Source organism: Acinetobacter sp. 251-1 (genome assembly GCF_030329305.1).
Lineage (GTDB): Bacteria > Pseudomonadota > Gammaproteobacteria > Pseudomonadales > Moraxellaceae > Acinetobacter > Acinetobacter piscicola_A.
In genome coordinates this window covers 173,015-221,056 of the sequence record NZ_JACANS010000005.1, presented here as the reverse complement: position 1 = coordinate 221,056, position 48,042 = coordinate 173,015, and the positions used below count along the sequence as shown (strand labels likewise).

The window sequence follows — 48,042 nt, the reverse complement described above, 5'->3', positions numbered from 1 at the left end:
TTTAAACGTGCATTTTCAGCTTCGAGTTCTTTTAGCCGAGTCATAAGTGATAAATCCATACCACTATATTTGGACTTGCACTTGTAGAAAGTTGCTGTACTCATCCCATGCTCACGACAAAGGTTAGGCACGGGTGTTCCTGCTTCAGCTTGTTTTAAAATGCTCATGATTAAGCTATCTGAATATTTAGATGTTTTCATGGAAAATCTCCTTGTTCAAAGACTAGTCGATTTTCTACTTTTAAACTCGTTTAATTTTCGGGAGCATTACCAAAATAATAAAGTAGCCCTTATCGATCTAATTCTGATGCAATAAAATCAGTATACTCAACTGTCTTATCGCCTTGTTTAAAATATAAAAAAATATGATCTGGATCAGGTATATCAACGATTACATTGACTACAGCATCATGACTAAAATGTTTCTTATAAAATTCATAGCTATTCTTTAATTCCACATTGTAACGATTCACTTTACCATTTTCTTCTACATCAAATGAAAAACTAGTCGGAATACTTTTTATTTCTTGTTCTTTAGGATTTTCTAAAAACTGTGTATATTCTCCATTCAGAGTATGTACTACAAAAGCCAATATTTTCTTATTACCTTTAATACTTAATTTCCATCGTACAGGTGTAAAAAAACCTTCTTTATAATGTTGATCTATTTCATCCACGATAGATCCATAATCGTTTTTCATAGATAAAACAAATTGTTCTTGAGTTGGAATATCAACCCCCTTAATTGCCCATGTTTCATCGATATGTTGTAACCAATCGTAGGTTATTGGCTGAGCTTGATAAATTCCTATTAATTTAACAGACATACCACCTAAATAGACATAGACTTTACCTTTTGGAGCAACATTTACAACAATTTTATCATATTTATCAACAATATCTGTTTGGCTTACTGTAAATAATCCGAGTATTTTTTCATTATTTAAAGCTTTTGCTAACTCTTTTTTAGGCAGTTCAAACTCACCACGCCAAAACTGATTTTCAGTGATTGAAAACCACATCACCTCCATCTTAGACGGGACTTCCATTTTTGCATCGGAAGAATTTTGAACCCCACTACCTAGTGTCCCTTCTGTCGCGTTATCTCCACCGAAACTAGTAATGGCTTCTCCTTTTTCATTTTTCATCACAGAGTGGGCATTGTTAAACTCAGAGATATACCCTTTAGGATAACCAATATAGACTTGATAATGAGCTTGGTCATTCATATTTTTTCTTACAAAAAAAGCCACTATTACAATAAAAATAGGAAGTATTAATATTTTTAGTATGAAATTCATTCTACAAAGGTAACCATATAAATATACAAACTAGGACTATAGTACTTAAATCATTTCGTTTTATCTTGTTATATCATGTTGTAATAAGTCTGAATTGTTTTAATTTTGCAAATGAATTTTCTACTAAATATCTAATCTTATATGAATACCAATAAAAATGATTTTTATTGGTATATATGCTTGATTTTTATTGAGTATTTAAGAATAGAAACCACCTGAAATAATCATTTCAAGGCCTTATTTTTACGAATATATAACATGAGTGCATAAGCACAGATGACTAACTCGACCAGAAATGACCAATGAAAAATAAAATTTAACCACCAAGGTTGATAACGTGCTGTAACTTCAAAAAATACATAAGCCTGATCAATAAAAGGTGCAAACAACCAAACATCACCTACAAAAGTATCTAAACAAATATGTAAAAGAGCAGCGCCTGAAAATAGCGTGATGGCAAGTGCGAGTTTAGAGCGATGCTTGGATATTTTCCAAAACGTATAAGCGATTAGAAAAATAGGAATCCAAACAGAAAATCAATGTACAAAATACTTATGATGATGAACAGAACGTTGGTCGAAGAAATAAAAGTAAAAAAGATCAATATCTGGGAAAATAGCACCGAGCATGATGATGCTATAAAACACTTTGCTACTGAGAAGATTGGGTTTTAATTTTTTGTCTAATAGATCCGCTAAGATATAGCCAGAAGGTAAATGTGCAATAAACATATTTCATATTTTTATAAAACGAATTTTGCTTAGATTAACATAACGTTGCTGAATCCTCTTGAACAAGATACTAATCCAATATAAAAATCTCTTCGCTTGATGTAATATAAAATTAATCATCATTATAAGTATTCAGCATGCTGAATCGTATATAGAAAGGGTCAAGACATGCAACAAGACGTCATTATTGTCGGTGGTGGAATGGTCGGACTGAGTTTGGCACTTATGCTCGCAAAGTCAAATATCGCAGTGAAATTGCTTGAAGCCATTAAATATCCAAACTATGAAGATGGCACTGTTGCTCCTTACCACTCAAGTTTTGATGCACGAAATACTGCATTATCTCGCCGTACCGTACAGATTTACCAAAAACTTGGACTTTGGGATGCACTACAAGAACATGCAACTCCGATTTTAGAAGTCCATATCACTGAGCAAGGCAGCTTTGGTAAAGCACGTTTAAAAGCGGATGAAGAAAAAGTCGAAAGCTTTGGGCAAGTGATTGAAAATGCATGGTTAGGTCGTGTTTTATTATCGCAAGTGCGCCAACAACCTTTAATTGAGTTGATTGATGGTGTACAAGTCACTTCATTGACACAAGATCAAGACGAAGTCTATATCGAAGCCACACGTGGTGAAGCGTATATCCATTCTTTAAAAGCAAAACTGGTGATTGCTGCTGATGGTCGAGATTCATTCTGTCGTCAGGCTTTGGGCGTGGGTGTGGACGTACATGATTATGAACAAGTTGCCATTGTGACAGCGGTACAAACGTCTAAGCCGCACAATCAAGTCGGTTTTGAACGCTTTAGCCATTTAGGTCCTTTGGCATTATTACCATTACCTGGAGAATATCGCCGTTCTGTGGTTTGGCCTGTGACCAAAGGTACAGAACATGAATGGCTGGGTGAGGAAAATGACCAACATTTTCTTGATGCTTTGCAAAAAACTTATGGTGATCGTGCTGGGAAATTTATCAAAACAGGCAAGCGCTTTAGTTTTCCATTGGCACAAGTCTTGGCACACAAACAAGCAGTTGGACGTGTGATTTTGATGGGAAATGCCGCACATACCATTCATCCTGTTGCAGGACAAGGTTTTAACTTGTGCATGCGTGATGCGGATGTGTTAGTACGTTATCTCAACCAACAAATTGCCAACGCCCAAGATTTAGGTGAGCCTGAAATGCTGAAAGCCTATGAGCAAGCCCGTTTAGCAGATCAAAAACGTGTAATTAAATTCTGTGATTCTGTGGTGCGTGGTTTTAGTAATCAAAATCCAGTCTTAAAAATTTTAAGAAATACGGGTTTAGTGGCATTTGATGTGATTCCAGGCATTAAACCGTTAGTTGCCAATTATGCGATGGGGTTAAAAGCATGAGTGAATTCAATCCTCAAGATTTGTTAGATGTGGTAATTATTGGTGGTGGTTTGGTTGGTGGTTTAACGGCTTTGTTGCTTGCAGAAGGTGGTGTTCAAGCCACGGTGTTAGATGCTGCACCAATTTTAGATGCTGAAAAAACATTAAGCACTGCCAATCCTCGTGTTTTAGCTTTAAGTCAAGCCACAATTCATTTGCTGAAAACGGTACAAGTTTGGGAAAAACTTGCACGCCAAATGCCTTATACAGGGATGCAAGTGTGGAATAAAAATGGCTATGGTGAAATTAATTTTGGGCAAGCGTCTAATCAATTTCCCTCTGAGCAAAATTGCTTAGGGTTTATGGTTGAGCCGAGTGTTTTAAACCTAGCCATTCAACAGACAATGCTTGAAAAAGTGAAAGATTATCGAACAGAAGTTCGAGTAACACGTGTTGAGCAGGGCGTAGGCTGTTGGATCATTCAATTGGCAGATGGCACAACATTAAAAACCAAATTGGTTATTGGTGCAGATGGTGCAAACTCGTTTGTACGAGAACAAGCTTTTATTGATCTTGATGTTTTGGATTATAAGCAAGCGGGTTTAACTTGTGCCATTCGTACTACTGCGCCACATCAATATGTCGCGCGTCAGATTTTCCATCCAACAGGACCTTTGGCATTTTTACCCATGGCGAGTTTAAAGCCTGAACAGGCTGAACACTGGGTTTCAATTGTGTGGACATTGCCTGATGATTATGCAGATGAATATGCAAGTTTAAATGACCAAGAATTTTGTCAATTGCTCACGCGTGAAAGTCATCACATGTTGGGTGAGGTTTTGGAATCCACGCCTCGTGCCAAATTTCCACTCAAAGCTCGTGCTGCACAGCGTTATGTGAAAAATGGTTTAGCATTAATTGGTGATGCTGCGCATGTGATCCATCCGCTTGCAGGGCAAGGTGTCAATATTGGTTGTTTAGATGCCGCCGTTTTGTGTGATGTGTTATTAAAAGACCGTGAACGTGGTGTTTGGGCACATGAACAAACCTTGAAGCGTTATGAACACCAACGTAAAGGACAAAATGATGCCATGATGCACGGCATGTCTGCGATTGGCTTCTTAGAAAGTGCTGAGCATTTTCCATTGGTATGGGCGAGAAATTTTGGCTTAAAACAAGTGGAAAATATCCCTGCATTAAAAGAACGCTTTATGGCACAAGCCAACGGTTTGGCAAACTTAAGCCATACACGTTATGCACTTTGAAACAAAAGTGATAATTTTTGGACAATCATTTAAAAAAAATGATGAATTTGAGTGAAAAAAATACGATTTTTGTGTATTTAGCACTAGGCGAATGCTTGAGAGATTGGTACATTTCTTCGTAATTAGAACCGACTTTGGTAAATGTATAGTCATTCATGGGGAGATCGTCAATGACGGACACAAATGATTACGATGAAAATACAGAAGACAGCGCTGTAGATGATGATGAAGCGAAAGCTGCCGAAAAAGGTGCGGCTGCGAGTGATTCAACGGTATCAGATGCGGACTTAGCAGAAGCTGAAACTTTAACGGTCACTGCTAAGCTGAAACAGCGTCAAGCATTGGAAGATGAAGTTGCTGCATTTTTAGCACGTGGTGGGAAAATTACTGAAGTGCCACCAGATGAGTCAAAAGACTAAACTGCTTCAGTAGAAATTGCCCAAAGATTTTAGGTAAATGCTTAAAATAGTTTGGGCTTTTTTATGTTTTGAATAAAATCATGATGAATATAAGTAAATGTCATGAAAATGTTGAACCAATTGATTCACATCATCCATCTGTAGCTGTTCTCGCATTTTCAAAAATTGCTTTTCATCGATTTCATACAGTTTAAGCGCAAGCAGTTTTTTAATCTCTTGTTCTGAAAAACGATATTTTATAATTTTTGCTGGAACACCACCCACAATGGCATAAGGTGGAACATCTTTGGTTACCACAGCACCTGTTGCCACCACAGCACCTGTTGCCACCACAGCACCTTCGCCAAGCGTTACCCCTTGCATAATCATGGCACGACTGCCAATCCAACAACCATCTGCAATGAATGTATCACCCGCAGGCAAAAAACTACGGGTATCAAAAGGAAAAGCTGAGATCCAATCGGTTCGATGTAGCTGATTACCACCCATCATGATGACGCATTCAGCACCAAAACAAACAAAATTACCGATATACAGCTGATCAATTGGCTTTTCAGGCGTAGACGGTTTGTCATGTAAATAACGTACCACACAACGCTCAAAACCCTGATCCCAATAAGCAGAGTAATAACTATAATTGCCTTTAATGTGAATATTGGGGTTTTTCACAGTTTTAGAAATAAACTCAAATTCACACCAATGTTTTACAGGTGAGTTTATGGAATCAGTCATATAAAATGTAGCAGGCACGTGGTCACACCATTCTATATGACTTTAGCACAAAGCGTAAGAAAATAGCCTAAGCAACTCTTAAATGAATTAACTGTGCAGCCTTTGTATGTTCAATATAATCCGCACGTTGATAAAAATAACGTGTTGTAATGTCAATACCTGACAAATCTTCAACAACCTCATAACCCATTTTTTCAACGGCTTGATGCAAATCAGATGGAATAAAAGTACCTAATAATGGTTCTTTTAAGAAATGGGTAAAATGTGTTAGTGCAAATGCACCATACCGCTCGATGCCTTGTAACTGCTTATAATCAATAGAATAATCCATGACTAACTCACTGCCTGAGGGTGCAATAGAGACAATATTTTGTAACGTCGTCAGTGTGGTTTCAGGTGTTAAATAATGAGTAGTGCCGAGCCATGAAAAAAATGCTGTTTCAGAGGGTTGATATTGACTACGAAGTAGGGCATCAGATAATTTTTCTTTTTCAAAATCGATGCTGACAAATTCGACATTGGCAGGGAATCGATTTGATTTAGAAATCTTCTTTAATTTTGCAATCTTGGTTTTTTGTGTATCAGGATGATCCAATTCAAAAATTTTTAATTGTGGATATTGACTGGCTAAACGTAAAACAAAGGAATCTAAGCCTGCACCCACTAAAACATATTGTTGAATGTTATGTTGCTCAATGGCTTGAATAAGCAAATCTTCAGCATAACGTGAGCGTCCGACCACTTGTCCTGTAAGTTTACCAAAAGTTTGGTTCATAAAACTTGAATTTAAGGTTTTACGAAATAAACCATTTTTCAGTAATAATCGCCAACGCGCATTGGTGAGATCAAAAGCGTATGGGTCGGAAAATATTGGGTCATTGGCATAGAGATGGTGATTGGCACGTAAGGCTGCTGCGGCTTCGGCGGTACGACTGACGCGTCCTGCTTTCATAATAGTTTCCGTCAATTTTTATTTTCTAATAATTTAAATGAATTTACAGATTTAACAATGGCGAAATGATTTTATGTTGTGAATTTTATTGCAAATACATAAGCTTTAGAGACTTGCCGATTTGTGATTTGAAATGATTAATTTATATTATGGTGATGTGGTTAAAATAAAAAGGGCTGATCAATCAGCCCTAAATTTTATCAAAAATCTTTCATTTAACGCTTATGAAAGATATTCAACTTTTACGATTTCATATTCAACTTCACCGTTTGGTGTTTGAATTTTCGCTTCATCACCCTCATTTTTACCCAAAAGACCACGGGCAATCGGTGAGTTTACTGAGATTTTATTGATTTTAAAATCAGCCTCATCATCACCCACGATCCGATAGGTTTTTTGCTCTTCAGTATCTAAGTTTTCAATGGTGACAGTCACACCAAAAACCACACGACCTGTTTGCTCAAGCTCCTTAACGTCGATCACTTGACATGCACCGAGTTTACCTTCGATGTCTTGAATACGACCTTCACAGAAACCTTGTTGCTCACGAGCAGCATGATATTCAGCATTCTCTTTTAAGTCCCCATGTTCACGTGCTTCTGCAATTGCAGCAGTAATACGTGGACGGTCAACAGATTTTAACTGTTGCAATTCTTTCTCTAAGGCAACTTTGCCTTCAGGCGTCATAGGATAACGTTGCATTGTTGTCCCTCAAATTTGTTAGTTTATAAAAATATAGGTTTAGAAATGAAAAAAGCCCGCCACCGAGAGGTGACGGGACTTCTCGGAAAACGAATTAACCTACAGTTTGTAAATCTTGCAAACGGTATACATCCATTGGCAATTTAATCGCTAAAGCTTGGCATACAGCCTCAGCACCGTTCAAAGTTGTCGTGTAGTACACTTTACCTTGAAGGGCAGAGCGACGAATCGAGAATGAATCTTGCTGAGCTTGTTTGCCTTCAGTTGTATTGATAATGAGGTGAATCTCGCCATTTTTCAAGCGGTCGACAATATTTGGACGACCTTCTGTAACTTTATTCACACGTTCACATTCAATTCCCGCAGCTTTGATGACATCATAAGTACCGCCAGTAGCGATCACTTTGAAACCAAGCTCAGTTAATTGTTTTGCAATACCGACTGCACGAGGTTTGTCTGAATCACGTACGGATAAGAATGCGTGTTTGATTTCACCTTCAGTTGGAAGACCAGGTAAGCGATCATTTGAACCAAGCACTGCTTTATAGAATGCTTCACCAAATGTTTTACCTACGCCCATCACTTCACCTGTAGATTTCATCTCAGGCCCAAGCACAGGGTCGACACCAGGGAATTTGTTGAATGGGAATACAGCTTCTTTTACTGCAAAGTGAGTCGGGATGATTTCTTTAGTAAATCCTTGAGATTCTAAAGATTGACCCGCCATACAACGTGCAGCAACTTTTGCTAAAGATTCACCAATACATTTAGAAACAAATGGCACAGTACGTGATGCACGTGGATTCACTTCTAAGATGTAAACGTCATTACCTTTGACAGCATATTGAACGTTCATCAAGCCAACAACGCCAAGTTCTTTTGCCATTGCAATTGTTTGACGACGCATTTCGTCCTGAATCTCTTGAGAGAGAGAATAAGGAGGAATCGAACATGCTGAGTCACCTGAGTGAATACCTGCTTGTTCAATATGCTGCATGATACCGCCAATCACAACGTCTTTACCGTCAGATACGCAGTCTACGTCAACTTCGATGGCATCATCTAAGAAGTGGTCAAGAAGTACTGGTGCTTCGTTAGATGCTTGAACCGCATCACGTAAGTAGCGTTTCAACTCTTCATCGTTGTACACGATTTCCATCGCACGACCACCAAGCACGTAAGAGGGACGTACCACAAGTGGATAGCCAACTTTAGCCGCTTCAGCCATACCTTCTTCAGCAGATTTTACAATGCTGTTGTTCGGTTGACGAAGTTGTAGACGTTGAATCATTTGTTGGAAACGTTCACGGTCTTCTGCACGGTCGATTGCATCTGGAGATGTACCGATAATTGGCGCACCTGCTTCTTCTAAAGCACGAGCCAATTTCAACGGAGTTTGACCACCGTACTGTACGATAATGCCTTTAGGCTTCTCGATACGCACGATTTCAAGTACATCTTCAAGTGTGATTGGTTCGAAGTACAAACGATCAGACGTGTCATAGTCGGTAGAAACAGTTTCAGGGTTACAGTTCACCATGATTGTTTCATAACCGTCATCACGCATTGCAAGCGCTGCGTGTACACAGCAGTAATCGAACTCGATCCCTTGACCAATACGGTTAGGACCACCACCGATCACCATGATTTTGTCACGGCTAGATGGATTCGCTTCACATTCTTCATCGTAAGTTGAGTACATGTAAGCTGTGTCAGATTCAAACTCAGCAGCACATGTATCCACACGTTTGTACACTGGTGTTACGCCCAAGTTCCAACGATGTTTACGGAATTGTTTTTGTGAAATACCCATCAAGTTCGCAATGCGAAGGTCAGATAAACCTTTACGTTTGAATGAACGGATGTTGTCCGCATTCAAATCACCAAAACCTAAAGTTTTGATTTGATTTTCTGTTTTGATGATGTCTTCGATTTGAATCAAGAACCAACGGTCAATTTTAGTCGCTTCAAATACTTCATCAAGGGTGAAACCGTGACGGAATGCATCGCCTACATACCAAATACGCTCTGGACCTGGAACTTTTAATTCAACAAGAATTTTCTCACGTGCACCTTCCGTACCCACAGCGATTTTTTCATCAAAACCACATGCGCCAACTTCAAGACCACGAAGTGCTTTAGAAACAGATTCTTGGAAGTTACGACCAATCGCCATGACTTCACCGACAGATTTCATCTGAGTCGTTAAAGTTGCATCAGCTTGTGGGAATTTCTCGAAGTTAAAACGAGGGATTTTCGTAACAACGTAGTCAATTGCAGGTTCGAATGATGCAGGAGTTGTACCGCCAGTAATGTCATTTTTCAATTCATCAAGGGTATAACCGACAGCCAATTTCGCCGCAATTTTTGCAATCGGGAAACCTGTTGCTTTAGATGCAAGGGCAGATGAACGAGAAACACGAGGGTTCATCTCGATCACAACCATACGACCGTCTTTCGGGTTGATACCGAATTGAACGTTCGAACCACCTGTTTCTACACCAATTTCACGAAGTACAGCTAAAGACGCATTACGAAGTAATTGGAATTCTTTGTCTGTCAATGTTTGTGCAGGTGCAACAGTGATTGAGTCACCAGTATGCACGCCCATTGGGTCAAAGTTTTCAATGGTACATACAATGATACAGTTGTCGTTTTTGTCACGAACAACTTCCATTTCGTATTCTTTCCAACCAATCAATGATTCATCGATCAATAATTGGTGAGTAGGAGAGAGGTCGAAACCACGTTCGCAGATTTCAATAAATTCTTCTTTGTTATATGCGATACCACCGCCTGAACCACCCATAGTGAATGATGGGCGGATAATCACAGGGAAACCGAAACGCGCTTGAATTTCAAGCGCATGTTCCATGTCTTCTGCAACGTCAGCACGTGGACATTCCAAACCGATTTTGCGCATCGCGATATCGAAAAGTTTACGGTCTTCCGCTTTTTCGATTGCTTCTTTGGTCGCACCAATCAATTCAACATTGTATTTTTCTAAAATACCGTTGGCATCCAGTGCAAGCGCACAGTTCAGTGCAGTTTGACCGCCCATGGTTGGAAGAACTGCATCAGGGCGTTCTTTCTCAATGATGGCTGCAACAGTTTGCCAAGTGATTGGTTCGATGTAAGTTGCGTCTGCCATTGCAGGGTCAGTCATAATGGTCGCTGGGTTAGAGTTGACCAAAATAACACGGTAGCCTTCTTCACGAAGGGCTTTACATGCTTGTGCACCTGAGTAGTCGAACTCACATGCTTGACCGATCACAATCGGACCTGCACCAATAATCAGGATGCTTTTAATGTCTGTACGTTTAGCCATGATCGCTCCTTAATTACTTCTTATATGCTTCGATAAGTTCGATGAAATGATCGAACAACGGTGCGCAGTCGTGTGGACCAGGACTTGCTTCAGGGTGACCTTGGAAACTGAACGCAGGCTTATCTGTGCGATGAATCCCTTGTAGGGTTTGGTCGAACAATGATTTGTGCGTTGCTTTCAAGTTTGCAGGAAGCGTTTCAGCATCTACTGCGAAGCCGTGGTTTTGAGAAGTAATCATCACTGTACCATTTTCAAGATTTTGTACAGGATGGTTTGCGCCATGGTGACCATGAGGCATTTTTACAGTTTTAGCGCCACTTGCTAAAGCAAGGATTTGGTGACCCAAACAGATCCCAAACACAGGCACATTACGTGCATCTTCAACAATGGTTTTTACTGCTTCAATTGCATAATCACATGCCGCTGGATCGCCAGGACCATTTGACAAGAATACGCCATCTGGATTTAACGCCAACACTTTTTCAGCAGGAGTTTGAGCAGGAACAACAGTCAGTTTACAACCACGGTCTGCGAGCATACGTAAGATGTTGGTTTTGACACCATAATCGTATGCAACAACATGGAACTGAGTTTCAGGTTGAGAGAAACCTTTGCCAAGTGTCCATGAGCCTTCAGTCCATTCGAAACCTTCAGGATCGCAACATTCTTTGGCAAGGTCTAAACCATTTAGACCACCAAAAGCACGTGCTTTTGCTAAAGCTTCTTCTTCAGTAATGTTTTCACCTGCAAGGATGCAACCATTTTGCGCACCTTTGTCACGTAAAATACGTGTGAGTTTTCGTGTATCAATATCTGCAATTGCAACAACATTGTGTTGTTGTAAATACTCAGCAAGAGATTGTTCTGCACGGAAATTGCTATGTAGTAAAGGAAGGTCACGAATGATTAAACCATTCGCCCAAACTTTATGAATACGACCAGATTCTGCATCTTCATTATTGCAACCTGTATTACCGATATGCGGGTAAGTTAAAGTTACAAGTTGTTGTGCATAACTCGGGTCAGTTAAAATTTCTTGATAGCCTGTCATGGCAGTGTTGAAAACGACTTCACCTGTCGTACTTCCCGTAGCGCCGATTGAAGTACCTTTAAAGATAGTACCGTCAGCGAGGGCTAAAATGGCGGGGATGCTCAAACCAAAGCTCCTGATCTAAAACCACAAAAATAGGGCTGTAAAAAAGCGAGTAGACGAAAAAAAAGGAAGGTTAATTAAATCCTACCCTCCTCATGTCTGCCCGCTTATAACTTAACACTGCATTATACGCACAAGTCGCCCCAAAGTCCATGTAAAAAACCATCAAAATGTGAGATATGCTGCTTGAATTTAGATAGATATTCTGCTTTAAAAAAAATGAATAATTCAGAACGATTTTGAAGAATTTATATATGAAATCAAAATTTAAAATTTATTGTTATAGTTTAGCTTGTTAGCGAATATTTTATCGTAAGTGTGGTGATAGATATAATTGAACGGTTGGTAAAAAATGATTTTTGCATTACTTAAAGTAGATAAAAAGTTAGCTTAAATATACATCATATTTTCCTCGATAGTTTGAATATTATTCTTATATGTGTGAATTTTTGCTATGAAAATAAAGAGGATAAGCCATAAATTTTGCATTGGAAAGTACATGTAAAATAAGCAAGAGATAAGAATCACTGCATCATCATCGTCGAATTTGGTATTGATTTTTAAATGAGTCGTGGAAAAAACATTCTAATTAGAACAAATAAATCTTCCAAAGACATGTATAGAAAAATAAGCGAAATTACACGATTTTGCCTGATCGCTGTGATTTTTTGTGATGATCTATGGCGAGGCTAAATTTTGTAGTGTGATGTGGTGCTGTATCTGTGAATATCTGAAGCGTAAATTAGAGGGAATTCTTTTAATTACAGCTTTATTTTTTTTAATGTTTAAGTCGTGAATACTGGGTATAAGAAGATAAAGCAAAAGGGAGTACCTTTTGCTGATATATCTTAAAATGTATGCAACCAATCACGTTTGTTATGAAAATCAGCATTTGGACTGCTGTGTTGCATGGCAAAAAAATGTTTACCTTGGGTGGTATTTAAAACTGCCGTTAAGCCAATAAATAGATCATCCCATTTTAATTTATGTTTGAGCATAAACTCGGTCAGATCAAGGCTAACATTTAAACCATAATGGGTACGTTTGAGTTGATTGAGTTCAATATCTTCCGCAGCAACAGGTGGCATCAGCTCAGGATAGCGATACTCTTCAAAAGCATACGCTTGCCATGCCTGAGATGGGGAGAGATTGATTTCGCGATAGAAATCTTCACCTTTAACCCCAATAAAGACTTCAAAACAGGTATTTTCCCATAAAAAGTCGATACGAGGATGAGACGCCACTAATTCAGGATATTGAATAAATTGGTTGGGATCACGTAACCAGTAGCCGACATTTAACGTAAATGGGCTGACTTGTTCAATTGCACCAACCAAGGAAATACTTTGAAAACGGCGATCAAAAGCATTTAGTTCATAACTTGCCATAAGTTTTGCCAGTAAAATGTAATTTTAGTTTGACAAATGTGCGTGGCGAACTAAGTTAGACAACTTTGGATTTTGTTTAGCTGCTTTTTTATAGATCAAAGCAATTTTACCAATGGTTTGTACAACTTCAGCACCTGTAACCTTTGCAATTTCAGTAATCGCAGCAGCACGTACTTCACGGTCTTCGCCAGAAACTTTAATTTTGATCAACTCATGATCATTTAAAGCACGGTTTGTTTCTTCGATGACATTTTCTGATAAGCCTTTATCTCCAATCATCACCACTGGATTTAATGCATGTCCGATTTGACGTAAACGCTTACGTTCTTGGATTGATAAAGCCGCCATAAAGATAACCTAATTTTAAAAACGACTTAGTATAGCAAAACTCAAATTTAAACGCTGCACATTCTCACGAAATAATCGATCAAACTTATTTAAAAAAACATGTCAATAACAATGCATTTAGATACAGTTGTCTACTGCAAAAGCTCAGTTTTTCACGTACAATCTAAAGTTAAATGTCAATTTTATTTAGAGAGTTATGGCTACACGCATTACCAACCAAAAGTTATCTAAAAGTAGTCGTGCGTGGATGAGAGAGCATTTGGATGATCCTTTTGTGAAAAAAGCACAAAAAGAGGGTTATCGTGCTCGAGCTGCGTACAAGCTTCTTGAAATTCAAGAAAAATATAAAATGATTAAACCCGGTATGACCGTTGTTGACTTAGGTGCTGCCCCTGGAAGTTGGTCGCAAATTGCAGGCAAATTGGTCGGTGACAAAGGTTTAGTGATTGCTTCAGATATTCTTGAAATGGATGCTTTACCCGATGTGACCTTTTTACAAGGTGACTTTCGAGAAGAAGAAGTTTTTGAAAAATTGTTAAATATTTTAAATGGACGTACCGTAGACGTTGTAATTTCGGATATGGCCCCCAATACATCAGGTAATAAGGCAGTAGATCAACCTCGCCAAATTTATCTGTGTGAGCTTGCACTTGATTTTGCCAATCGTGTTTTAGGACCAAAAGGGCAATTTGTAGTAAAAGTTTTCCAGGGTGATGGTTTTGATGAGTTTCGTAAGCAAGTCGTCAGTAGTTTTGAGGTATTGAAAACGGCTAAACCTGCTGCATCTCGGGCACGTTCAAAAGAGGTCTTCTTAATTGGACAGGGTCGTAAAAAGGGTTCGCAGCAAGTACAGATTGATGATTAAAATGTGAATTTTTTAAGAATTCTCAGATGCATGTGTTATGTTTGAAATTGTTTCTTAGGGCGTTTGTCGCTTGCGTAATGCGTTAACATTATGCAGTTAAATAACTTTCTTTGAAAAAATTTAAATGAAAAATGTAAATCATGTATGAATTGTCAATAAGTCCTCTTGCCAAGTTGTTAAAAATTGTGCATTTTGTACGTTTTTAAAATTTATTGCGAAATTCATTACTCGCTTTTTTGTTAGGATCACCCTCTAATAGGGCATGATCAAATTAGATTGATATGGGAATAAAGCTTTGAGCGATCTCTTCAAAAACGCCGTTTTGTGGCTTGTGATACTCGGTGTACTGATTTTAATTTTCAGTAACATCAGCGACCGCAATAAGCCTGCTGCGATGAACTATTCTGAGTTTGTTGCTGCGGTAAATGCTGGTCAGATTAAACAAGTCACTATTGATGGTGAAAGAATAAGTGGCGAAAAAACGAATGGTTCAGATTTTGAAAGTATCCGTCCTGCGGTTCAAGATCCTGACCTTATGCCTACTCTAATCAAAAATAACGTTGTTGTTGAAGGTACTGCACCTCAACGCCAAGGTTTGTTGATGCAACTTCTTATCGCAAGCTTCCCTGTACTTTTAATCATTTTGTTATTCATGTTCTTTATGCGCAACATGGGTGGTGGTGCAGGCGGTAAAAATGGTCCAATGAGTTTTGGTAAGTCTAAAGCAAAAATGCTGTCTGAAGACCAAATCAAAGTGACCTTTACCGATGTTGCAGGCTGTGATGAAGCTAAACAAGAAGTTGTTGAAATTGTTGATTTCTTAAAAGATCCTGCGAAATTCAAACGTCTCGGTGCAACCATTCCGAAAGGTGTGTTGATGGTTGGTCCTCCGGGTACAGGTAAAACTTTACTTGCAAAAGCAATTGCGGGTGAAGCGAAAGTACCATTCTTTAGTATTTCAGGTTCTGACTTCGTTGAAATGTTTGTGGGTGTTGGTGCTTCACGTGTACGTGATATGTTCGAACAAGCAAAACGCCATGCGCCATGTATCATCTTTATTGACGAGATTGATGCGGTTGGTCGTCATCGTGGTTCGGGCACAGGTGGTGGTCACGATGAACGTGAACAAACACTGAACCAAATGCTTGTGGAAATGGATGGTTTTGAAGGTAATGAAGGGATTATCGTCATTGCTGCAACCAACCGTGCGGATGTACTGGATAAAGCTTTACTTCGTCCGGGTCGTTTTGACCGTCAAGTGATGGTGGGTCTTCCTGACATTAAAGGTCGTGAACAAATCTTGAATGTTCACTTGAAGAAATTGCCTTCTGTAACTGGTGTAGACGTAAAAGTACTTGCACGTGGTACACCGGGCTTCTCAGGTGCACAATTGGCAAATCTTGTGAACGAAGCTGCATTATTCGCTGCGCGTCGTAACAAGAACACTGTCGATATGCACGACTTTGAAGACGCTAAAGATAAAATCTACATGGGTCCTGAACGTAAGTCGATGGTGATTCGTGAAGAAGAACGTCGTGCAACTGCTTACCATGAAGCAGGTCATGCGATTGTTGCTGAAATTCTTCCAGGTACAGACCCTGTGCATAAAGTAACGATTATGCCACGTGGTTGGGCTTTGGGAGTAACTTGGCAATTACCTGAACATGATCAAACTAGCCATTATAAAGATAAGATGTTGAATGAACTTTCGATTCTTTTTGGTGGTCGTATTGCTGAAGAAGTATTCATTAACCAAATGTCGACAGGTGCTTCAAACGACTTTGAACGTGCAACGAAAATGGCGCGTGCGATGGTGACCAAGTATGGTATGTCTGACAAAATGGGTGTGATGGTTTACGAAGACGAAAACCAAAATGGCTTCTTTGGTAATGTGGGTAGCCGCACAATTTCTGAAGCAACACAACAAATGGTTGACCAAGAAGTTCGCCGTATTTTGGATGAGCAGTATAAAGTTGCACGTGAGATTCTTGAAAATAACAAAGATATCGCACATGCAATGGTGAAAGCATTACTTGAGTGGGAAACCATTGATCGTGATCAAATCCGTGACATCATGGAAGGTCGTGAGCCACAACCACCAAAAGTATATGTTGCAGAAAATCCTGTGATTGATGTAACACCGACAGATGGTGCTGAAACACCACCGCCATTACCGTCATTGCCAAAAGTTTAAAATGATTTAAATCAAACCACCTTCGGGTGGTTTTTTTATATATGGGGAATTTTCAAGTTGAAAGCTCACCACAGATCGGCATTAAAAAGTTAAAATAACATTGGTTATGATGAGGACATGTGGTGATATGAAATTAGTCGCTTTACCGAAACGGATTTTACAATGTGGTGATCAACAACTTGATTTGTCACAACCACATGTGATGGGAATTTTGAATGTAACACCCGACTCATTTAGTGATGGTGGAAAGCATAATGAAGTTGAGCAGGCAATTGCATTTGCTCAGCAGATGATTGTGGATGGCGCAACTGTAATTGATGTGGGGGGAGAGTCAACAAGGCCTGGTGCTTCTCCTGTTTCTATTCAAGAAGAGCTACAGCGAGTGATTCCTGTCGTACAAGCATTGGCAAAATTAGATGTTGTGATTTCAATTGATACTTCTGAGCCTGAAGTGATTCAAGCAGCCGTGCGAGCAGGTGCGCATATTTGGAATGATGTGCGTGCATTGACACGACCTCATGCTTTACAAGTTGCAGCTGATTTGAATATTCCTGTGATTATTATGCATATGCGTGGTGAGCCAACGACAATGAATCATTTAGATCAATATCAAGATGTCACAACTGATGTCATTGATGAGCTAAAGCAACGTGTCGCTGCTGCTTTAGATGCAGGGGTCAAGCCTGAAAATATTATGATTGATCCTGGTTTTGGTTTTGCAAAGAATGCTCAGCAAAATTTAAAACTATTGAATGAGTTATATAAGCTGAATGAAATGGGGTATCCCATACTGTCTGCGCTTTCACGTAAGCGCTTTATTGGTGAGGCATTGGGTGGGGCGGATGCACAAAATCGTGCAGTGGGTAGTGTGACAGCACATCTCATGAGTATTCAGCAAGGTGCATGTATGGTGCGTGCGCATGATGTTAAAGCGATGCATGACGCTATTTTAGTGTGGCAAGCAACTTTAGCAACAGTGTCTTAACTTTTTGAATCTTGTTTAAAAAGCACGATAAAATTTCACACAATGAGAACATTGTTCTTGTTGTGTTTTTTATTTTGAAGTGAATTTATTAGATTTAGATGTATTTATTTTATTAAATATTTGAAAAATATTAATTTTAATAATATTACAAAAACACTATAAAATCGTGTCAACCTAAATGACATCGCATATTGCGAAAAAAATGTATTGTTATAATATAACAATTGAAATGTATCGATATAAATCAAAACAAATATGAAGAATGATGAATTGAGGGTTGAGTGATGAAAATGAAATATACAATTTTAGTGGCATCAATGCTGACGATATTACTTTCAGGTTGTTCTAAAAAAACCGAAGAAGCCGCAAGTGATCTAGCAGCTACAGAAGCGGTTGCGGCAGATACAAGTGTAGAAGCAGAAGCCTATGGTTCTGAGGGTAATACTGAAAACTATCAGAAAAATGAACAAAATACAGTGAAAAGTGTTGCAAAAGAGCCTGTGTCAACATTTAGTGCTGATGTGGATACAGGAAGTTATGCCAATGTACGACGCTTCCTGACACAAGACAAAACCTTGCCACCTGTAGATGCAGTGCGTGTAGAGGAGATGATCAACTATTTTAACTATCATTATCCGCAGCCTATAGGTCAACATCCATTTTCGGTCAATACTGAAACTGTAGATTCACCTTGGCAAGCCAATGCAAAAGTGATTCGTATCGGGATTCAGGCTAAAAATATTGATCAAAAACAACTTCCCCCTGCAAATTTGGTATTTTTAGTGGATGTTTCAGGCAGTATGGATGAGGAGAAAAAGTTACCTTTAGTGAAAAAAACCTTAACAATTTTAACTGAGCAGCTTCGTCCTCAGGATAAAGTGACTTTAATTACGTATTCTGGGCATGAGGAGATTGTGCTTGAGCCAACTTCGGGCAATGAAAAAAGCAAAATTTTAAATGCCATTAATGAACTTTCAGCAAGTGGTTCGACTTCAGGTGAAAGTGCGATTCAAATGGCATATCAAGAAGCACAAAAAACTTTTATCAAAAATGGAATTAACCGTATTTTAATTGCCACAGATGGGGATTTTAATGTCGGTATTACAGATTTTGATACCTTAAAAAATATGATTGCTGAGAAGCGTAAAACAGGTATTTCATTTACCACTTTAGGGTTTGGTCGTGGTAATTATGATGAGCAGCTTATGGAGCAATTGGCGGATGCGGGTGATGGGAACTATAGCTATATTGATAATGAAAATGAAGCGAAGAAAGTCTTAAAGCAACAGCTGAGTTCAACACTCGCAACAGTAGCGCAAGATGTAAAAATTCAAGTGGAATTTAATCCTGCTACAGTCAAAGAATATCGCTTGATTGGTTATGAAAATCGGATGTTGCAGCAAGAAGATTTTAATAATGATCAGGTTGATGCGGGTGATATCGGGGCTGGGCATACAGTGACTGCTTTATATGAAATTATTCCAACAGGTCAAAAAGGTTGGTTGGCTGATTCTCGTTATCAGAATGAGGCGAAAGCACAAGCGAGTAAGGCAGAGTATGCTCATTTAAATTTACGTTATAAATTGCCAAATACAGCAAAAAGTATTTTGTTAACTCAGCCTATTGCTGCTTCATCTATGCCATTAACACAAGCCAGTGCGGATACACGTTTTGCACTTGCTGTTGCAAGTTATGGGCAGCGATTAAAAGGTGGTAAATATAATGGTGCGATGGGGTGGGATGATATTGTGCAATTGGCGCAATCTGCGAAACAACCTGATGAATTTGGTTTAAAAGATGAATTTATTGGTTTGTTGAAAAAGGCAAAAAGCTTAAGTTCTGATAAACCTACAGTGCAACAGGTGAATAGAGCCTCTTAATTTATGAGGGAGAAGTTTGTTGTTTTGTATGCATTATGTTATATAGATGCGCTTATCGAATGCTAAATATTAGGTTCATATGTTTAACGATTTACTTCTCCCAATGTTTGACGATGACTACTACCCAGATATTTTGGTTGCCGAAGTCAAACAAATGATTGAAAAATTTGCAAAAAATATTGCAAAATCAAGTTTAAGTGATGATGAGCTTTATCATGTAGCACACAGTACTGTGGTGGAAATTAATAAAATGAAGCCACAGTTTGAAGATCTTGATTCATCTTTGGATGATACGGCGGCGGACTATATTGCGGAAGCGATGATGATGGTGGCGCAAGATCAGGGTTATATGGATGTTGAAATGGAAGAATTGATTTCAAATAGAGAGTGGTAATCCGCTCTTTATTTTTGCTTAATTAAATTTATTTAATGTTAAACATAAATTTTAGATATAAAAAAACCTGCATATTGCAGGATTCTTTATTGCACCATTTTAAGAAGTATTAAAATGGTGCCCGAGGCCAGACTCGAACTGGCACGCTTTGTGGGCGGGGGATTTTAAATCCCCTGTGTCTACCGATTTCACCACTCGGGCATGAGCGCAATAATAAAGAACAAAATAAATCTTGGCAACCGCATTTGCGATTATTTGCTTTCTTTTCAATCAATTCGATCATGCTTGCTATAAAAAGCAGCATTTTGTTCTAAAAAATGCAAAATATCGTGGAAAATTGAGTTGTATACCTTTGGTTTGAATGGAGTGATTTATCGAATTGCTTGGATGGTTAGTAGATTGCGTGAAGGTGTAAGACTTGTTTGGGTTACATTAAACTATCCATATATTCATCTAAGTCGATAAATTTATAGCTTTTACACAATTCATTTTCATATTTTAATAGCTTGATGTGTAATTCAAGGTATTCGGTCAGTTGGGCTTGTGATTTTTGTGCTTCAGGTGAGTCTTTTTTAGCAAGCTTTAATTTTGATTTCGCTTTTAAGACTTGTTTATATGACCAAAAACAGGCACGGCGCATTTGTTGTAATTGGTAATAATCAATATCACAGGTATTTTCCCTAAACATATTTTCCTTATAAAACTTTACAAAGCCAAAACTTAGAGCGAAAAAGAACAGTACACCTTGTAAAAACATACTTTGCATAAAGGCGATATTGAGCGTTTGTAAAATAATAATAGCAGCAAGTTTTAGGGGGATATTTTTAAATTGCAGATATAAATGTGTGGAGCTGTGTTTAATTTGTTTGATAATGATCGGCACAATCAGCATGAAAAATAACATGATGATTAATATGGCAATACCTTTGGCTTGTGTGGCATCAAATTGTTGAAAATGAGTCTCTATGTAATGTCCAAGTACAAAATCAATGCTCACAAAAATCATTGCCGCAAGCACCCAAGGGATGAATTCCCGTAATTCATCCAAAATTCCTTTGGTTTTAATTTGACTATAAAATAAATAGTTGCGTTTAAACGCTTGCGGGTATTTTTTTTCTAATTGCTGTAAATAGAGAGTGGTTTGCTGGGTTTTGCTCATATTGCTCATGAGAAGTTAAATCGGGTAGAAATAGCTTCTTATCAAATTAGAAAGTTTAGTCGGTGAATATTGTACGTGTTGAATAGAAAAGAGGGCAAGAGATTATCAAGCATTACTGATTTTAAAAAATTGATGATGCGGAAAATTTAAATCATGATTTGCATAGATGGATCTGCTGATTTGGTTTTAATCGCTTAAGAGATGTTTTATTGTGATTGGGTTGAGAATGATGGCTGTTGATAAATTTTAGGCATAAAAAAACCTGCATATTGCAGGATTCTTTATTACACCATTTTAAGAAGTATTAAAATGGTGCCCGAGGCCAGACTCGAACTGGCACGCTTTGTGGGCGGGGGATTTTAAATCCCCTGTGTCTACCGATTTCACCACTCGGGCTTAACAAGATGTGGAGGTAGGAGCCGGAATCGAACCGGCATTTACGGAGTTGCAGTCCGCTGCATCGCCATTCTGCCATCCCACCATCTCTTGGTGATGCACATATTAGCAATGTTTTAAAAAAAAACAATACTTATGTGAATGTGGATGCACATAATTTCGGCATATAGAATAAAATAGTCAAAATAATCATGTATTATGTGCGAAATTGATTCAGATCAACATTGGAGATGTGCCGTGGCATTAGTTTTAGATGGTCGTGCATTGGCAAAAAAAATTGAAGCTGACTTGTTAACACGTGTAGAAGCGTTAAAAGCAAAAACAGGTCGTACCCCAATTCTAGCAACAATTTTAGTTGGGGATGATGGCGCATCTGCAACGTATGTGCGTATGAAAGGAAATGCATGTCGTCGTGTCGGTATGGATTCTTTAAAAGTTGAATTGCCGAGTGAAACGACAACTGAGCAATTATTGGCTGAAATTGAAAAATTAAATGCCAATCCAGATGTACACGGTATTCTTTTACAACATCCTGTGCCTGCACAAATTGATGAGCGTGCATGTTTTGATGCAATTTCATTGGCAAAAGACGTAGACGGTGTAACTTGTCTTGGTTTCGGTCGTATGGCAATGGGTGAGGCTGCTTATGGTTCAGCAACGCCTGCCGGTATCATGACGATTTTAAAAGAAAACAACATTGAAATCGCAGGTAAGCATGCGGTGGTTGTAGGTCGTTCTGCGATTTTGGGTAAACCGATGGCAGCGATGTTGCTTGAAGCAAATGCAACAGTCACTATTTGTCATTCACGTACTCAAAACCTTGCTGAGTTTGTGAAGCAAGCTGACATTATTGTGGGTGCTGTAGGTAAAGCTGAACTTATTCAAAAAGATTGGATCAAACAAGGTGCTGTTGTGGTTGATGCGGGCTTTCATCCACGTGATGGTGGTGGTGTTGGTGATATCCAACTTGTTGGGATTGAGGAAATTGCATCGGCTTATACGCCTGTTCCAGGTGGTGTAGGTCCAATGACCATTACGACTTTAATTCGTCAAACTGTAGAAGCTGCTGAGAAAGCATTAGGTTAATAAAATACCTTACCCTAACCCTCTCCTAGTAGGAGGGGGACTTTCAAGATTAAAATGAATTAAAAGAAATCTCATGAGCTGTACTTTCCAATTGCCAAAAGCCCCGCAACATTTACTTGATGCTTTGCATGAAGTGATTCCACACTGTGAATTACTTGCACAGCAGTTGCCTGAAACACCGATTTCTTTATGGTTGATTCCGCCTGTATTTCCAACCGATCGTTTAGATGATGAAGTAATTCGTCGTATTTGGAATGATACGCCGTATTGGATCTTCTGTTGGGCTTCAGGTTTGGCAATGGCGCAATGGTTACTTGCAGAGCCCCATCATGTCAAAGATAAAGTCGTGTTGGATTTTGGTGCTGGTTCAGGCGTCGTTGCGATTGCTGCGAAAATGGCAGGTGCAAAGCGTGTGATCTGTTGTGATATTGACCAAGTTAGTCTAGATGCATGTCGTGAAAATGCCTTGCTGAATGATGTAGAACTGGAATATTTAGATGATTTATATCGAGCAGAGCAGGTTGATGTATTGCTTGCAGCGGATGTTTTATACGATCAATGTAATCGTTTTTTCTTGGATGAATTTTTAAAATTTGCCCCAGAAGTCTGGGTGGCGGACAGTCGCGTGAAAAATTTTAGTCATCCTCATTATCAAAAGTTGGATGAACGTAGTGCCACGACTTGGCCAGATCTAGATGAAGCCAAAGAGTTTCGCAATGTAAGTTTTTACAAGACGCTATAAAAAGCGTCTTTTTTATGACAAGAATTCTTGTTAGATTGCTCAAGCTCACCGTATTGTGATGCAGTTATACCTTTTAAACGATCAATAATTTTAAGCTTACATACGAAGAATTTGAAAATGCTCGAACAAAGAAAATTAGAATTGCGTGAATATCGAGAGATTTTACAGCACATGTTGAATCTATTTCAAAATGCACAATTTACTCAATTAAATCATTTTTATGATGCGATTTATCCCATCAGTTTACAGGCTAAAGTAAAGTCTAATTTACCCATTCAACAGCAGTTTTTTGAATGGTGTGAGGTGGAAAAGTTTCAAAATATAGCCCATTGGGATCAGCAGCAGCTTGCTGCGCAGTTCAATCTATGGCATCAGCAAGCACCCAGTTTATATAGTGCTTATTTGTTAGGGCAGCTTTGGAGCAATATTGCTTCAGCAGAACGTGGCTCAGACTATGCGCATACTGTTAGCCAAGCAGCATGGGATCGGGCAGAAATTGCCAAAGATATGTCTTTTTATTGGTGCATGCAAGCGATTGAAATTGATGATAAATGTCCTTGGGTGTATTTAAGCTTATTACAATTAACCGGTTTTTTGCGTTTGCCGTATTGGTTTTGGAATAGCACTCATGTTGTTTCTGCACAAGAGCATTACAGTGCTGAAAGTTTGGCATTTTTACACAGTTTAGGGCAGGCTATTCCACAAAATCTGCGTGTGCCGAGTCAACTGCCTGCACCTAGTGATGAAGAAAAAGAATATCCTGTGTTGTATTGGTTAAATCGAGCTTTGGCATGCGATGCAGCGTTTAGTCCAATCTTGAGAAATTATGTTTATTATTTATACCCACGTTGGTATGGTCATGAACATGACAGCATAGATGCATTTTTACAAAGTCCAATTTGTCAAAATTTGCCACAAGAAAAATTTAATGAGTTATTAATTACCAAATATTATGATTGGTTGGAATGTGAATATCCTAATATTTCAGATCAAGCACGTGTGTTGCAATATGAAAAATTATTTGAAGACATTATTCAGTTTGACTTAAATAATTTTCGCCATACAGAGGTGCTACTGCAATATACACGCTTTTTAGAGTGGAATATAACCAATGATGAGCAGCAACTTTATGGGCGAAGTTCGCATTTTGCGCAACGTTTGGTTGAAGTGGTCGATTTTTTACTGAAAGAGCATGAGTATGATTTATTTTGGGCAGTAGATGCACATGAACGTTTGGTGAGCAATCTGTGTTGGTTATTTGTCAAATTTCCTGAAATTATTCAAGATCATCTGCATTTACGTTATCGTCTATTGAGTTTGGTGCAGCCTTTTGAAGATAGTGCATTTATCATGACGATTGTCGCAGCAGCTTCTGAGGCAGGTATTTGGGGATTCCGTAAAGGCGAATACGTTTTAGACCCTGAAAAAGTCATTGCACATGATGATGCAAACAGTACCTATACGGCTGAATATGCTTTGCGACTGTTTTATGTTGATCGTCAATATGTGACGGTACATAAAATTTTGTGTGCATTGGCCGTGCAGGGACATGCACATAGTGCCTATGAGCTCAGTCTATTGTTAAAAGGTCAAGGTTTTGGTGAACATAGTGAAATGGCACACTACCGTGATGAGGACTTGTCTCGACAATGGTTAGAACAAGCAGTTGCTTTGGGGCATCCAGAAGCAATTGCTGAGCAGGCTTTACAGCAATATAACACGTTGATGGCGCAAGACAGCAAGCCGCAAACACAAGTACAAGCTATTTTGCAGCAATTAGAGCAGGCAGCACAATTAAAACAAAGTCAGGTATTTAGTTCTTATATTCACCTCATGAATAATGAAGGTACATTCGAACAGCAACAGCGCCTTTTACAAGAGATTATTCCTGAGATCATGTTGCATCAAGATTATGAGCAACATGCATGGTTGGCATATTTATATGCTTTTAGTTGTGAAGATGGTATGGGAATTGAAAAAAATCGCTATTTGGCATTGTTTTGGATCGATCAAGCTTTGCAACTTGCACCAGATGAAGAGGAATATCGGGAATTATTTGAAAAATGGCATAAGCCATCGGGGATATTTTTTGCCAAATCTCGCTTTGAAGAAAAATTAAAGCAGGGCAAAGAACATATTCCTGACTGGATGCTGCATATTGCTGCGCAATTTATGCAATTAAAAGATACAGAAACGGTATATTTTGAATAATGAGAAGATGTGGTGAGTGTTTGTAAAAATAAAAGCGCAAATCAGTTTGCGCTTTTATGTCTAGCAGCAAGAAATTTATGAACAGGTATAGCGCACGACATGTAAGGTACTTGGGCGTGTTTCAAGTGCCTGACGTGTGGCATAATTTTCACTGCTATTCATGCTTTGGGTGTTGGATAAGCCAACAGATGTACGTGAATGCCCCAATTGTACGCCGTACTGTTCTTCTGGAATTGCAGCAGGATTTGCGATTTCATTGGCACTGAGTACTGAAATTTTATAGGTTTTATGCATTCCCAAAACTTTTTGGCAAGCACGTTGTAATTTATTGGCATCAAGTTGTTGGTTTGCTCGACCTGCTAATGTATAGGCAATTGTTGCTGAAGTTGTGGTTTGATTTTCAATTTGATAACCCGTGACACCGTTATATTGGCGTGGGGTAGTTTGACAAGCGCTTAACCCTAAAATAACGAATCCTAAACCTAATAATCCAATTTTTTTCATCTTTAGTCAGTTCCACACTATTATTGTTTTAAGTATGCCATAGCTCTACAGATTTAACGATGACTGATTTGCTTATTCAAAGCATATGACTTTTTAGCAATACGCTTTAAAAAGTCATATGTTTGATTTTAAATTAATCGATATCTATGTGAATATTCAATTAATTATCAGTGATTAAACTGTGTTTCTTGGTGTCACGCATAAAGATATATGTGATGAGAGATAAGCCAATCATAAATGTAATGTAATAAAAGAAATAATTTTCATGTCCTGCATTTTTGAAACTTAAGGCCACAAGTTCGGCTGTTCCCCCAAATAAAGTATTGGCAATTGCATAAGGCAATGCGACACCTAAAGCACGAATATGGGGTGGAAATAATTCAGCTTTTACAACGGCATTGATTGCGGTATAACCTGTCACAATGATCATGCCGCTCATACATAACAAGAACGCAGTGGTTGCATCTGTTGTTGAACCTAAGTGGTTGAAAATCGGTACAGTAAATATTACACCGAGTACCCCAAAGGCGATCATAATTGGTTTACGGCCGATTTTATCTGACAATGCACCAACAGCAGGTTGAATAAGCATAAAAATAAAAATAGCGGCAGTGGTGATTTCAGTGGCTGTGGTTTTTTCAAAACCTGATGTATTGACTAAATATTTTTGTAAATAGGTGGTAAAGGTATTAAATGCTAAAGTTCCCCCAGCGGTGAGCATAATCACAGTGAAAGCTTGTTTAGGATATTTGGTAAATAAAGCCAAAGCACCTGATTTTTCACCACCATTTTTAGCTTGTTCTTGGGCTTTTTTTGAAGACTCGGTTTCAACTAAACCACGACGAATCCAGAATACGACAATGGCAAGTAATGCACCGATAAGGAACGGAATACGCCAGCCCCAAGCATACAATGCTTCTTCACTTAAAGTACGTTGTAATAAGATCAGCACACATAATGCTAAAAGTTGACCTGAAATTAAGGTGACATATTGGAAACTTGAGAAGAAACCACGATGATTTTTTCCTGCCATTTCGGTCAAATATGTTGCACTTGAGCCATATTCACCACCTACACTTAAGCCTTGAATAAGACGTGCAAACAATAAAATGGCAGGTGCTAGCATCCCAACAGAATCATAGGTTGGAGCACAGGCAATCAGAAGGGAGCCGACACACATGAGCGAAACAGAGAGAGTTAAACCTGCTTTACGGCCCTTGCGATCTGCATAAATTCCCATAATCCATGCGCCAATAGGACGCATTAAAAAACCTAAAGCAAAAACAGCCGCTGCCTGTAAGAGCTTGACTGTATTATTACCGTCTGGAAAAAATTGTGATGCAAAATAAAGGGTAAACGCAGCATATACGTACCAATCATACCATTCAACAAGGTTACCTGCTGAACCACCAAGGATTGATTTAAAACGTGTTTTATTATCAAGTGGCGCAGTTGCAACTTGAGTGGAAGATTCTGACACAACAATTCTCCAAGAAATGTTGGCAAAATACATCCTTTTAAATTCTCTAAAGGAAAACTCAAAAAAATATATTTTGTGGGAAAGGGAGATTTACAAAGATCGTTATACGCCGATGTTTTTGAGAAGTCATTCGACTTTAGTTGTAAATTTGCTTTGTAATTGAGCATGTGTATTGATCTAAAATAAATATCAATCAGAGAATAAAAACGGAGGATGCTGATGGAAAATCAGGTATTAAAAAATTGCATGCTATAACAGAAAAATGTTGAAACTGTGTTAGATTGAATCAGATATTAAAATATAAACAATAAAACTATTTCACGATCACGGTTAAAAGGGGAAGGCAATGCAAGAACATTTAACAACATATGATGTCTGTGTGATCGGTGGTGGAATTAATGGCGTTGGAATTGCAAATGATGCTGCTGGGCGCGGGCTTTCAGTATTTTTATGTGAAAAAGACGATTTGGCGAGTCATACCTCTTCAGCGAGCAGTAAACTCATTCATGGTGGCTTACGTTATTTAGAGCATAAAGAATTTCGTTTAGTGCGTGAAGCATTGCTTGAACGTGAAGTGCTGCTGGCGAAAGCACCGCATATTATTCGTCCACTACGTTTTATCATGCCACATCAACCACATTTAAGACCTGCATGGTTGATTCGGACAGGCTTGTTTTTCTATGATCATTTAGGCAAAAGAGAGCAATTAGCAGGCTCAAAACATGTGAAATTTCACACAGAGAATAGCCCACTTAAAAATGAAATTAGCCAAGGTTTTGAATATTCAGATTGTGCAGTAGATGACAGTCGTTTAGTGATATTAAATGCATTACAAGCCAAAGAAAAAGGCGCAAAAATTGTAACACGTTCACGCTGTTCGGCTGTAAAAAGAGAAAATGGACTATGGAAAATAGACATTGAAAACGCAAAAGGGAGTTATAGCATCCAAGCTAAAGTTTTAGTTAATGCAACGGGGGCTTGGGTCACGCAATTTTTAGAACATATCGTCCAAGTCCAGTCTGAATATGCAATTCGTATGATTCAAGGTAGTCACATCATCGTGCCTAAAATGTACCCTGAAGATAAAGCTTTTATCATGCAAAATGATGATCAGCGCATCGTATTTGCGATTCCATATTTAGAAAAATTTACTTTAATTGGTACGACAGATCAGGAATATCATGCAGATCCGAATCGGGTTGAGATTACCCAAGATGAAATCGACTACCTGCTCAATGTCTGTAATGATCACTTTAAAAAACAACTGACACAAGCTGATATTTTGCATACATTTTCTGGTGTGCGAGCGCTCTGTGATGATGAGTCTGACCAAGCTGCCGCAGTTACACGAGACTATACCTTAACGTTAGATGATGATGTCAATCAGGCACCACTCTTGGTGATTTTTGGTGGGAAAATTACCACCTATCGTAAGTTGGCAGAAGCTGCTTTAGCAAAAATTCAACCATTTTTTAATGCGGTTGGTCAAGCATGGACTGAAAAAGCTTTGCTTCCTGGTGCTGAAAATTTACATTCAGTTGATACATTGGTGGAGCAGATTTTAGTCAAAGTTAAAGCACTTGCAAAAGAAACAGCAATGCGTTGGGCACATGCTTATGGTACACGTGTCTGGAATTTTTTAGCGCATATTAATCATGCTCAAGAATTAGGACAGGATTTTGGCTTTGGTTTATATGCGCAAGAAGTTAATTATTTGGTTGAACATGAATGGGCAATGACGAGTGAAGATATTTTAAAGCGTAGAACTAAGCTATATTTGGAGTTCAATGGCGAACAAATTCAAGCATTGGATACATATTTGATTGAACTACATGAAAGAAGGCTGCAAAAAGATGTTGCATAAGAAGAGCTTTATATTTTATTAAGTGGTTTTATTGTGAGGTGAAGGGGCGTTGTTAACACCCCTGAATTGACATTAAATTTCTGTTCCACCAAGGGCTTTACAATTAAATGCAGTATTAATTTTTACCATTGTTCCCATACCAACAGGACGTACAATGCGCCAAGGCCAAAAGCCAAAACGTTGACTTGCTGTGTAGTTAATTACAGCATTGGCTTGGTATTTGTCAGCAATTTGGTGTAAGCGTGGATACAAGTCGGTAAAGCCACCATAAGTACCTTTGCCAACTTTAATTTTTTTAATGGTTTTAAATTCTACAGACGGTGTGCCACTGAATAAGCAAAGTGATGACTGTATTGCTGATGATGTATCTTCATTTGCAAAGGCGAAGCCAGAACAAAGTGCTAGGCTGAGACTGATGAATACAACTTTTTTCATTGTGATCCCCATTAAAAATGTTGTTTGAATAATTTATAGGTGTTTCATCTATAATAAAAAAGACCGCACTTGGCGGTCTTTTATAACTTAATTGTCTAAATTAAGCAGATTTTTTAACAGCTTCTAAAAGTTCGTCTTGGCGAGCTTTAAGTGCTTTAGGTAAACGATCACCCAATTTATTGAACAATTCAGTGTGGCTTTCAAGTTCTTTGATCCATTGATCTTTGTCTTGAGAGGTTACAAGTTCAAATTGCTCTTTAGTGAAGTCAGAACCTGTCCAGTTTAATTGTTCAAATGTTGGAACACGCCCAATTGGTGTATCAACAGCAGTCGCACGACCTTCACAACGGTCAATGATCCACTCAAGAACACGCATGTTTTGACCGAAACCAGGCCATACGAAGTTACCTTCAGCATCACGGCGGAACCAGTTTACATTGTAGATCCCTGGAAGTTTGTTACCCGCAGCTTTCGCTTTAGCAGCAACTTGTTCACCAAGCTCTAACCAATGAGAGAAATAGTCAGCCATGTTGTAACCAGCAAATGGAAGCATTGCAAACGGGTCACGACGAACAATACCTTGTTGACCCACTGCAGCAGCAGTCGTTTCAGAGCCCATAGTCGCAGCTTTATAAACACCGTCAACCCAGTCAAATGCTTCTGAAATTAAAGGAACAGTGTCTGCACGACGACCGCCGAAGATGAACGCAGAAATTGGAACACCTGCTGGATTTTCCCAGTCAGCATCAATAGAAGGACATTGACCTGCTGAAACTGTGAAGCGTGCATTTGGATGAGCTGCTTTTTCTTCACCTGTATGAGGTTGACCTTTCCAGTTTGTAAGGTTTGCAGGTACTTCTTTAGAAAGACCTTCCCACCATACTTCACCGTTGTCAGTGACAGCAACGTTGGTATAAATCACATCTTTATGAAGTGTTGCCATACAGTTTGGGTTGGTTTTGGTATTTGTACCTGGTGCTACACCAAAGAAACCAGCTTCAGGGTTGATTGCATATAGACGACCGTCTTCACCTGGTTTGATCCAAGCAATGTCATCACCTACAGTTTCAATTTTCCAACCTTCATAACCTGCAGGTGGAATCAACATTGCAAAGTTGGTTTTACCACAAGCAGATGGGAATGCAGCTGCGATGTAATGTTTTTCACCTTGAGGGTTTGTTACACCCAAGATTAACATGTGTTCAGCTAACCAACCTTGTTGACGACCCATAGAAGATGCAATACGTAATGCTAAGCATTTTTTACCGAGCAATGCGTTACCGCCATAACCTGAACCAAAAGACCAGATTTCACGCGTTTCTGGGTAATGCACGATATATTTTTCAGGGTTGCAAGGCCAAGCAACATCTTTTTGACCTTCAGCAAGTGGTGCACCAACAGTGTGTACACAAGGGATGTACTCACCATCTGTACCTAGAACGTCATAAACAGCTTTGCCCATACGAGCCATTTTACGCATACTTACTGCAACATAAGGAGAGTCGGTAAGTTCAATACCGATATGCGCAATATGAGAACCTAAAGGTCCCATAGAGAAAGGAACAACGTACATCGTACGACCTTCCATTGCGCCATCAAACAAACCGTTAAGACGAGCACGCATTTCTGCAGGAGCTTCCCAGTTGTTTGTCGCACCAGCATCTTCTTGTTTTTCAGAGCAGATGTATGTACGACCTTCAACACGCGCTACGTCGGACGGATCAGAATTCGCTAAATACGAACCAGGATGTTTTTCTTGGTTCAAAGCTTGCATAGTGCCGTTCGCGATCATCAAGTCGATATAACGTTGATTTTCTTCTTCGCTTCCGTCACACCATTCAATTTTTGCAGGTTTAGTTAATTTAGCAATCTCTTCAACCCATGCAATCAGCTTGGGATGACGAACGAATTCTGGTGCGTTCACTTGGGTCATGGTGAGGCCTATCTCAAAAGTGTACAATTGTGCTGTACAAAATAAAACCTAAATGAAGGGTGCTTCATCTAGATTTAAGTATGAAAAAAAGTGGGCGTATTAAACCATATATTCATAAAAAAAATAAGACTAAAGGCGTAAAAGATACTAAATGTAATATTTTTGATAAACTAATGATTATTAATTAAATAGTGGTTTTTTTGTTGTGAAAATAATCATATCAATAAAAATAATGTATATTATTTTTTTTAGAAATGTTTTTAATTATCAATGCTTATTTATTGAAACATGATTAAGGATAATTATTGATTAAATAAATGGTGTTAATTCAAATTTTACATAAAGGTACTTTTAAACGCTTAAAAAAACATCAAAAATAAACAAGTTACTCTAAAAATAAATGAATTATGAACATTCAGTTAAGACCCCTCTCACTTATTTATAATGAAAAGTCGGGATTTCATGCTCGACATAAAGAACACTTCTATGAAGAAATGATGACGATTTGGACATTGCATGGTTTTGAAATTCAAGTTTTCGAAATTTCATCTCAACCCAATATTCAAAGTTTGATGAAGGAGGTCTTTCAGCGCCATCATCAATATGCACATCAAGGGATTATCGTTGCAGCAGGTGGCGATGGTACCTTGAATGCGGTGGCATCTCAGTTGATGCATCACGATATTCCCATGGGAATTTTACCTTTGGGAACATTTAACTATGTTGCACGGGTGTTAAATATTCCCTTAGACCTTTTAAAGGCAGCACAAGTCATTGCTACAGGGCAACCCCGTGCAGTGCATGTTGCGTGTATTAATGATCAGATTTATTTAAATAATGCCAGTTTAGGTTTATATCCGCTCTTTATTAAAAAACGCGAAATTTATAATAAAAAATGGGGGAGATTCCCTCTAAATGCTTATACTTCAGGTTTAGATGTCTTAATTCGAGATCGTAAAGAATTAAAGTTAGAAGTACAAGTGGATGGACAAAAGTATCCTGTTAAAACACCCTTAATTTTCTTTGGAAATAATCAGTTGCAATTACAAGAAATGAAATTAAAAATTGCCAAATGTGCTGAGGTTGGTTTGATTGCAGGGGTCGTGATTGCCAAAGGAGACAAAGCCACTTTATTTAAAACGTTGTTTCAAACCATACGTGGGAAATTGGAAAATGCTTCAGATGTGTATAGTTTTGGTGCACAAAAAGTCATTGTCTATTCAAAAAAGCCTAAACTTACCGTTGCATTAGATGGTGAAATTGTTGAAATGACGACGCCTTTAAAATTACATGTTGAAAAAAATGCGTTAAATATTATGGTGCCACATGTTACTTCATCTGTCTGACTTGCATTTTGGAACGGAGAGGCAAGTGTGTATTGAGGCCATACAAACATTTTGTGCCCAACATCGACCAGAAGTTATTGTGGTGAGTGGTGATCTGACTCAGCGTGCCAAGTTAAGCCAATTTTATCGTTGTAAACAATTTTTAGAATCATTAAATACGCCTTATGTAGTGATTCCAGGCAATCACGATATTCCGCTTTATCAGCTTTGGAAAAGAACTTTTCGTCCATTTACCTTGTATCAACTGTTTTTTGGCAGTTTAGAAAAAACCTTGATGACCCAGCATTTTTATATTGTGGGGCAAAATAGTATTCGTCGACGTTATCACACACGGGGACATATTTCTTTACAGCAGATTCAGAAAGTCTCTCAGTTGTTGAGTATTGCTCCACAAGATAAATTAAAAATTGTGACGACACATCAACCATTTTTTATTGAACCTACCAGTAAACATGTCAAAGACCGTCCTATTTTGGCAAGGTTGGCAGCAAAAGCATGGGGTGAGAAAGATGCTTATGCGATTTTGCATGGACATTTACATCAAGTCGCCGTACATGATTTAAATCAGATTTTTCATTTAGGACTTTCTCATCCTTTATATGATGTCATTGCGGCAACAGCAACTTCTGACCGTTTACATGGCGCACAACCCAATGGTTTTAATGTGCTACATATTGATGGCAGTTTTATGCATTATGTTTTTGATGAACGCTCAAAAAGTTTTGTCATAAAAGAAATTTAACTGCCTGTTTTGTTGTGTTTGTTTAAAAAATAAACAAAATACTTGAAATATTTTTGCATTTCCCCTTGAAGCGTTTTTTTCCATCCCCACAACAGTGTCATATCAAAATTTTGTTGATGACCTAGGAATAAGAAGTCATCTTTTCCCTACAATCAATGGCATTTTTTAAATGTCTATGGAGTTTAAAATGAGCAATATTCGTCCTTTACATGACAATGTCGTTATTCGCCGTGTTGAAAAAGAAACAAAGACTGCGGGTGGGTTAATTCTTAGTACTTCAGCAGCAGAGCAACCAGCACAAGGTGAAATCCTTGCTGTTGGTAACGGCAAAATTACAGACAATGGTGTACGTGCATTAGATGTAAAAGTAGGCGATAACGTATTGTTTGGTGCATATGCGGGTACAAAAGTAAAAGTTGATGGTGAAGAACTTCTAGTGATGAAAGAATCTGATATTTTAGCCGTATTAGAAGGTTAATTTAAATTTTTTTCTCTCTCATTCTTGATTGTAAAAAACTAACAATATTTGGAGTTAAATATGTCAGCTAAAGACGTAAAATTCGGTGATTCAGCACGTTCAAAAATGATTGCAGGTGTTAATACACTTGCTGATGCAGTAAAAGTTACTCTAGGTCCTAAAGGTCGTAATGTTGTAATTGATCGTTCTTTTGGGGCACCGCACATTACTAAAGATGGTGTCACTGTTGCTAAAGAAATTGCGTTGAAAGACAAATTTGAAAATATGGGCGCGCAATTGGTACGTGAAGTATCAAGCAAAACCAATGATATCGCAGGCGATGGTACAACAACTGCAACTGTGCTTGCGCAAGCAATTTTGAATGAAGGGATCAAGTCTGTAACTGCAGGTATGAACCCAATGGATCTTAAGCGTGGTATCGACCTTGCTGTAAAAGCTCTCGTTACCGAAATCAAAGCAACTGCTAAACCTGCTTCAGATACGAAAGCTATTGAACAAGTGGGTTCGATTTCTGCTAACTCAGATGAAACAGTAGGTAAGTTAATTGCACAAGCAATGGAACGTGTAGGTAAAGAAGGTGTCATCACTGTTGAAGAAGGTTCAGGCTTTGAAGATGCACTTGACGTTGTAGAAGGTATGCAGTTTGACCGTGGTTATATCAGCCCATACTTTGCCAACAAACAGGATACCTTAACAGCAGAACTTGAAAACCCATTCATTCTTCTTGTTGATAAAAAAGTTAGTAATATCCGTGAATTGATTACAGTTTTAGAAGCTGTTGCGAAAACAGGTAAGCCGCTTTTAATCATCGCTGAAGATGTTGAAGGCGAAGCTTTGGCAACACTTGTTGTGAATAATATGCGTGGTATTATTAAAGTATGTGCGGTTAAAGCGCCTGGTTTTGGTGATCGTCGTAAAGCAATGCTTCAAGATATCGCGATCTTAACAGGTGCGACTGTAATTTCTGAAGAAGTAGGCATGACTTTAGAACAAGCTACACTTCAAGATTTAGGTACTGCACATAAAGTTACAGTGTCTAAAGAAAATACAGTGATTGTGGATGGTGCGGGTGATGCAAATCAAATTGCTGAACGTGTGACTCAAATCCGTGCGCAAATCGAAGAATCTACTTCAGAATACGACAAAGAAAAACTTCAAGAACGTGTTGCTAAATTAGCAGGCGGTGTTGCAGTGATTAAAATTGGTGCTGCAACTGAAGTTGAAATGAAAGAGAAGAAAGACCGTGTTGACGATGCGCTTCATGCAACTCGTGCTGCGGTTGAAGAAGGTGTTGTTGCTGGTGGTGGTGTTGCACTTGTTCGCGCTGCAAAAGCCCTTGATGGTGTTACTGGTGCAAACGATGATCAAAATGTTGGGGTCAATATTTTACGCCGTGCAATTGAAGCACCTTTACGTCAAATTGTTGCAAACGCAGGTGATGAACCTTCAGTTGTGATTAATGCTGTGAAAAATGGCGAAGGTAACTTCGGTTATAATGCGGCAACTTCTGAGTATGGTGACATGCTAGAAATGGGTATTCTTGACCCCGCTAAAGTGACTCGTTCTGCGCTTGAACATGCTGCATCTGTGGCAGGTTTAATGTTGACCACTGAATGTATGATTACTGATATTCCAGAAGACAAACCAGCAATGCCTGATATGGGTGGTATGGGCGGTATGGGCGGTATGATGTAAGCTGCTCTGCGTCTGTAATGTCGAGAATCTAATTTTTAGTAGCGTAAGCTTTTGCACTTAATTCTACTTAAAATAATTTTCTTTTTAAAGAAAAAGCCTGATGTCAATCATCAGGCTTTTTTAATTGATATATTTATATTAATTTTAGATATACAAAAAACTGTATATTGTGATAAATTATTTTGAATAAATGAGAACTATATTGCTTATTTGGGTTTGTTTTTTGATTATAAGATGATATTAAGTTACTTGTTTAATGTAAAAAACTTAAACAGGTCTGACTAAACTTTTGTTATATTTAAATATATGAATTTATGAAAATATTTATAATGCTAGATAGGATTTTTTTGATGAATAGCTTGTATTTTTATCAAAATATGGTTTAAAATTGTATCAATGCAAATTTTCTTGACTAAAAATGAAAATTCAAAATAACGAAGATCACATAAGCAATGTACAACCTAGACTATTAGAGTTAGAGAAAGTTGTGATCCCCAAACAAGAGCTTCAATATTTATACTCAAAAATTAGAGAGTACGAAGTTTTAGTTAAAAACTATGAGGATCAGTTGAAAATTTTTATGGAAGGTAAAATTCATCAATCAAGTCTTTAATGATTCTTTTTTGATTTATTTTTAAACTTTTAAATTTGATGAAATAATCCAAATCTGCTGGATCAATAGCATCGGAAATATTTGATATTGGTGAATTATCTCCAAATCTAAGCCATTGACTGGATACTTTTAGCCAAATTGCTAAAAGAGCAAGTTTATCTTGGTTAGGAATAGCCTTACCTAATAACCAATTATTCGCTGATTGGACGCTAATGGGTTGTCCACTATAGCGATTATTAAATTCGTTGGCTAGAAAAGTAGGACTAATAGGATGGTTAGATTCATTTAAGGCTTGCTTTAAACGATGTGAAAATAACAGTTTTTCCTGTTGGTTGCTCATGACAATTTCGAAAATGGGAGATAGTTTAATTTTATACTTTTTTAAAGTAATGTGTTTATATATTTGTATATGTTTTGCTTGTATAAAGAATATCTTAGCAGAATTGAACATAGAAAAAATTGTTAAAAGTGTTATTAAAAACTTATATAAATAGGCTTATATATTCATGATTTTTGTTTTTTTATTATAATTATCAGCTTCTTATATCTTATTTTTTATTTGCTTAAACATTTTAAGCTAAATCAAAATCACTTGTAAGTTATGTGTAACATTCAACAACCTTATTCTTGAATTTAAATATATAAATTTTCCATGAGATTGTTTTGGTCTAGAGTCACCAATTGAATGTTTCATCTAATTAATAAATTCTTCAATGAGATGTCTACTTAAGTAAATTCTATAAAGCGTATTTGTGCCATATATTTGTTGTTATTCATTATTAACTTTATCTTAATTTTTTTCATATTATTTAATAAAAAATTAATAAAAAGACGAAAAAATCCATTTTTAAACTAACAGTTGAAAAATATAAGGTTTTTTTATACAAAATGTACATATTTTGTTTTTTTAAGTTATTGATTAATAGTTTTATTTTAAAAAAATATAGAAATAAGTATTAATTGTATTTAATTTTAATCAAATTTTGATTGATATTGTAAGTGAATTTTTTTATGATGAGCGAGTTGTCGCTAATAGCGGCTGGGTAAGACGGCGAACTTCCCGAATAACCAAGCATTCGTCTCAGTTTTGCTGGTTTACATCATCCTAGGGTAAGCCAGTCTTTTTATAAAAATTGAAGGAAATTGTATGAACTTTCAAAAAACGTTTTTAGCAGCAAGTCTTACATTAGCAGCAGTAGCAGCAAATGCTCAATGGGTTAATCCAGCTCAAAATGTATCTGGTCTTGCTAATTCGAATGGATTTGTTAATGCTCCAGTATTAGGCCAAGAGCATTTAAAACTTACTAGTACTGGCCACACAAATATTGATTTAGGTTCTGGTAAAGTCAGTGGCACAAATAATTCAAATGGTACCACTACTCGCTATGAAATTTTTAACTATAAAACTACTTCGGGTAAAGAAGTTATTAGTGTTAAAGAAGTAGGTACTGGAAAAGATTTAGGCTTTTTCTTACGTCCACAACAAAATGGTGCTGCTTTAGTTGCATATACAGGTAACGATGTTGATTTATCTACACTATCTAAAGGTGGGCAATTATCTACTGCTGATGGCAGTTCATTAACTACTGGTGATGAACTAAAAGTAGTTAATGGTGAGCATGTGATTTATGGTTATCAGGGTACAACCAATGTAGGCGGTCAAACTTTACAAGGTGACTTGATTACTCCAGATGGCACTCAATCTCCATTTAAAGGCACTTTACCTGGTAGTACGGTTAATGATACTAAATATGTGCAAACAGGTATTATAGGGAATACTGGTCCTAAAGATATTCATGGTCATGCTACAGATGCATCTAAAAATATTTATGGGGTTAGTGCTAAAGATGGTAATAATATTACTGTATTGACAGGAAATGGTATTGCTCTTGGTAATTTGGCAAATGGTGGTCAATTAAATCATGATGGTAGTGTTGTAACTGCTAATGGCGTATTAGTTGGTAAGCCGATAGCAAGTTCCACCTTAAAAAGTCGTGAATATCAAGTAGGCGGAACAACTTACCTCGAAACATTTAATGATGATAAAGGTAATGAGGTAGCATCATCTTATTATCGTGTTCAAAATGGACAATTGGTTGGTGTCGCTGCTGCTGAGGCTCAAGCCGCTATTCAAGGTGCAGCTCCAAACCGTAGCGGTACAGCAACTTCCGTAACAGGTAATTATCAAACAGCTTTAACTAAAAATACGATTACAAATCAAAATGTAACGTATAGTGAACAAACTACCATTGCTAAATCAACAAAGACAAATGCTGGTATTACAAATTCTAATGCAAATGGTACTACAGTTTTGACTAACCAATCAGCTCCAGAAATTATTTCTAGCCAAAAGCAATCTGTTTCTACAGGTGTAATTGGTAAAGAAGGTGATGATAATGTATATGGTTTAACAGTTCAGAAAGAAACTACCGAAAATGGTAAAGTTACTTCAACTGAGAAAACAACAATCACAGCTGGTGGTATTACAACAACTGGTACAATTGATGCAAAAGATTATAAAATCAACGGTGTAAGTATTGTTGATAATATTAAAACTTCGGTGGATGGTGCTGTTGCTGGTGCAACTGAAGCAATCGATAAAAAAGTTGCTCAAGTTGACGAAAAAATTGTTGAAGTTGATAAGCGTTTAACTGAATTTAATACAACTGCTAGTAATTTAAATAGCCGTGTTGATCAGTTAAATGGTCGTATCGATGATGTTGAAGAAACTGCTTACCGTGGTATTGCAATTGCGTTAGCTGCTCAACAAGCAATTCCTAATATTGGTGCAGGTCAAACTGCAGTATTTGGTGGTGTAGGTCACTATGAAGGTGAATCTGCTGGTGCACTTGGTGTAGCTACTGTATTTGCTGATGGTCGTACATCTGTAAGTGGTGCACTTGGTGTTGCTGGTGGTGGTGAAGTTGGTGGCCGTGTAGGTGTTGCTTACGTATTCGGTGGAAAATAATATTTTCTAATCGAATGAAATATAAAAAATCCTCGCTTTATGCGAGGATTTTTTATATTAATATTTAAAATATTGTTTTATAAAAATAAAATAATACACCAAGTACTAAAAATAATGGTTAGAGCAACGAATTGTGCTGCACTGCCCATGTCTTTGGCATTTTTAGACAACTCATGACGTTCTAATGAGATTCGGTCGACCACTGCTTCTAAAGCTGAATTAAATAATTCAACAATGATTGCAAGTAAGCACACCGCAACCATGACAGCTTGTTCAGCGGCATTGACTTCTAAGAAAAACGTGATCGGAATTAAAATAATATTTAACAAAAGGATTTGTCGAAAAGCAGCTTCGTGTTGAAAAGCAGCTTTGAAGCCCGCAAGTGAATAGCCTGTTGCATTTAAAATACGTTTAAAGCCTTTTGTACCTTTAAGAGGGGAATAGTCACTCATATTCTTTGTTGCGATTGGAGATTGAACGCGATTTTATAATTTTAAACTTAAAAGTGAATTAATTTTCTGAAGTTATTTGAAAAATATGGAATAAAAACTGCCCAATAGATCTATTTGGTCTATTGAGCAACTTATAAATCTGCGGTCTAAAAGCCCCCTAAGTGACTTAAACTGTCATTATGTACAGGTGCTTTATATTCTTTATTTTATTGATGGATTTTCTTTTAAATAGGCATTCAAGCTTTTACGACCTAAACCTGGATCATCAGTAAACACACCATCAACACCTGCTTTAAAGTACATTTCAAATTCTTTTGCTGCACCTGATTCACAGCGCTGTGCTGCATCTATTTCTTTTTGACTACATTTGAAGTCTTTGGCTAAGAAATGATTCTCAGGACGGAATGTATATGGATGAACTTTTAAACCAACGGCATGTGCATTTTTGACAAAGTCTGATAGTGCGGTAAATGTCTCATTGAAAATATAAGGTTTCCAAGGTCCAACGCCGTCAGCATATTCTGCCACCATTTTTAAACCTTGAGCTGTCGCCATGTCTGCATACTTGGTTTTATTGTTCTGTTCAACGAAGTCAGCAGGTTGTGTCTCTTTGTCATCATAAAGTTGAATGATTTTCGCATGTTTTAAGGTTTTATGGAGTGTAAGTTGATCTTTTAAATATTTTAAATTGCTGACTTCAAAGGATTGTAAGTAAATAGGTGCAATATCACGGGTATATTTATATTTTGCCAAAGTTTTCAGTAAAGTATCTTCCATGGCTAAATTTTGTTTTTGGAAATAAGTTGGATGTTTGGTTTCGATATATAAACCAATAATTTTTCCTGTTTTTTTATAATGAGCATCAGCTAGTTCAATAATTTGTTCTAAGGTTGGAATCGCAAATTGATCATTATATTGGGTATTTTCAGGTCGTTGTTTGGGAATACGTTCACGGGCTTTGACTTGATTAAGTTCAGCCAAAGTAAAGTCTTCGGTAAACCAACCTGTATGAGGTGTGCCATCAATCACTTTGGTTTTCTGACGATCGGCAAATTGTGCTAGGGCACTGACATTTGATGTGCCGCCTATTTCATTTTCATGGCGGGCAACCAATACACCGTCTTGGGTTGAAACTAAATCTGGTTCAATAAAATCTGCGCCATCATCAATGGCTTTTTGATAGGCTGCTAAGGTATGTTCTGGACGTAGGGCACTTGCGCCACGATGTCCCACAATAATAATTTTAGGTTCGCTATATTCGGGCTTTATTGGTGCAGATGTAGAATCATCATTGTTATCATCATTACAAGCAGTCAATGCAGCCAATAGGCTCAAACTCAGCATTGTTTTTTTAAGCATCGTATCCTCTATTTTAAAATCAGTTTAGTTCATTCAATGTGAGGTAATTTTCTTGCAAATTTATGAATTAGATTATTTTACTTACAAAAAATCATTTTTAAGCTTCTTCATATTTCCTACTTATTTGATTTTCTACACAGTTTTTCTGTTATTTATTCTTGTGTTTTTTATATAAGTCACAGAATATCCATATAGATGGAGTTAATGATCAAGACATTGCTACTTTATACAGATCTGACAAAGAACCACACTGATGCTCTCAAAATTTTTTATTCAACGACCTATTTTTGCTGGTGTACTTGCGATTATCGTGATTGCGGTAGGTATTTTTTCTGTCATAAATTTACCTGTAGAGCGCTATCCTGATATTGCGCCGCCTCGCATTACGATTTCGGCAACGTATACGGGTGCAGATGCTGAAACCGTTGAAGAAAGTGTGACTCAAGTACTTGAGCAACAGATTAAAGGAATCGACCATCTGCTGTATTTTAGTTCGAGTAGCGATTCTTCAGGGCGTGCTCGAGTTAGTCTAAGTTTTGAAAATGGCACGGATCCCGATACAGCACAAGTCCAAGTACAAAATAGCATTAATAGTGTCCTGAATCGACTTCCTGAAGAAGTGCAAAGGCAGGGGGTGAGTGTCTATAAATCACTCGGTGACACTTTTATGGTGGTCGGTCTTTATGACGCCAATCATAAAAGTAACAATATTGAACTCGGAGATTATGCTTCCAATCACATTGAACAAGAAATTGCTCGAATTGAGGGGGTGGGGGAAGTTGATGTTTTCGGTTCGTCGTATGCCATGCGTATTTGGTTAAATCCAAATTTATTACAACAATATCAACTGATGCCGAGTGATATACGCTCTGCGATTGAGGCACAAAATACGCAAGTGGCAGCAGGGGGCATTGGTGATTTACCTGTCGTGGCAGACCAATATTTAAATGCTAAAGTCACCGCAGGTTCTCGTTTAAGAACAGTCGAAGAATTTCAAAATATTGTCGTTAAATCTAATGCAAATGGCAGTTATGTCTATTTAAAAGATGTAGCACGGGTTGAGTTAGGCGCAGAAAATTACCAATCTTTTAATACCATTAATGGTTATCCCTCTTCAGGAATGGGAATTTCTTTGTCTTCGGGGGCAAATGCTTTAGCAACGTCGGCACTGATTAAGGCAGAGTTAGCAAAAATTTCTGAAAATTTACCTGATGGCTATAAGATTGTTTATCCAAGAGATAACACACCATTTGTAAAAGAATCGATTAAAGAAGTGGTTAAAACTTTGCTTGAAGCAATCGTTTTAGTCGTGATTGTAATGTTCTTATTTCTACAAAGTTGGCGAGCGACTTTGATTCCAACCATTACTGTGCCTGTGGTGGTTTTGGGTACTTTTACTGTGTTGTATTTACTTGGGATGAGTATCAATACGCTGACGCTTTTTGCCTTGGTCCTTGCCATTGGTTTGTTGGTTGATGATGCGATCGTGGTGGTTGAAAATGTCGAACGTCTAATGCATGAACAAGGCTTAGATGCCAAACAAGCCTCGATTGAATCTATGCAGGAAATTACAGGGGCTTTGATCGGGATTACCGTTGTACTAACCGCTGTTTTTATTCCAATGGCATTTTTTAGTGGTTCTACAGGAGTAATTTACCGACAATTTTCCATTACTTTGGTGGCTGCGATGAGTATTTCACTTATGGTGGCACTGATTTTAACGCCAGCCTTGTGTGCCATTATTTTAAAACCCAATGTGCAACCAGCGAAATGGGCGGTGTGGGTCAACCAAAAACTTGATCAGCTGAAGCATGTTTATATTAAATTGGTCAATAAAACCTTACAACTAAAAGCATTTATTTTGGTTATTTTTGTGGGTTTGGTTGCTGCATTTGGCTTAATTTATACACAGTTACCGACCAGTTTTATTCCAAGTGAAGACCAAGGCATCATTAGTGTCAATTTTCGACTTGCTGATGGTACACCGATGAGTCGTAGCCAAGTGGTGGGAGAAAATATTCGTCAATATTTCCTTGAACAAGAAAAGCAAAATGTCGATATTGTTTTAATGCGTTATGGTCGAAATTTTTCAGGTACAGGACAAAATTTAGGGACAGGTTTTATTGCACTTAAACATTGGGATGAACGTTCGGGAGCGGAAAATTCAGCGCAAGCCATTCGTGAACGTGCCATGAAACATTTTAAGAAAGATCCCAATGCGATTATTAATGTGAATTTACCTTCATCTGTCAGTGGTTTAGGAGATAGTGATAGTTTAGAGTTTTGGCTGCAAGATGTGGATGGTCAAGGGCGAAAATTTTTAGATCAGAAATTTGATGTGTTAAAACAAAATGCAGAACAATTTAGCAGTTTTGAAAATCTAGATAAAAAATCTAATCCTGATAAAGCAAAGTTGAAAGTCCATATAGATCAAAAATTAGCGATGGCAAATGGTCTCACTCAAACAGCCATTAATAGTACATTGGCTACGGCTTGGGGCGGTTCTTATGTTAATGATTTTATTGATCGTGGACGAATTAAACGTGTCATGATGCAAGGTGATGCCGAGTTTCGTTCAAAACCTGAAGATTTAAATAGGTGGACGGTACGAAATGCTCAAAATCAAATGATTCCATTTGGTAATTTTGCGACTATTGATTGGGAGGGAGGACCCGATGTGGTCAATCGTTTTCAAGGCTATACAGCATTACAAATGGAAGCCAATACTGCGGCAAATATCAGCTCAGGTCAGGCGATGCAAGATGTGCAAAAAATGATTGCAGCAGAAAAGGGTATTGGCATTGCATGGAGTGGTTTGTCCTATCAAGAGCAACAATCAAGCAGTCAAGCAATTTGGTTGTATCTGATTTCAATTGGTTTTATTTTCCTTTGTTTGGCTGCTTTATATGAAAGTTGGTCGATTCCAACCGCAGTCCTTGCGGCAATTCCGCTTGGGATTGGGGGAAATATTATTTTCAGTACTTTGGCGGGTTTTCCAAATGATATCTATTTCCAAATCGCATTGCTCACCACCATTGGTTTGTCATGTAAAAATGCAATTTTGATTGTGGAATTTGCAGCCTTGGCACAGGAGAAAGGCAAAAGTATTGTTGAGGCCGCAATAGAAGGCGCAGGGTTACGGTTACGCCCGATTTTAATGACTTCTTTGGCTTTTGGTGCAGGGGTCATTCCTTTGGTCTTGGCGTTTGGAGCGGGCGCTGCTAGCCGTCAAGAAATTGGTGTAAGTGTTTTAGGTGGTGTAATTTTTGGGACAGTTTTGGTGCTGATCTTTATTCCCTTTATGTATGTCATGGTGCGCTCAATGTTTAAACCAAAGTCACAATTCTAGGCTTTGGCATGAGTGTAAAAATCGCAAGTTAAAACTTTTATATTTTTAACCTAAAAATCGTCATTCATGTGGCGATTTTTGAGTTTGCTGCACTAAAAATGAGCTAAATTTGCTTTATGGAAACTGCTCATTTTATGATGTAGTAAAAAACGGGTGTGATATTGATGCAATTATCTTCTCAACTTATTTTAGACTTAGAACAAGCCATTCAAAATCACCAAATTGAGGAGATTAAGCGTTTAATTACCCAAGTTAATCGTGCCGATTTGGCAGATTTATTGGCAAATTTAACATTAGATAAGCAATTAAAATTAATTGAATATTTACCGCATGCCGCTTATGTTTTTGAGTTTTTAAGCTTAACAGAACAACTTGAAATTGCACTGCGGTTACCTAAAGTCCAATTGGTACAACTGATTACAGAGATGCATTCAGATGACAGTACTGATTTATTTAAAATCTTGCCGCTAAAGTTACAACATGACGTCTATGCACAATTAACGACTGAAAAACAAAAACAAATTAAACAGCTTGCTCAATATGCTGAGGAATCAGCAGGGGCAATCATGAGTTCAGATTTTGTGATGTTATCATCTGATTTGACCATGACTGAAGCCATTGTACAACTGAGGTTGCAAGCGGCTGACCGTGAAACTTTATATTTAATTTATATTGTCGATCATGACTTGAAATTATTGGGCGTGGTGTCTTTACGTGAAATTATTTTAGCCGATCCTCATCAGATACTTGGTGAAATGATGACCACAGATTTGGTGGTGGGCTATGTAGATGAAGACCAAGAAAGCATTGCACAAAAACTCAGCCATTATGATTTTATTGCTTTACCTATTATTGATGCAGAACAGCATTTATTAGGCATTGTCACTTATGATGATGCAATGGACATCGTACAAGAAGAAATGACGGAGGACTTTTTGAAGTCGAGTGCTGTCAGTAGTACACCAAATTTCAGCTTAAAAACTGCACCGATTTTATTTCTTTATAAAAAACGTGTGTTTTGGTTGGTCATTTTGGTTTTTGGTAGTCTATTGTCTGGCATTGGTATTGCACATTTTGAAGATATTATTGCTGCAAATATTGTTTTGGTGTTCTTTTTACCTTTATTGGTCGGCAGTGGCGGGAATGCAGGTTCTCAGTCAGCGACACTGATGGTGCGTGCTTTGGCAATGGGAGATGTGCAGTTAAAAGACTGGCTCCAGTTGATTGGTCGGGAAAGCTTAGTGGCACTGTGCTTAGGGGGCACTATGGCATGTGCCGTATCGATTTTAGGGTATTTTCGTGGTGATGCCATGGTTGCTTTGGTCTTGGCACTGAGTATGATGGGCATTGTATTATTGGGCTGCCTCATTGGTATGAGTTTGCCTTTTATTCTAAATCGTTTGAAGCTTGACCCAGCAAGTGCTTCTGCACCTTTGGTGACTTCCATTTGTGATGCAACAGGTGTGATTGTGTATTTATTTATTGCTTCAATTTTTTTAGGTCAAGTTGCGGCGTAAATTTTAAAACACACCTCATATCGAATATAAATCTATACACAACATGCTGAATTTATTGGCTATCATACTTTTAATAAAAGTCTAAATTGGATTATTTCCCAAGATGAGTACACAAAAAAAATTATCGACTCAAGAAGTGATTCGACTAGAGCGTGACTTGGCAAAATTTGCCAATATGATGGATTCGGTGGTTCGAATTCCATTTACCAAACAAGGCGTTGGTGCAGATGCTGCATTAAGCACAATTCCTGTGGCGGGCGATGTCGCAGGTTTTGTTTTAACTTGTTATGCTGTGTATAAAGCTAAACAACTAGGTGTACCACAGTCAAAACTTAATGGCGTGATGAAGCTGGCCGTCATGGATGCAGTGGTTGGTTTTGTGCCTGTCGTGGGTACTGTGTTTGATATTTTTATTCGCCCAAGTCGTAAAGCTTTAGATGTGGTTCATGAACATATTCAAACAGAATATCAAATAAAAACTGAAGATCATGTGATTCATCCATTTTTACATGAACGTTTAGAGCAAAAACAACAGCATTCAGCTTTTTGGCGTAATCCTGTGGTGGCATGGTTGTGGCTGCATATTCCAGACCTTTTAGGTGCAATCGTTTTAGTTATGATTGGTATGGCAATGTGGTTGGGGCTGATGTGGTTATGGGATGTGTATCAAACTTGGTAAAATGATCTCCAAATACATCCTTGGTGTGAGTTACAAATGTCTTTGATTCTAAAATAAATATTTTGGATGTGATCAATAAATGTGGTTAATATACAGCATTTATTTTAAAGGGACTTTTTGATGAAAAATAAGCTATTCACTCTGTCATTATTTGCATGTATGGGATTACAAGGCGTTTATGCTGTTGACGAAGTAAATCAAAAAAATTCGATGATTGGTGAAGGTGAAAAAGTGATTCACTCTAATACAATGGGTTATATTGCAGGGAAAGCATACAATTATCATGATCATACATGGGAAAATGAGCAATATCGTATCGTTAGGAAAAATAATGAAATGCTTGGTGCTTATATTATTGATCAAGTCGGAGGGAATGGTGAAAGATTAGGTATTTTGTATATGAGTAAATATTTAAAGGATATTCAATTGGCAAAAAGCATAATTAAAAAAGGTACCATTGAATATACGCATTTTTATTTGCTGTGTAATAAAGAATTTAAGAAAAATAATCAATTAAAAAACAAATATTATGAAAATGAAAACTTTAAAAGTGCTATTTTTGATGAGACTATGTCTACAGAAATTACGCCAAGCTATGCACAATATCGAGATTTTAATTTAATTTGTAAACATACGTATATAGATAAAACCAATCAGATTTAAAACCTAAAGAAGGTCTTTTAAAAAGACCTTCTTTATGAATAGAAAATAAAAAATTAAGGCAAGTTGAGTTGGCGTAAAGCAGCAACACGTTGCTCAATACTCGGATGCGTTTGGAACAATGCAGCTAAACTGAAACCTTGTTCCTTACCTTCCGCAATCGCAAAAGCTTTCATTTCTTTTGGCATTTGGTCAGGCATTTCTGATTCAGCTTGTAAACGTAACAACGCAGAAATCATCGCTTCTTTACCTGCTAAACGTGCACCTGCTTCATCAGCACGATATTCACGATGACGAGAGAACCACATCACGATGGCAGAAGCTAAAATACCAAACACAATATCTAATACAATAGAAATAATGAAATATGCCATACCCG

40 protein-coding genes, 3 tRNA genes and 1 pseudogene (1 of these 44 running past the window's edge) are annotated in these 48,042 nt (G+C 37.8%); 21 read left to right on the top strand and 23 right to left on the bottom strand.

Annotated elements, in window-relative coordinates; genetic code table 11:
- The 4 genes and pseudogenes from HX129_RS05790 to HX129_RS05775 all read right to left on the bottom strand — a co-directional run.
- A partial coding sequence (locus HX129_RS05790) for a transposase (protein WP_286434049.1) occupies positions 1-200 on the bottom strand: 200 nt, incomplete at its 3' end.
- 89 nt (positions 201-289) lie between these two features.
- Positions 290-1,228 carry a DUF2931 family protein gene (locus tag HX129_RS05785; RefSeq protein ID WP_286434048.1) on the bottom strand — a complete coding sequence of 313 codons (939 nt, stop codon included), beginning with the start codon at positions 1,226-1,228 and terminating at the stop codon, positions 290-292.
- Between the two features lie 73 nt (positions 1,229-1,301).
- Positions 1,302-1,487 (bottom strand): annotated as a pseudogene (locus HX129_RS05780) (IS5/IS1182 family transposase); the annotation flags it as partial.
- Positions 1,488-1,524: 37 nt separating this feature from the next.
- A complete protein-coding gene (locus HX129_RS05775) occupies positions 1,525-1,689 on the bottom strand; it encodes a hypothetical protein (protein WP_286434046.1) in 165 nt (54 codons plus the stop codon).
- Between the two features lie 510 nt (positions 1,690-2,199).
- On the opposite strand from HX129_RS05775, the gene ubiH reads away from it, so the two are divergent.
- The 3 genes from ubiH to HX129_RS05760 all read left to right on the top strand — a co-directional run bounded on the left by ubiH (position 2,200) and on the right by HX129_RS05760 (position 5,074).
- A complete protein-coding gene (gene ubiH / locus HX129_RS05770) occupies positions 2,200-3,411 on the top strand; it encodes a 2-octaprenyl-6-methoxyphenyl hydroxylase (protein ID WP_286434044.1) in 1,212 nt (403 codons plus the stop codon).
- Complete coding sequence (locus tag HX129_RS05765; protein ID WP_286434042.1) at positions 3,408-4,655, top strand: FAD-dependent monooxygenase; 1,248 nt, start codon at positions 3,408-3,410, stop codon at positions 4,653-4,655. The genes ubiH and HX129_RS05765 overlap by 4 nt, the downstream gene beginning before the upstream one ends.
- Positions 4,656-4,825: 170 nt before the next feature.
- Positions 4,826-5,074, top strand: a complete 249-nt coding sequence (locus HX129_RS05760; protein ID WP_130074931.1) for a hypothetical protein — start codon at positions 4,826-4,828, stop codon at positions 5,072-5,074.
- 78 nt (positions 5,075-5,152) lie between these two features.
- Here the strand turns inward: HX129_RS05760 and HX129_RS05755 are convergent, their stop codons facing one another.
- The 7 genes from HX129_RS05755 to yhbY all read right to left on the bottom strand — a co-directional run bounded on the left by HX129_RS05755 (position 5,153) and on the right by yhbY (position 13,677).
- Positions 5,153-5,806 carry a CatB-related O-acetyltransferase gene (locus tag HX129_RS05755; RefSeq protein ID WP_286436042.1) on the bottom strand — a complete coding sequence of 218 codons (654 nt, stop codon included), beginning with the start codon at positions 5,804-5,806 and terminating at the stop codon, positions 5,153-5,155.
- Between the two features lie 67 nt (positions 5,807-5,873).
- Positions 5,874-6,758, bottom strand: coding sequence for a class I SAM-dependent methyltransferase (locus HX129_RS05750; RefSeq protein ID WP_174492210.1), 885 nt, complete (start codon positions 6,756-6,758; stop codon positions 5,874-5,876).
- A gap of 222 nt (positions 6,759-6,980) precedes the next feature.
- Positions 6,981-7,460 carry a transcription elongation factor GreA gene (gene greA / locus HX129_RS05745; protein WP_130074928.1) on the bottom strand — a complete coding sequence of 160 codons (480 nt, stop codon included), beginning with the start codon at positions 7,458-7,460 and terminating at the stop codon, positions 6,981-6,983.
- Positions 7,461-7,554: 94 nt separating this feature from the next.
- The gene (gene carB, locus HX129_RS05740) at positions 7,555-10,788 is read right to left on the bottom strand and encodes a carbamoyl-phosphate synthase large subunit (RefSeq protein WP_130074927.1); all 3,234 of its coding nucleotides are present in this window, start codon (positions 10,786-10,788) and stop codon (positions 7,555-7,557) included.
- Positions 10,789-10,801: 13 nt separating this feature from the next.
- Positions 10,802-11,944, bottom strand: coding sequence for a glutamine-hydrolyzing carbamoyl-phosphate synthase small subunit (gene carA / locus HX129_RS05735; protein ID WP_130074926.1), 1,143 nt, complete (start codon positions 11,942-11,944; stop codon positions 10,802-10,804).
- Between the two features lie 845 nt (positions 11,945-12,789).
- Positions 12,790-13,329 (bottom strand): DOMON-like domain-containing protein, encoded by a 540-nt coding sequence (locus tag HX129_RS05730; protein WP_286434037.1) that lies wholly within the window; start codon positions 13,327-13,329, stop codon positions 12,790-12,792.
- Between the two features lie 24 nt (positions 13,330-13,353).
- A complete protein-coding gene (gene yhbY / locus HX129_RS05725) occupies positions 13,354-13,677 on the bottom strand; it encodes a ribosome assembly RNA-binding protein YhbY (protein WP_130074924.1) in 324 nt (107 codons plus the stop codon).
- A gap of 196 nt (positions 13,678-13,873) precedes the next feature.
- On the opposite strand from yhbY, the gene rlmE reads away from it, so the two are divergent.
- The 5 genes from rlmE to HX129_RS05700 all read left to right on the top strand — a co-directional run bounded on the left by rlmE (position 13,874) and on the right by HX129_RS05700 (position 19,995).
- On the top strand, positions 13,874-14,542 hold the full coding sequence (rlmE, locus tag HX129_RS05720; RefSeq protein WP_130074923.1) for a 23S rRNA (uridine(2552)-2'-O)-methyltransferase RlmE: 669 nt from the start codon (positions 13,874-13,876) through the stop codon (positions 14,540-14,542).
- A gap of 295 nt (positions 14,543-14,837) precedes the next feature.
- Positions 14,838-16,736 carry an ATP-dependent zinc metalloprotease FtsH gene (ftsH, locus tag HX129_RS05715; protein WP_130074922.1) on the top strand — a complete coding sequence of 633 codons (1,899 nt, stop codon included), beginning with the start codon at positions 14,838-14,840 and terminating at the stop codon, positions 16,734-16,736.
- A gap of 127 nt (positions 16,737-16,863) precedes the next feature.
- Entirely contained in the window at positions 16,864-17,721 is an 858-nt protein-coding gene (gene folP, locus HX129_RS05710) for a dihydropteroate synthase (RefSeq protein WP_286434035.1), read from the top strand.
- Between the two features lie 284 nt (positions 17,722-18,005).
- The gene (locus HX129_RS05705) at positions 18,006-19,601 is read left to right on the top strand and encodes a vWA domain-containing protein (protein WP_286434033.1); all 1,596 of its coding nucleotides are present in this window, start codon (positions 18,006-18,008) and stop codon (positions 19,599-19,601) included.
- Between the two features lie 79 nt (positions 19,602-19,680).
- The gene (locus HX129_RS05700) at positions 19,681-19,995 is read left to right on the top strand and encodes a DUF5713 family protein (protein WP_130074919.1); all 315 of its coding nucleotides are present in this window, start codon (positions 19,681-19,683) and stop codon (positions 19,993-19,995) included.
- A 115-nt stretch (positions 19,996-20,110) separates the two neighbouring features.
- Here HX129_RS05700 and HX129_RS05695 read toward each other — a convergent pair.
- The 4 genes from HX129_RS05695 to HX129_RS05680 all read right to left on the bottom strand — a co-directional run bounded on the left by HX129_RS05695 (position 20,111) and on the right by HX129_RS05680 (position 21,635).
- Positions 20,111-20,196, bottom strand: a tRNA-Leu gene (locus HX129_RS05695).
- Positions 20,197-20,422: 226 nt separating this feature from the next.
- A complete protein-coding gene (locus HX129_RS05690) occupies positions 20,423-21,154 on the bottom strand; it encodes a hypothetical protein (protein WP_286434032.1) in 732 nt (243 codons plus the stop codon).
- A 310-nt stretch (positions 21,155-21,464) separates the two neighbouring features.
- Positions 21,465-21,550, bottom strand: a tRNA-Leu gene (locus HX129_RS05685).
- Positions 21,551-21,561: 11 nt separating this feature from the next.
- Positions 21,562-21,635: transfer RNA gene (locus tag HX129_RS05680), tRNA-Cys, on the bottom strand.
- Positions 21,636-21,787: 152 nt separating this feature from the next.
- Between HX129_RS05680 and folD the strand changes: the two genes are divergently transcribed.
- The 3 genes from folD to HX129_RS05665 all read left to right on the top strand — a co-directional run bounded on the left by folD (position 21,788) and on the right by HX129_RS05665 (position 25,589).
- On the top strand, positions 21,788-22,636 hold the full coding sequence (gene folD, locus HX129_RS05675; protein ID WP_180045307.1) for a bifunctional methylenetetrahydrofolate dehydrogenase/methenyltetrahydrofolate cyclohydrolase FolD: 849 nt from the start codon (positions 21,788-21,790) through the stop codon (positions 22,634-22,636).
- A gap of 73 nt (positions 22,637-22,709) precedes the next feature.
- Positions 22,710-23,378, top strand: coding sequence for a class I SAM-dependent methyltransferase (locus tag HX129_RS05670; protein WP_130074916.1), 669 nt, complete (start codon positions 22,710-22,712; stop codon positions 23,376-23,378).
- A 117-nt stretch (positions 23,379-23,495) separates the two neighbouring features.
- Positions 23,496-25,589: a DUF4034 domain-containing protein gene (locus tag HX129_RS05665; RefSeq protein ID WP_286434030.1), complete on the top strand. Its 2,094-nt coding sequence runs from the start codon at positions 23,496-23,498 to the stop codon at positions 25,587-25,589.
- Between the two features lie 75 nt (positions 25,590-25,664).
- Here HX129_RS05665 and HX129_RS05660 read toward each other — a convergent pair whose 3' ends face one another.
- Both HX129_RS05660 and HX129_RS05655 read right to left on the bottom strand, forming a co-directional pair.
- Entirely contained in the window at positions 25,665-26,093 is a 429-nt protein-coding gene (locus HX129_RS05660; protein ID WP_286434029.1) for a hypothetical protein, read from the bottom strand.
- Positions 26,094-26,253: 160 nt separating this feature from the next.
- Positions 26,254-27,573, bottom strand: a complete 1,320-nt coding sequence (locus HX129_RS05655) for an MFS transporter (RefSeq protein ID WP_286434027.1) — start codon at positions 27,571-27,573, stop codon at positions 26,254-26,256.
- A gap of 346 nt (positions 27,574-27,919) precedes the next feature.
- Here HX129_RS05655 and glpD point away from each other — a divergent pair, with 346 nt between their 5' ends.
- A complete protein-coding gene (glpD, locus tag HX129_RS05650; RefSeq protein WP_130074912.1) occupies positions 27,920-29,437 on the top strand; it encodes a glycerol-3-phosphate dehydrogenase in 1,518 nt (505 codons plus the stop codon).
- A gap of 72 nt (positions 29,438-29,509) precedes the next feature.
- On the opposite strand, the gene HX129_RS05645 is transcribed toward glpD, so the two are convergent.
- On the bottom strand, positions 29,510-29,872 hold the full coding sequence (locus tag HX129_RS05645; RefSeq protein ID WP_174492221.1) for a hypothetical protein: 363 nt from the start codon (positions 29,870-29,872) through the stop codon (positions 29,510-29,512).
- A gap of 100 nt (positions 29,873-29,972) precedes the next feature.
- Entirely contained in the window at positions 29,973-31,805 is a 1,833-nt protein-coding gene (locus HX129_RS05640) for a phosphoenolpyruvate carboxykinase (GTP) (protein WP_174492222.1), read from the bottom strand.
- 407 nt (positions 31,806-32,212) lie between these two features.
- Here HX129_RS05640 and HX129_RS05635 point away from each other — a divergent pair, with 407 nt between their 5' ends.
- The 4 genes from HX129_RS05635 to groL all read left to right on the top strand — a co-directional run bounded on the left by HX129_RS05635 (position 32,213) and on the right by groL (position 36,066).
- Positions 32,213-33,151, top strand: coding sequence for a diacylglycerol/lipid kinase family protein (locus tag HX129_RS05635; protein ID WP_286434026.1), 939 nt, complete (start codon positions 32,213-32,215; stop codon positions 33,149-33,151).
- Entirely contained in the window at positions 33,132-33,893 is a 762-nt protein-coding gene (locus tag HX129_RS05630) for a metallophosphoesterase family protein (protein ID WP_180045301.1), read from the top strand. Before HX129_RS05635 ends, HX129_RS05630 begins: the two co-directional genes overlap by 20 nt.
- A 187-nt stretch (positions 33,894-34,080) precedes the next feature.
- A complete protein-coding gene (locus HX129_RS05625) occupies positions 34,081-34,371 on the top strand; it encodes a co-chaperone GroES (RefSeq protein ID WP_130074908.1) in 291 nt (96 codons plus the stop codon).
- 60 nt (positions 34,372-34,431) lie between these two features.
- Positions 34,432-36,066, top strand: a complete 1,635-nt coding sequence (groL, locus tag HX129_RS05620) for a chaperonin GroEL (protein WP_286434024.1) — start codon at positions 34,432-34,434, stop codon at positions 36,064-36,066.
- Between the two features lie 578 nt (positions 36,067-36,644).
- On the opposite strand, the gene HX129_RS05615 is transcribed toward groL, so the two are convergent.
- Positions 36,645-37,019, bottom strand: a complete 375-nt coding sequence (locus tag HX129_RS05615) for a hypothetical protein (protein ID WP_286434022.1) — start codon at positions 37,017-37,019, stop codon at positions 36,645-36,647.
- A gap of 807 nt (positions 37,020-37,826) precedes the next feature.
- Here HX129_RS05615 and HX129_RS05610 point away from each other — a divergent pair.
- A complete protein-coding gene (locus HX129_RS05610; protein WP_286434021.1) occupies positions 37,827-39,647 on the top strand; it encodes a YadA-like family protein in 1,821 nt (606 codons plus the stop codon).
- Between the two features lie 77 nt (positions 39,648-39,724).
- On the opposite strand, the gene HX129_RS05605 is transcribed toward HX129_RS05610, so the two are convergent.
- On the bottom strand, positions 39,725-40,099 hold the full coding sequence (locus tag HX129_RS05605; RefSeq protein WP_180045300.1) for a diacylglycerol kinase: 375 nt from the start codon (positions 40,097-40,099) through the stop codon (positions 39,725-39,727).
- A 201-nt stretch (positions 40,100-40,300) separates the two neighbouring features.
- On the bottom strand, positions 40,301-41,458 hold the full coding sequence (locus tag HX129_RS05600; RefSeq protein ID WP_286434019.1) for a glycerophosphodiester phosphodiesterase: 1,158 nt from the start codon (positions 41,456-41,458) through the stop codon (positions 40,301-40,303).
- Positions 41,459-41,711: 253 nt separating this feature from the next.
- On the opposite strand from HX129_RS05600, the gene HX129_RS05595 reads away from it, so the two are divergent.
- The 4 genes from HX129_RS05595 (at position 41,712) to HX129_RS05580 (ending at position 47,666) form a co-directional block, all read left to right on the top strand.
- Positions 41,712-44,807: a multidrug efflux RND transporter permease subunit gene (locus HX129_RS05595; RefSeq protein WP_174492228.1), complete on the top strand. Its 3,096-nt coding sequence runs from the start codon at positions 41,712-41,714 to the stop codon at positions 44,805-44,807.
- Positions 44,808-44,971: 164 nt separating this feature from the next.
- Positions 44,972-46,324 (top strand): magnesium transporter, encoded by a 1,353-nt coding sequence (gene mgtE, locus HX129_RS05590; RefSeq protein ID WP_286434018.1) that lies wholly within the window; start codon positions 44,972-44,974, stop codon positions 46,322-46,324.
- Between the two features lie 103 nt (positions 46,325-46,427).
- Complete coding sequence (locus HX129_RS05585) at positions 46,428-47,003, top strand: DUF4112 domain-containing protein (protein ID WP_130074901.1); 576 nt, start codon at positions 46,428-46,430, stop codon at positions 47,001-47,003.
- 120 nt (positions 47,004-47,123) lie between these two features.
- Positions 47,124-47,666 (top strand): hypothetical protein, encoded by a 543-nt coding sequence (locus HX129_RS05580; protein ID WP_286434016.1) that lies wholly within the window; start codon positions 47,124-47,126, stop codon positions 47,664-47,666.
- Between the two features lie 53 nt (positions 47,667-47,719).
- Here HX129_RS05580 and htpX read toward each other — a convergent pair whose 3' ends face one another.
- Positions 47,720-48,042: the end of a protease HtpX gene (gene htpX, locus HX129_RS05575; RefSeq protein WP_130074899.1), read on the bottom strand. Its footprint extends 583 nt past the window's final position; the window shows 323 of its 906 coding nt (coding positions 584-906); its start codon lies beyond the right edge, outside the window; the stop codon is at positions 47,720-47,722.

Bases quoted from the DNA above. Each gene is read 5' to 3' on its own strand.
- HX129_RS05785 (WP_286434048.1), bottom strand. From the start codon at position 1,228: ATGAATGACCAAGCTCATTATCAAGTCTATATTGGTTATCCTAAAGGG.
- ubiH (WP_286434044.1), top strand. From the start codon at position 2,200: ATGCAACAAGACGTCATTATTGTCGGTGGTGGAATGGTCGGACTGAGT.
- HX129_RS05765 (WP_286434042.1), top strand. From the start codon at position 3,408: ATGAGTGAATTCAATCCTCAAGATTTGTTAGATGTGGTAATTATTGGT.
- HX129_RS05760 (WP_130074931.1), top strand. From the start codon at position 4,826: ATGACGGACACAAATGATTACGATGAAAATACAGAAGACAGCGCTGTA.
- HX129_RS05755 (WP_286436042.1), bottom strand. From the start codon at position 5,806: ATGACTGATTCCATAAACTCACCTGTAAAACATTGGTGTGAATTTGAG.
- HX129_RS05750 (WP_174492210.1), bottom strand. From the start codon at position 6,758: ATGAAAGCAGGACGCGTCAGTCGTACCGCCGAAGCCGCAGCAGCCTTA.
- greA (WP_130074928.1), bottom strand. From the start codon at position 7,460: ATGCAACGTTATCCTATGACGCCTGAAGGCAAAGTTGCCTTAGAGAAA.
- carB (WP_130074927.1), bottom strand. From the start codon at position 10,788: ATGGCTAAACGTACAGACATTAAAAGCATCCTGATTATTGGTGCAGGT.
- HX129_RS05730 (WP_286434037.1), bottom strand. From the start codon at position 13,329: ATGGCAAGTTATGAACTAAATGCTTTTGATCGCCGTTTTCAAAGTATT.
- yhbY (WP_130074924.1), bottom strand. From the start codon at position 13,677: ATGGCGGCTTTATCAATCCAAGAACGTAAGCGTTTACGTCAAATCGGA.
- rlmE (WP_130074923.1), top strand. From the start codon at position 13,874: ATGGCTACACGCATTACCAACCAAAAGTTATCTAAAAGTAGTCGTGCG.
- folP (WP_286434035.1), top strand. From the start codon at position 16,864: ATGAAATTAGTCGCTTTACCGAAACGGATTTTACAATGTGGTGATCAA.
- HX129_RS05705 (WP_286434033.1), top strand. From the start codon at position 18,006: ATGAAAATGAAATATACAATTTTAGTGGCATCAATGCTGACGATATTA.
- HX129_RS05700 (WP_130074919.1), top strand. From the start codon at position 19,681: ATGTTTAACGATTTACTTCTCCCAATGTTTGACGATGACTACTACCCA.
- HX129_RS05690 (WP_286434032.1), bottom strand. From the start codon at position 21,154: ATGAGCAAAACCCAGCAAACCACTCTCTATTTACAGCAATTAGAAAAA.
- HX129_RS05670 (WP_130074916.1), top strand. From the start codon at position 22,710: ATGAGCTGTACTTTCCAATTGCCAAAAGCCCCGCAACATTTACTTGAT.
- HX129_RS05665 (WP_286434030.1), top strand. From the start codon at position 23,496: ATGCTCGAACAAAGAAAATTAGAATTGCGTGAATATCGAGAGATTTTA.
- HX129_RS05660 (WP_286434029.1), bottom strand. From the start codon at position 26,093: ATGAAAAAAATTGGATTATTAGGTTTAGGATTCGTTATTTTAGGGTTA.
- glpD (WP_130074912.1), top strand. From the start codon at position 27,920: ATGCAAGAACATTTAACAACATATGATGTCTGTGTGATCGGTGGTGGA.
- HX129_RS05645 (WP_174492221.1), bottom strand. From the start codon at position 29,872: ATGAAAAAAGTTGTATTCATCAGTCTCAGCCTAGCACTTTGTTCTGGC.
- HX129_RS05640 (WP_174492222.1), bottom strand. From the start codon at position 31,805: ATGACCCAAGTGAACGCACCAGAATTCGTTCGTCATCCCAAGCTGATT.
- HX129_RS05635 (WP_286434026.1), top strand. From the start codon at position 32,213: ATGAACATTCAGTTAAGACCCCTCTCACTTATTTATAATGAAAAGTCG.
- HX129_RS05630 (WP_180045301.1), top strand. From the start codon at position 33,132: ATGTTACTTCATCTGTCTGACTTGCATTTTGGAACGGAGAGGCAAGTG.
- HX129_RS05625 (WP_130074908.1), top strand. From the start codon at position 34,081: ATGAGCAATATTCGTCCTTTACATGACAATGTCGTTATTCGCCGTGTT.
- groL (WP_286434024.1), top strand. From the start codon at position 34,432: ATGTCAGCTAAAGACGTAAAATTCGGTGATTCAGCACGTTCAAAAATG.
- HX129_RS05615 (WP_286434022.1), bottom strand. From the start codon at position 37,019: ATGAGCAACCAACAGGAAAAACTGTTATTTTCACATCGTTTAAAGCAA.
- HX129_RS05610 (WP_286434021.1), top strand. From the start codon at position 37,827: ATGAACTTTCAAAAAACGTTTTTAGCAGCAAGTCTTACATTAGCAGCA.
- HX129_RS05605 (WP_180045300.1), bottom strand. From the start codon at position 40,099: ATGAGTGACTATTCCCCTCTTAAAGGTACAAAAGGCTTTAAACGTATT.
- HX129_RS05600 (WP_286434019.1), bottom strand. From the start codon at position 41,458: ATGCTTAAAAAAACAATGCTGAGTTTGAGCCTATTGGCTGCATTGACT.
- HX129_RS05595 (WP_174492228.1), top strand. From the start codon at position 41,712: ATGCTCTCAAAATTTTTTATTCAACGACCTATTTTTGCTGGTGTACTT.
- mgtE (WP_286434018.1), top strand. From the start codon at position 44,972: ATGCAATTATCTTCTCAACTTATTTTAGACTTAGAACAAGCCATTCAA.
- HX129_RS05585 (WP_130074901.1), top strand. From the start codon at position 46,428: ATGAGTACACAAAAAAAATTATCGACTCAAGAAGTGATTCGACTAGAG.
- HX129_RS05580 (WP_286434016.1), top strand. From the start codon at position 47,124: ATGAAAAATAAGCTATTCACTCTGTCATTATTTGCATGTATGGGATTA.